The organism is Hydrogenophaga sp. FG152 (assembly GCF_057809615.1).
Map to the genome: position 1 here is coordinate 37,501 of NZ_JBMDKH010000021.1, position 57,671 is coordinate 95,171.

General features: G+C 68.6%; 47 protein-coding genes and 1 tRNA gene (2 of these 48 only partly in view). 23 read left to right on the plus strand and 25 right to left on the minus strand.

The features are described from left to right. Nucleotides 1–549 carry the 3' portion of a ribosomal protection-like ABC-F family protein gene (gene abc-f, locus ACODTB_RS21930; RefSeq protein ID WP_488929722.1) on the plus strand. It extends 1,350 nt beyond the left edge of the window, so 549 of the gene's 1,899 nt are visible here — the last part of the coding sequence; its start codon lies beyond the left edge, outside the window; it ends in the stop codon at nt 547–549. A 48-nt stretch (nt 550–597) separates the two neighbouring features. Next, nucleotides 598–2,817: a PAS domain-containing hybrid sensor histidine kinase/response regulator gene (locus ACODTB_RS21935; protein ID WP_291119821.1), complete on the plus strand. Its 2,220-nt coding sequence runs from the start codon at nt 598–600 to the stop codon at nt 2,815–2,817. A 13-nt stretch (nt 2,818–2,830) separates the two neighbouring features. Here the strand turns inward: ACODTB_RS21935 and ACODTB_RS21940 are convergent, their stop codons facing one another. Beyond that, complete coding sequence (locus ACODTB_RS21940; RefSeq protein WP_291119824.1) at nt 2,831–4,249, minus strand: aminotransferase-like domain-containing protein; 1,419 nt, start codon at nt 4,247–4,249, stop codon at nt 2,831–2,833. A gap of 146 nt (nt 4,250–4,395) precedes the next feature. Between ACODTB_RS21940 and ACODTB_RS21945 the strand changes: the two genes are divergently transcribed. The 11 genes from ACODTB_RS21945 (at nt 4,396) to ACODTB_RS21995 (ending at nt 14,719) form a co-directional block, all read left to right on the plus strand. Continuing rightward, nucleotides 4,396–5,010, plus strand: a complete 615-nt coding sequence (locus tag ACODTB_RS21945; RefSeq protein WP_291119826.1) for a LysE family translocator — start codon at nt 4,396–4,398, stop codon at nt 5,008–5,010. After that, nucleotides 5,007–5,951 carry a DMT family transporter gene (locus ACODTB_RS21950; protein WP_291119828.1) on the plus strand — a complete coding sequence of 315 codons (945 nt, stop codon included), beginning with the start codon at nt 5,007–5,009 and terminating at the stop codon, nt 5,949–5,951. The genes ACODTB_RS21945 and ACODTB_RS21950 overlap by 4 nt, the downstream gene beginning before the upstream one ends. Nucleotides 5,952–5,963: 12 nt before the next feature. After that, nucleotides 5,964–7,184: an aminotransferase-like domain-containing protein gene (locus ACODTB_RS21955; protein ID WP_488929723.1), complete on the plus strand. Its 1,221-nt coding sequence runs from the start codon at nt 5,964–5,966 to the stop codon at nt 7,182–7,184. A 4-nt stretch (nt 7,185–7,188) separates the two neighbouring features. Then, nucleotides 7,189–7,803: a glutathione S-transferase family protein gene (locus ACODTB_RS21960; protein WP_291119833.1), complete on the plus strand. Its 615-nt coding sequence runs from the start codon at nt 7,189–7,191 to the stop codon at nt 7,801–7,803. Between the two features lie 20 nt (nt 7,804–7,823). Beyond that, entirely contained in the window at nt 7,824–8,678 is an 855-nt protein-coding gene (locus ACODTB_RS21965) for a PhzF family phenazine biosynthesis protein (protein ID WP_291119836.1), read from the plus strand. Between the two features lie 15 nt (nt 8,679–8,693). Beyond that, a complete protein-coding gene (locus ACODTB_RS21970) occupies nt 8,694–9,389 on the plus strand; it encodes a VOC family protein (protein ID WP_291119839.1) in 696 nt (231 codons plus the stop codon). Continuing rightward, nucleotides 9,386–10,354: a threonine dehydratase gene (locus tag ACODTB_RS21975; RefSeq protein ID WP_291119842.1), complete on the plus strand. Its 969-nt coding sequence runs from the start codon at nt 9,386–9,388 to the stop codon at nt 10,352–10,354. The genes ACODTB_RS21970 and ACODTB_RS21975 overlap by 4 nt, the downstream gene beginning before the upstream one ends. 105 nt (nt 10,355–10,459) lie before the next feature. Beyond that, complete coding sequence (locus ACODTB_RS21980; protein WP_291119869.1) at nt 10,460–11,161, plus strand: response regulator transcription factor; 702 nt, start codon at nt 10,460–10,462, stop codon at nt 11,159–11,161. Then, on the plus strand, nt 11,158–12,531 hold the full coding sequence (locus ACODTB_RS21985; protein ID WP_488929724.1) for a HAMP domain-containing sensor histidine kinase: 1,374 nt from the start codon (nt 11,158–11,160) through the stop codon (nt 12,529–12,531). The genes ACODTB_RS21980 and ACODTB_RS21985 overlap by 4 nt, the downstream gene beginning before the upstream one ends. Nucleotides 12,532–12,687: 156 nt before the next feature. Beyond that, a complete protein-coding gene (locus ACODTB_RS21990; protein ID WP_291119848.1) occupies nt 12,688–13,173 on the plus strand; it encodes a tripartite tricarboxylate transporter TctB family protein in 486 nt (161 codons plus the stop codon). A 34-nt stretch (nt 13,174–13,207) separates the two neighbouring features. Then, a complete protein-coding gene (locus tag ACODTB_RS21995; protein WP_291119850.1) occupies nt 13,208–14,719 on the plus strand; it encodes a tripartite tricarboxylate transporter permease in 1,512 nt (503 codons plus the stop codon). Nucleotides 14,720–14,868: 149 nt separating this feature from the next. On the opposite strand, the gene ACODTB_RS22000 is transcribed toward ACODTB_RS21995, so the two are convergent. Further along, nucleotides 14,869–17,184: a hybrid sensor histidine kinase/response regulator gene (locus ACODTB_RS22000; RefSeq protein WP_291119853.1), complete on the minus strand. Its 2,316-nt coding sequence runs from the start codon at nt 17,182–17,184 to the stop codon at nt 14,869–14,871. A 215-nt stretch (nt 17,185–17,399) separates the two neighbouring features. Here ACODTB_RS22000 and ACODTB_RS22005 point away from each other — a divergent pair, with 215 nt between their 5' ends. After that, nucleotides 17,400–18,083: a histidine phosphatase family protein gene (locus ACODTB_RS22005; RefSeq protein WP_291119856.1), complete on the plus strand. Its 684-nt coding sequence runs from the start codon at nt 17,400–17,402 to the stop codon at nt 18,081–18,083. A gap of 2 nt (nt 18,084–18,085) precedes the next feature. Here ACODTB_RS22005 and ACODTB_RS22010 read toward each other — a convergent pair whose 3' ends face one another. Beyond that, nucleotides 18,086–18,928, minus strand: coding sequence for a creatininase family protein (locus ACODTB_RS22010; protein ID WP_291119859.1), 843 nt, complete (start codon nt 18,926–18,928; stop codon nt 18,086–18,088). A 45-nt stretch (nt 18,929–18,973) separates the two neighbouring features. Between ACODTB_RS22010 and ACODTB_RS22015 the strand changes: the two genes are divergently transcribed. Continuing rightward, nucleotides 18,974–19,753, plus strand: coding sequence for an alanyl-tRNA editing protein (locus ACODTB_RS22015; protein ID WP_291119861.1), 780 nt, complete (start codon nt 18,974–18,976; stop codon nt 19,751–19,753). A 62-nt stretch (nt 19,754–19,815) separates the two neighbouring features. On the opposite strand, the gene ACODTB_RS22020 is transcribed toward ACODTB_RS22015, so the two are convergent. Continuing rightward, a complete protein-coding gene (locus tag ACODTB_RS22020; RefSeq protein WP_291119863.1) occupies nt 19,816–21,036 on the minus strand; it encodes a cyclopropane-fatty-acyl-phospholipid synthase family protein in 1,221 nt (406 codons plus the stop codon). A gap of 223 nt (nt 21,037–21,259) precedes the next feature. On the opposite strand from ACODTB_RS22020, the gene ACODTB_RS22025 reads away from it, so the two are divergent. From ACODTB_RS22025 to priA, 4 genes are all read left to right on the plus strand, one after another. Continuing rightward, a complete protein-coding gene (locus ACODTB_RS22025; RefSeq protein WP_488929725.1) occupies nt 21,260–23,479 on the plus strand; it encodes a protein-disulfide reductase DsbD family protein in 2,220 nt (739 codons plus the stop codon). Nucleotides 23,480–23,525: 46 nt separating this feature from the next. Continuing rightward, on the plus strand, nt 23,526–24,152 hold the full coding sequence (locus ACODTB_RS22030; RefSeq protein WP_488929726.1) for a redoxin domain-containing protein: 627 nt from the start codon (nt 23,526–23,528) through the stop codon (nt 24,150–24,152). Between the two features lie 181 nt (nt 24,153–24,333). Beyond that, the gene (gene hemE, locus ACODTB_RS22035; protein WP_488929727.1) at nt 24,334–25,437 is read left to right on the plus strand and encodes a uroporphyrinogen decarboxylase; all 1,104 of its coding nucleotides are present in this window, start codon (nt 24,334–24,336) and stop codon (nt 25,435–25,437) included. A gap of 445 nt (nt 25,438–25,882) precedes the next feature. Then, a complete protein-coding gene (gene priA / locus ACODTB_RS22040; RefSeq protein ID WP_488929728.1) occupies nt 25,883–28,027 on the plus strand; it encodes a replication restart helicase PriA in 2,145 nt (714 codons plus the stop codon). 95 nt (nt 28,028–28,122) lie between these two features. Here the strand turns inward: priA and ACODTB_RS22045 are convergent, their stop codons facing one another. Both ACODTB_RS22045 and ACODTB_RS22050 read right to left on the minus strand, forming a co-directional pair. Next, on the minus strand, nt 28,123–28,530 hold the full coding sequence (locus ACODTB_RS22045; protein WP_291117648.1) for a response regulator: 408 nt from the start codon (nt 28,528–28,530) through the stop codon (nt 28,123–28,125). Further along, nucleotides 28,527–29,030 (minus strand): GAF domain-containing protein, encoded by a 504-nt coding sequence (locus ACODTB_RS22050; RefSeq protein WP_291117651.1) that lies wholly within the window; start codon nt 29,028–29,030, stop codon nt 28,527–28,529. Before ACODTB_RS22050 ends, ACODTB_RS22045 begins: the two co-directional genes overlap by 4 nt. 140 nt (nt 29,031–29,170) lie before the next feature. On the opposite strand from ACODTB_RS22050, the gene ACODTB_RS22055 reads away from it, so the two are divergent. Then, a complete protein-coding gene (locus ACODTB_RS22055; RefSeq protein ID WP_291117654.1) occupies nt 29,171–30,139 on the plus strand; it encodes an MBL fold metallo-hydrolase in 969 nt (322 codons plus the stop codon). A gap of 55 nt (nt 30,140–30,194) precedes the next feature. On the opposite strand, the gene katG is transcribed toward ACODTB_RS22055, so the two are convergent. Both katG and ACODTB_RS22065 read right to left on the minus strand, forming a co-directional pair. Beyond that, entirely contained in the window at nt 30,195–32,339 is a 2,145-nt protein-coding gene (gene katG, locus ACODTB_RS22060; RefSeq protein WP_291117657.1) for a catalase/peroxidase HPI, read from the minus strand. 110 nt (nt 32,340–32,449) lie between these two features. Then, nucleotides 32,450–33,412 carry an AEC family transporter gene (locus ACODTB_RS22065; RefSeq protein ID WP_291117660.1) on the minus strand — a complete coding sequence of 321 codons (963 nt, stop codon included), beginning with the start codon at nt 33,410–33,412 and terminating at the stop codon, nt 32,450–32,452. A gap of 102 nt (nt 33,413–33,514) precedes the next feature. Between ACODTB_RS22065 and ACODTB_RS22070 the strand changes: the two genes are divergently transcribed. Both ACODTB_RS22070 and ACODTB_RS22075 read left to right on the plus strand, forming a co-directional pair. Then, nucleotides 33,515–35,593 (plus strand): ATP-dependent helicase, encoded by a 2,079-nt coding sequence (locus ACODTB_RS22070; protein ID WP_291117664.1) that lies wholly within the window; start codon nt 33,515–33,517, stop codon nt 35,591–35,593. Continuing rightward, nucleotides 35,590–36,072 (plus strand): hypothetical protein, encoded by a 483-nt coding sequence (locus tag ACODTB_RS22075; protein ID WP_291117667.1) that lies wholly within the window; start codon nt 35,590–35,592, stop codon nt 36,070–36,072. Before ACODTB_RS22070 ends, ACODTB_RS22075 begins: the two co-directional genes overlap by 4 nt. Before the next feature lie 12 nt (nt 36,073–36,084). On the opposite strand, the gene ACODTB_RS22080 is transcribed toward ACODTB_RS22075, so the two are convergent. The 4 genes from ACODTB_RS22080 to ACODTB_RS22095 form a co-directional block, all read right to left on the minus strand. Next, the gene (locus ACODTB_RS22080; protein WP_291117670.1) at nt 36,085–36,333 is read right to left on the minus strand and encodes a hypothetical protein; all 249 of its coding nucleotides are present in this window, start codon (nt 36,331–36,333) and stop codon (nt 36,085–36,087) included. Next, nucleotides 36,333–37,616, minus strand: a complete 1,284-nt coding sequence (locus ACODTB_RS22085; protein ID WP_291117673.1) for a TRAP transporter large permease — start codon at nt 37,614–37,616, stop codon at nt 36,333–36,335. The genes ACODTB_RS22080 and ACODTB_RS22085 overlap by 1 nt, the downstream gene beginning before the upstream one ends. 23 nt (nt 37,617–37,639) lie before the next feature. Further along, the gene (locus ACODTB_RS22090; protein ID WP_291117676.1) at nt 37,640–38,155 is read right to left on the minus strand and encodes a TRAP transporter small permease; all 516 of its coding nucleotides are present in this window, start codon (nt 38,153–38,155) and stop codon (nt 37,640–37,642) included. A gap of 71 nt (nt 38,156–38,226) precedes the next feature. Then, nucleotides 38,227–39,210 (minus strand): TRAP transporter substrate-binding protein, encoded by a 984-nt coding sequence (locus ACODTB_RS22095; protein WP_488929733.1) that lies wholly within the window; start codon nt 39,208–39,210, stop codon nt 38,227–38,229. Between the two features lie 107 nt (nt 39,211–39,317). On the opposite strand from ACODTB_RS22095, the gene ACODTB_RS22100 reads away from it, so the two are divergent. Then, entirely contained in the window at nt 39,318–40,235 is a 918-nt protein-coding gene (locus ACODTB_RS22100; RefSeq protein ID WP_291117682.1) for a LysR family transcriptional regulator, read from the plus strand. 7 nt (nt 40,236–40,242) lie between these two features. Here the strand turns inward: ACODTB_RS22100 and ACODTB_RS22105 are convergent, their stop codons facing one another. The 13 genes from ACODTB_RS22105 to rpoB form a co-directional block, all read right to left on the minus strand. Next, on the minus strand, nt 40,243–40,887 hold the full coding sequence (locus ACODTB_RS22105) for an N-acetyltransferase (protein WP_291117685.1): 645 nt from the start codon (nt 40,885–40,887) through the stop codon (nt 40,243–40,245). A 399-nt stretch (nt 40,888–41,286) separates the two neighbouring features. Beyond that, nucleotides 41,287–41,685 carry a hypothetical protein gene (locus tag ACODTB_RS22110; protein WP_291117688.1) on the minus strand — a complete coding sequence of 133 codons (399 nt, stop codon included), beginning with the start codon at nt 41,683–41,685 and terminating at the stop codon, nt 41,287–41,289. A 162-nt stretch (nt 41,686–41,847) separates the two neighbouring features. Beyond that, nucleotides 41,848–42,972 carry a type VI secretion system protein TssA gene (locus ACODTB_RS22115; RefSeq protein WP_291117691.1) on the minus strand — a complete coding sequence of 375 codons (1,125 nt, stop codon included), beginning with the start codon at nt 42,970–42,972 and terminating at the stop codon, nt 41,848–41,850. Beyond that, nucleotides 42,969–44,123 carry a type VI secretion system baseplate subunit TssG gene (gene tssG, locus ACODTB_RS22120; RefSeq protein ID WP_488929729.1) on the minus strand — a complete coding sequence of 385 codons (1,155 nt, stop codon included), beginning with the start codon at nt 44,121–44,123 and terminating at the stop codon, nt 42,969–42,971. Before tssG ends, ACODTB_RS22115 begins: the two co-directional genes overlap by 4 nt. 647 nt (nt 44,124–44,770) lie before the next feature. Continuing rightward, nucleotides 44,771–44,846 (minus strand) — tRNA-Phe (locus tag ACODTB_RS22125). A 58-nt stretch (nt 44,847–44,904) separates the two neighbouring features. Then, nucleotides 44,905–45,609: a response regulator gene (locus ACODTB_RS22130; protein ID WP_291121758.1), complete on the minus strand. Its 705-nt coding sequence runs from the start codon at nt 45,607–45,609 to the stop codon at nt 44,905–44,907. Between the two features lie 30 nt (nt 45,610–45,639). Further along, nucleotides 45,640–47,928 (minus strand): ATP-binding protein, encoded by a 2,289-nt coding sequence (locus tag ACODTB_RS22135; RefSeq protein ID WP_488929730.1) that lies wholly within the window; start codon nt 47,926–47,928, stop codon nt 45,640–45,642. A 5-nt stretch (nt 47,929–47,933) separates the two neighbouring features. Further along, entirely contained in the window at nt 47,934–48,617 is a 684-nt protein-coding gene (locus ACODTB_RS22140) for a DUF4390 domain-containing protein (protein ID WP_488929731.1), read from the minus strand. 34 nt (nt 48,618–48,651) lie between these two features. Further along, complete coding sequence (gene rsmB, locus ACODTB_RS22145) at nt 48,652–50,013, minus strand: 16S rRNA (cytosine(967)-C(5))-methyltransferase RsmB (protein WP_488929732.1); 1,362 nt, start codon at nt 50,011–50,013, stop codon at nt 48,652–48,654. 44 nt (nt 50,014–50,057) lie between these two features. After that, entirely contained in the window at nt 50,058–51,080 is a 1,023-nt protein-coding gene (locus ACODTB_RS22150) for a M48 family metalloprotease (protein WP_291121841.1), read from the minus strand. Next, a complete protein-coding gene (locus ACODTB_RS22155) occupies nt 51,080–51,673 on the minus strand; it encodes a LemA family protein (RefSeq protein WP_291121842.1) in 594 nt (197 codons plus the stop codon). The genes ACODTB_RS22150 and ACODTB_RS22155 overlap by 1 nt, the downstream gene beginning before the upstream one ends. Nucleotides 51,674–51,844: 171 nt before the next feature. Then, complete coding sequence (gene rpoC / locus ACODTB_RS22160) at nt 51,845–56,065, minus strand: DNA-directed RNA polymerase subunit beta' (RefSeq protein ID WP_291121843.1); 4,221 nt, start codon at nt 56,063–56,065, stop codon at nt 51,845–51,847. A gap of 26 nt (nt 56,066–56,091) precedes the next feature. Then, nucleotides 56,092–57,671: the 3' end of a DNA-directed RNA polymerase subunit beta gene (gene rpoB / locus ACODTB_RS22165; protein ID WP_291121844.1), read on the minus strand. It continues 2,545 nt past the right edge of the window; 1,580 of the gene's 4,125 nt are visible here — the last part of the coding sequence; its start codon lies off the right edge, out of view; it ends in the stop codon at nt 56,092–56,094.

The window sequence follows — 57,671 nt, forward strand, 5'->3', positions numbered from 1 at the left end:
GCGCGGCCGGCCAACGTGCTGGTACTCGACGAGCCCACCAACGACCTGGACATCGACACGCTGGAGCTGCTGGAAGACCTGCTGCAGCAGTACGAAGGCACGGTGTTCCTGGTCAGCCATGACCGGCGCTTCCTGGACAACGTGGTCACGAGCACCTTGGTGTTCGAGGGCGAAGGGCGCTGGCGCGAGTATGTGGGGGATGTGCAGGACTGGCTGACCCAGTCGGCGCGGTCGGCCGCCCTGCAGCGCGAGCGCGAGGCGCCCACCCCACCGCCGGCGGCCCCGGCCGCCAAACCGGCCCCTTCGGCGCCCGCACCAGCACCCGCCAGGAAAAAGCTAAGCTACAAGGAACAGCGGGAGTTCGACGCGCTGCCTCAGTTGATCGCGGCCCTGGAGGCCGAACAAGCCACCATTGGCAAGGACCTGGAGAATGGCCAACTATTTCACAGCGATCCCGCCCGCGCGGCTCAACTTGGCGCCCGGCATGCCGAAGTCGAGGGGGAATGGCTTCAGGCGCTGGAGCGCTGGGAAGCGCTTGGCGGCAGCTGAGGGCCCGGCACGGGAACCCTAGGCCTTCGCACCACCTCACACACGCCCATGACGCCCGATCGTCTCGCCTTTGACTTGCAACGCACGCTGGACGAGCTTCAGCAGGAGCGCGAGCGCACGCAAAGGTTGCAGGGCGAACTGGAGCACCAGAGCCGCGAGCTCGACCGCCTGCGCAGCATCGCGCACCGCGAGTCCAACAGCCGCCTCCTGGCCGAGGAAGCGCTGGACGAAGCGCGCGACCGCCTGCAGCTCGCGGTGGACGCCGCCGGCCTGGCACTGTGGGACTGGCAACTGCCCGCCACCCAGGTGTTCCTGACGGCGCGCTGGGGCGAACTGCTCGGCGACATCGCCGCCGATGGCTACTGGGAGGCGATCGACCTGCGCGCGCGCCTGCACCCCGACGACATCGAGCCGCTGCGCGTGCAGGTGATGGCCTTGCTCGAAGGCCGCAGCCAGCGCGCCGTGGTGCAGCACCGGGTGCGCGCTTCCGAAGGCTGGCGCTGGGTCGAAACGCACGCCATGGTCGCCGAGCACGACAGCAAGGGCCAGCCCCTGCGGCTCATGGGCACCCTGGCCGACATCGGCGAGCGCAAGCGCATCGAGCAGGATGGCGAGCGCGCCCGCGAATTGACCGAACAGGCCAGCCGGGCCAAGAGCGAATTCCTGGCCAACATCAGCCACGAGGTGCGCACGCCCCTCAACGCGTTCATGGGCCTCACGCGCATGCTGATGGATTCGCCGCTCAATGCGGACCAGTCCAGCTGGCTGGCGCTGATGGACAACTCAGCGCACGAGTTGCTGGACCTGCTCAACAACCTGCTGGATCTCTCCCGCATCGAAGCCGGCCAGTTCGACATCGAGAACGTGCGCTTCGACCTGCACCAGGCCCTGGAACAGGCCATCGTGCCGTACGCCGAGCAGGCGGGCGAACAGGCTTTGGACTTCCGCTTCGAACTGCCACCGGCCCTGCCCCAATGGGTGATGGGCGACGCCGTGCGATTGCGCCAGGTGCTGAACCACCTGCTCTCCAACGCGCTCAAGTTCACGCCCCGCGGCGGCCGGATCGAGGTGCGCATCCAGCCGATCGAGCCCGCGGGCCAGGCCCCGAAGCGGCTGCAGCTGCAGGTCCGCGACAGCGGCGTGGGCATCGCGCGCGAACACCACGCCACCGTCTTCGACGCCTTCACGCAGGCCGACGCCTCCACCGCGCGCCCCTATGGAGGCAGTGGCCTGGGCCTGGCGATCTGCGCGCAGCTTGCCCGGCTCATGGGCGGCGAGATCGACCTGCAGAGCGACCCCGGCGAGGGCAGCACCTTCACCCTGACCCTGCCCTTGCGCGAGCTGGACCAGAGCCCGCTCAGCGCCTCGGCCGAGCTGCAGGAGGTCGCGCAGGCCGGTGCCCGCTATGTCGGCCTGGTGGTGCTGCTGGCCGAAGACCACCCGGTCAACGAACTGATGATGCGGCAGCTGCTGCTGCGCCTGGGCTGCATCGTGCGCGTGGCGCGCGGTGGCGTGCACGCCATCGCCCAATGGGAACAGGGCGGCATCGACCTGGTGCTGATGGACGTGCAGATGCCAGGCATGAGTGGCCTGCAGGCCACGCACGAGATCCGCGACATCGAGACCCGCCGCAAGCTGCCCCGCACGCCCATCGTGGCTGTGACGGCCAATGCCATGCCGGGCGACCGCGAAGCCTGCCTGGCCGCCGGCATGGATGGCTATACCGCCAAGCCGGTCAGCCCGCAGGCGCTCATCAAGGAAATGGACCGGGTGCTGAAGCTCGACGACGGCCTGGCCGAGCCCGAGCAAGCCCCGGCCACACCCGCACCGGCCCCGGTGACCATCCCCGCCCCCATCGTGCCCAGCACCGTGTCGGGCGCGCGCGCCGCCGCCACGCACCTGGAGGCGCTGGACGTCGAGAAACTGCTGCGCCGCCTGGATGGCGACCAAGAGACGCTGGGGCAACTGGCCCAGGCCATGCGCGCCGACCTGGCTTCGCGCCAGAGCGAACTGCAGAAGGCGCTTCAGACACGCGATTCGGCCGCGGCCGTGGCCCACGCGCACGGCCTCAAGGGCTCGCTGGGCAGCATGACCGCCGAGCGTGGTGCGCGCCTGGCCAAGGGCCTGGAGCTGGCCGCCCGCTCGGGCGACTGGCACTTGTTCGCGCGCGCCCTGCCCTTGATGCAGGCCGAAGCGCGCCAGATCGACCGCGCGCTGGCGGACATCCTGCAGGCGCGCGGCCGCGACCTGTTCGACACCAAGCTCTAGCCAGCCTCAGGGCTCAGCCCGAGGCCTTCAGGCGCGAGAACACGCGCCAGAACGCCGCGTCCTGCGTGGTCGTGAAGTTGATGCGCATGAGGGTGCTGGGCGCCCGCGCGGCATGGAACAGCGCACCGGGCGCGATCAGGTAGCCCTCGTCCAGCATGCGCTGCGCCAGCGCGTCGGTGTCCACCCCGGTGTCAACCCAGCCGAACAGCCCCACCGGCTCGGCCGCGAAACTGCAGCCTGCGCCCAGCGCCAGCTTCACGCTGCGCGCCCGCGCGGCATCGAGCCGGGTGCGGATGCGCTCGGCGTGGCGCCGCAACTGGCCCTGCTCGATGCACAGCGCCAGCGCCCTCTCCAGCAAGGAGGGCGTGGTCAGCGTGGACAGCAGCTTGGTGTCGAGCAGCGGCTCCACCAGCGCCGGCGGCGCGGCAAGGTAACCGATGCGCCAGTTGGGCGCGAGGATCTTGGCGAAGCCGCTCACGTAGATGGTGCGCTGCAGGCCGTCGAGCGCGGTCAGGCGTGTGGCGTGTTCGGGCGCGATGTGGCTGTAGGTGTCGTCCTCGACGATGTGGAAATTGTGCCGGTTGGCCAGCTGCAGCAGGCGGTGCGCGCTGCCCGGCGACAGGCAGTAGCCGGTCGGGTTGTGGAACACGCTCACGCTCACGTACAGCTTGGGCTGGTGCACCTCACAGTACTTCGCCATCACCTCCAGGTCGGGCCCGTCGGCGCGGCGCGGCACCGGCAGGATGCGCATGCCCAGCGCGGCCAGCCGGGCGAACTCCACCGCCCAGCCAGGCTCCTCCACCATCACCGGATCGCCCGCGCGCAGCAGCGTGCGGCTCACGATGTCCAGCGCGTGCGTGGCGCCCACGGTGGTGATGATGTGCTCCGCATCGGCATGCACATTGAGCGAGGCCAGCTTCTGCGACAACACCCGGCGCAGGCTGCTGTCGCCCATCGGTTCGCCGTATTGAAGCGAGAAGTCCTGCAAGGCGCGCGTGCCGGTGACCTTGCGCACGGCGGCCGGCATGAAGGTCGACTCCAGCCAGTCCGGCGGAAACACGCCCATGCCCGGGTGCGGCTTGTTGCTGACCTTGTGGAACATGCCGCGGATCAGCGCCGTCGCGTTGATGGGCGAAGCCCCGCCGCCGGCCCTGGCGGCAGCGGCCTTGGTTTCGCTCGACTGACCGTCGGCGCGCGGCGTGGGCATTTCGCGCACGAAGAAGCCCCGGTTCTTGCGCGCCTGCACCAGGCCTTGCGCGAGCAGCTGGTCATAGGCGGCCACCACGGTGGAGGGACTCACGCCGTGCTGCTGCGCGCACTGGCGCACCGAGGGCAGGCGCGCACCGGGCGCCAACAGGCGGCTGCGGATGCGGTCGGCGAAGCGCACGGCGAGCTGCTCGGTCAGGGATTGTGCGGGGGTCTTCATCAGCATGTCGGGGGCATCCTTCCAGCGCCTGTACTGTCGCATCGACCAATACAGACTCGCAACTGCGCCGGTCAACTGTATTGGTTGTGTACTGGCGCAAAAGCGTACATTGAACCTCCCGTGTTGACAAGCCCATCATCCCTCCGATCTTCATGAGCGCCACCGAGCTGACCGCCCTGCTGCTGTTCTGCACCGCGATGAGTTTTTCGCCGGGGCCGAACACCACGCTGTCCACCGCCCTCGCGGCCAACCTGGGCCTGCGGCGCGCCTTGCGCTTCTGCTTCGCGGTGCCCACCGGCTGGACGCTGCTCATGCTGGCCTGCGGCCTCGGCCTGGGCGCGCTGGTGCTGGGTGTGCCCGCGCTGCGCTGGGGCGTGAAGCTGCTGGGGGTGGCGTACATGCTGTGGCTGGCCTGGAAACTGGCGGGCGCCTCCAAGCTCTCCGAGGTCGACGCCTCGCGCCTGAACGTCAGCTTCCTGCAAGGCGTGGGCCTGCAGTTCCTCAACATCAAGGCCTGGATGCTGGCGCTCACGCTCACCGCCGGCTGGGTGGTCAACGCCGCCGGGCAGCCTGCGCCCAACCCGGGTCAGCGGCTGGCCATCATCTGCGTGGTGATGGTGTTCTTCGCCTTCACCAGCAACCTCACCTACGCGGTCGCCGGCTCGCTGCTGCGCCAGTGGCTCACGCAGGGCACGCGCCTGGTCTGGTTCAACCGCGTGCTGGCCGCCGTGCTGGTGGCCACCGCCCTCTGGATGTTGACGGTATGAACACCCACAGCCTGCCCGCACCGCGCTGGATCGACCGGCCCGCCAACAAGGGGCTGGTGCTCGGCCTGCTGGGCGTGGTGATCTTCGCGCTCACCCTGCCCATGACGCGGCTGGCCGTGGGCCCGGTTGATGCGCCCCAGATGTCCGGCGTGTTCGTCGCACTGGGCCGCGCCGTGGTGGCGGCTCTGCTGTCGGTCGCCTTCCTGGTCGCCACGCGCGCGCCGCTGCCGCGCCGCGAAGACCTGCTGCCGCTGGCCATCACCTCGGCCGGGGTGGTGTTCGGTTTTCCGCTGTTCACCTCGGTGGCCATGCGCTATGTGGAAGCGGTGCACGCCAGCGTGATCGTGGGCGTGCTGCCGCTGGCCACGGCGGCGGTGGGCGCGCTGCTGCACCGCCAGCGGCCCTCCGTCGGCTTCTGGGCCTGCGCCGCCCTGGGCAGCGCGCTGGTGGTGGGCTTTGCGGTGCTGCGCTCGGGCAGCGCCGGCCTCACGCTGCACCCGGCCGACGCGCTGCTGCTCGCCGCCATGCTGTTCGCCGCCGTGGGTTATGCGTATGGCGCACGCCTGTCGCAGCGCATGCGCGCCGAACACGTCATCTGCTGGGCCTTGGTGATCGCCCTGCCGCTCACCCTGCCCCTGGCCGCCCTGACCCGGCCGCAGGCGGTGCTGCAGGCCTCGGCCTGGTGGGGTTTCGCCTACACCGCCGTGTTCTCGATGTGGATCGGTTTCTTCGCCTGGTACCGCGGCCTGGCCCTGGGCGGCACGGTGCGCGTGAGCCAGGTGCAGCTGGTGCAGCCCTTTCTCGGCATGCTGTTCGCCGTGCCCTTGCTCGGCGAACGGCTCGACGCCGTCACGCTGGGTTTTGCGATTGCGGTGATCGCCACCGTCTTCATTGGAAAGAAAATGCCGGTACACGCCAGCGCGCCCACCGAACGAGTTTGAACGGAGACCTTCATGAAACCCAACGACCTGCCCACCACGCCCACCACCGCCATGCCCTGGACCCTGGCCCGCCGCGCCGAACGCATGAACCCCTCGGTGATCCGCGAGATCCTCAAGGTCACGGAGAAGCCCGGCATCATCAGTTTCGCCGGCGGCCTTCCCTCGCCCAAGACCTTCCCGGTGAGCGCGTTCGCCGACGCCTGCGCCAAGGTGCTGCGCGAAGACGGCCTGGCCGCCCTGCAGTATTCGGCCAGCGAAGGCTACGGCCCGCTGTGCGAGGCCGTGGCGGCGCAACTGCCCTGGGACGTGGACCCGGCGCAGGTGCTCATCACCACCGGCAGCCAGCAGGGCCTGGACCTGGTGGCCAAGGTGCTGATCGACACCGACAGCCGCGTGCTGGTGGAAACGCCCACCTACCTTGGCGCGCTGCAGGCCTTCACCCCCATGGAGCCCACCATCGAAGCCGTGGCCAGCGACGCCGAGGGCGTCGACGTGGGTGACCTCGAACGCCGGGTGGGCAGCGGCGCGAACCGCGCGCGTTTCCTCTACGTGCTGCCCAACTTCCAGAACCCCACCGGCCGCAGCATGAGCGAGGCCCGCCGCGCCGCGCTGGTGGCCAGCGCGGCCGCGCACGGCCTGCCAATCGTGGAAGACAACCCGTATGGCGACCTCTGGTTCGATGCACCGCCGCCGCTGCCGTTGAGCGCGCGCAACCCCGACGGTTGCATCTACCTGGGTTCGTTCTCCAAGGTGCTCGCACCCGGCCTGCGGCTGGGTTTCATCGTCGCGCCCAAGGCGGTTTTCCCCAAGCTGCTGCAGGCCAAGCAGGCGGCCGACCTGCACAGCCCAGGCTTCAACCAGCGCATGGTGGCCGAGGTGCTCAAGGATGGTTTTCTGGACCGCCATGTGCCCACCATCCGCGCGCTCTACAAGAGCCAGTGCGCGGCCATGCTGGCCAGTCTGGCGCAGGAGATGCAGGGCCTGGACGTGCAGTGGAACTCGCCCGACGGCGGCATGTTCCTCTGGGTGCGCCTGCCCGAAGGCATGAACGCCATCGACCTGCTGCCGCGCGCGGTGGACAAGGGCGTGGCCTTCGTGCCCGGCGCCGCGTTCTACGCCGACGAACCCGATCCACGCAGCCTGCGCCTGAGTTTCGTCACCGCCAGCGTGGAGCAGATCCGCATCGGCATCACCGCGCTGGCCCAGGCCATCCGCGAACAACCGAAGGCCTGAGCCCATGCTGCAGCTGTGGGGCCGGCTGAGCTCGATCAATGTGCGCAAGGTCGTGCTGTGCGCGCAGGTGCTGGGCCTCGAGCTGCCGCGCACCGACGCCGGCCTGACCCACGGCATCGTGGACACGCCCGACTACCGCGCGCGCAACCCCAACGGCCTGGTGCCGCTGCTGCAGGACGGCGACTTCACGCTCTGGGAATCGAACGCCATCGTGCGCTACCTGTGCGCGCGCGAAAACCGGCTCTACCCGAGCGATCTGCGGCAACGCTTCGATGCCGAGCGCTGGATGGACTGGCAGCAGACCACGCTCAACCCCGCAGGCAGCCCGGGCTTCAAGCAGTGGATCCGCACACCGGCCGCGCAGCGCAACGCCCAGGTGATCGCGCAATCGGTCGCCGCCACCGAGCCGCTGTTCGCCCTGCTCGACGAGCACCTGTCGCGCCAGGCCTTCATGGCCGGCGATGCGCTCACCATGGCCGACATCCCCATCGCCTGCGAAGTGCACCGCTGGTGGGGCCTGCCACAGCCGCGCCCCGCGTGGCCGCACCTCGAACGCTGGTACGCCGGCTGGCTGGCCCGGCCCGCGAGCCGCGGCGTGCTCGACCTGCCCCTGTCCTGACGAACCCGGAGAACCTTCCCATGGCCCAACGCCCCTTCAAGCAAGTCGACGTGTTCACCGAGACGCCCTACCGCGGCAACCCGCTGGCCGTGGTGCTCGATGGCACCGGCCTGAACACCGAGGCCATGCAGCAGTTCACCGACTGGACCAACCTCTCGGAGTGCACCTTCGTCCTGCCGCCCACCGACGAAGGCCACGCGGCCGGCGCCGACTACCGCGTGCGCATCTTCTGCCCCGGCCGGGAACTGCCTTTCGCGGGCCATCCCACACTGGGCACCTGCCACGCCTGGCTGCAGGCTGGCGGCCAGCCCCGGGCCGACGCCCACGTGGTGCAGGAATGCGGCGTGGGCTTGGTGCGCATCCGGCGCGATGGCGAGCGCCTCGCGTTTGCCGCGCCGCCGCTGCGCCGCAGCGGCCCGCTCGACGAGACCGACGTCGCCCTGATCGCGCGCGGCCTGGGCCTGGCGCGCGATGAGATCGTGGCGCACGCCTGGTGCGAGAACGGCCCACCCTGGCGTGGTGTGATGCTGCGCTCGGCCGAGCAGGTGCTCGCGGCGCGGCCCGATGCGCAAGTGCTCGCCGGGCTGGAGATCGGCCTCGTCGGCCCCCAACTCGCCGGCTCGGACACCGCCTTCGAGGTGCGCGCCTTCTTCCATGGCCACCAGACGCTGAGCGAAGACCCGGTGACCGGTAGCCTCAACGCCGCCGTGGCGCAATGGCTGATCGGCGCGGGCATGGCGCCACCGGACTACGTCGCCGCGCAAGGCACGGCCATGGCGCGCGCCGGGCGCGTGCACATCCACCGCGACGCCGAGGGCACCATCTGGGTCGGCGGCGCCTCAGTGACCTGCATCGAAGGCGAGGTGACGCTGTGACCTGCGGGAGAGGCCATGGCTGAGCCCCGGGCGCAGATCGACCACCTGGTGGTGGCCGCGCGCACGCTTGACGAGGGCGTGGCCTGGTGCGAAGCCACGCTGGGCGTCTCGCCCGGCCCGGGCGGGGAACACCCGCTGTTCGGCACCCACAACCGCCTGCTTCGGCTCGATGGGGATGAGGCGCCCGATGCCTATCTGGAGGTCATCGCCATCGACCCGCGCGCCACGCCCGGCCGCGCACCGGGCCAGCGCCGCTGGTTCGACCTCGACGACCCCGCGCTGCAACAACGCCTGCAGCGCCAGGGGCCGCAACTGGTGCACTGGGTGGCGCGCGTCGCCGACATCGACGCCGCCCTCGCGGCGCTGCGCGCCATCGGCATCCAGCGCGGCCCCGTCGTCAGCGCCTCGCGCCAGACACCGCAAGGCCTGCTGCAATGGCGCATCAGCGTGCGCGACGACGGCCAGCGCCTCTTCAATGGCGCGCTGCCCACGCTGATCCAGTGGAGCGGCACCCACCCCACCCGGCACATGCCCGCCAGTGGCGTGGCGCTGCGCCGCCTGCACCTGCGCCACGCGGGCGCCGCCGGGCTGCGCGCGGCCTTGCTGGCCGTGGGCCTGCCGGGCATCACCGTGAGCGACGGGCCGGCTGGCCTCGCGGCAGAACTCGACACCCCGGCCCACGGCCGGCTCAGCCTGCTGTCCCCGCCGTGAACCACCTGCTGCCAACCCTGCACGACATCGAGGCCGCCGCGCAGGTGGTCTACCGCGAGTTCGGCCCCACGCCACAGTACCGCTGGGCCACGCTGAGCACGCGCCTGGGCACCGACTGCTGGGTCAAGCACGAGAACCACACGCCGGCCGGTGCGTTCAAGATCCGCGGCGGACTGACCTACTTCGACCAGCTCAAGGCGCACGGCGAGCTGCCGCGCGAGGTCATCAGCGCCACGCGCGGCAACCACGGCCAGAGCATCGGCTGGGCCGCGCGCGCGCATGGCGTGGCCTGCACCATCGTCGTGCCGCGCGGCAACTCGGTGGAGAAAAACGCCGCGATGCGTGCGCTCGGCGTCACGCTGATCGAGCACGGCGACGACTTCCAGGCCAGCCGCGAGCACGCCATCGAGCTCGCCGCCGCACGCGGCGCGCACATGGTGCCGAGCTTCCACCCCGATCTGCTGCGGGGCGTGAGCACCTACTGGTGGGAATTCTTTCGCGCCGTGCCGGCGCTCGACATCGTCTACGTGCCGATCGGCCAGGGATCGGGTGCGTGCTCGGCGATCGCCGCCAAGCTGGCGCTGCGACACCCCGTGCGCATCGTCGGCGTGGTCAGCGCCCACGCCACCACCTACGCGGCTTCACTGGCCGAAGGCCGGGTTGTCGAAGCGCCCGTGACCACCACACTGGCCGATGGCATGGCCTGCCGCGTGGCCGACGCCGCCGCGCTCGAGGTGCTGCGGCCGCACCTGGAGCGGATCGTGCAGGTCAGCGACGCGGAAGTCGCGCAGGCCATGCGCATGCTGTTCGCCGACACCCACAACGTGGCCGAAGGCGCGGGCGCCGCCAGCTTCGCCGCCGCCTGGCAGGAGCGCGCCGCGCTCCCGGGCCAGGTGGTGGGCACCACCCTGAGCGGTGGCAACGTGGACAGCGCGGTGCTGGCCGGCGTCCTGGCCGAGGGCTGACTCTCGCGCGGCGAATCAAGCAGAATGGGCACCCGGCAAAAAACGCGGAGTGCAACGCATGTTCGATCTGAGTGAAAGGGTGCAGGCCTGATGGAAGCCACCGTGATGTGGCGCTGCCTGGTGGTGGAAGACGACGCGGACAACGCGCGCTACATCGCCAATGGTTTCCGCGCGCTCGGCCACGTGGTCGTGATCTGCCGCGATGGCATGGAAGCGCTCGGCCGGGCCACCAGCGAGCAGTGGGACCTGATCATCCTGGACCGCATGCTGCCCAACGAGGTGGACGGCCTCTCGATCCTCGCGACCCTGCGCGGCCTGGGCAAGAAGACACCCGTGCTGGTGCTCAGCGCGCTCAGCGCCCTGGACGAACGCGTGCGCGGGCTCAAGGCGGGGGGCGACGACTACCTGACCAAACCCTTCGCTTTCTCCGAACTCGCCGCGCGGGCCGAGGCCCTGGTGCGCCGCTCGCGGCCGGGCCCGGCGATCCGCACGCTGCAGGTGGCCGATCTCAAGCTCGATCTCGCGAGCCGCCATGTCGAGCGCGGCGGCCGGCCGGTGGCGCTGCAGCCGCGCGAGTTCCGCCTGCTCGCCTACCTGATGAGCCACCCCGGCCAGGTGCTGACCCGCACCATGCTGCTCGAAGCCGTGTGGGACTACCAGTTCGATCCGCAGACCAACGTGATCGACGTGCAGGTCAGCCGGCTGCGCGGCAAGCTCGATGCGGGCGGTGCGCCACCGCTGATCCACACCGTGCGCGGCATCGGCTACCGCATCGCCGCCGACGACGACCCAGACAGCGCCGCATGATCGGCCAGCTGGGCGGACTCTGGCGCTCGGTCGGTTTTCGCCTGGCGTTCTCCTACGGTTTCCTGGTCGCCGTCACCATGCTGGCCGCCCTGGCCATTGTCTACCTGCAGACCGTCGGCGTGCTGCACCAGCGCATGGCGCGGCAGGTAGGCCTGTCGACGCAGCAGCTGATGGCGGACATGAACGAGGGCGGCACCGCGGCGGCGGCGGCGGCCATCACCCGGGCGCTGACGGACGGCCGCGACTCTGACAGCGAGATCTACCTCTTGACCGACCGAGAGGGCCACCGGCTCGCGGGCAACCTCGACCGCGCCCCCGACGCCGCCGCGAACACCGGGCCGACCCAGCGGCGCGTGGAGCGCGACGGGCGCAGCGTGAACGCCTACCTGGTCATGCGCACCCTGCCCTACGGCGGCGTGCTGGTGGTCGGGCAGGACCTGCGGGACCAGGAGCTGATCGAGTCCCTGGTGGCGAGCGCGAGCGCGGCCGCCGGCATCGTGGCCGTGCTGCTGCTGATCGGCGGCACCTTCGTGTTCCGCCAGGAACTCGAGCGCAGCGTGAGCGCGGTGCGCCTCACGGCCAAGCGCATCGCCACGGCCGGCGAGCTGCGCGAGCGCGTCGCGGAGTCGGGCGCGGACGATGAGTTCGCGCTGCTCAACCGCGAGATCAACACCATGCTCGACCGCATCGAGTCGCTGATGGACGGCGTGCGCCACGTCTCCAACACCATCGCGCACAACCTGCGCACGCCGCTCACGCGCATCCTCGTGCGCCTGCGCCACGCGGAGCAGGCCGACACGGCCCCGGCGCAACGCCGCGAGGCCATCGGCGCGGCCATTCGCGAGATCGAAGAGCTGACGCTGGTGTTCGAGAAACTGTTGCAGATCGCCGAGGCCGAGGCCGGCGCGCGGCGCCGCAGCTTCACGCCGGTGGCGCTCGACGTGGTCGCCGCCGACGTGGTGGAACTCTACGAGGCCGTTGCCGAGGCCCAGGACGCCGTGCTGAGACACGAACCGGCCGACGAGGTGCAACTGCCCGGCGACCGCGACCTGCTGGCCGGCGCGCTGGCCAACCTGCTCGACAACGCGCTCAAGTACGCCGGCCCGGGGGCGGTGATCCAGGTGGGCACGCAGGAGCTGCCCGATGGCGTGCGGCTCAGCGTGCAGGACAACGGCCCCGGGGTCCCCGATGCCGAACTCGCGCGCCTGGGCACGCGCTTTCACCGCCTGCAGCCGGACGGCGCGCCGGGGCATGGCCTGGGCCTGGCCAGCGTGCAGGCCGTGGTGGCCCTGCATGGCGGGCGCCTGCATTTCGAGAACGCGGCACCGGGCCTGCGCGCCGTCATCGAACTGCCGCGACCCAACCGCTGACGCGGCAGCGCGACGGCCGCGGCCGACATTGCCAAATGGCAATGTTTTGGTCACCCACACACGCCCACGGTCTTCTTACCATCGCGCGGCGCACGTCCTGTGCCCTCGCCGAGCCCTGTCCAGGAGCCGGCGATCAACGCCATTTCAGGAGACATCGTGAGAATCAAGAGTCAGAGAGACTTTGCCTCGGGCGTGCTGTTCAGCGCGTTCGGTGTGGCCTTCGCCTGGGGTGCCACCACCTACAACGTGGGCACCGGTGCCCGCATGGGCCCAGGCTATTTCCCGCTGGTGGTGGGCGTGCTCATCGCCATCATGGGTGTGCTGATCACGCTCAAGGCCCTGACGGTGAAGACCGAGGATGGCGAGCCGATCGGCCGCATCGCCTGGCGCCCCCTGATCTTCATCATCGGCGCCAACCTGATCTTCGGCGTGCTGCTGGTGGGTGTGCACAGCTGGGGCCTGCCGGCCATGGGCCTGATCGTCGCGATCTACGCCCTCACTTTCGTCGCCAGCCTGGCGGGCGACCAGTTCAAGGCCAAGGAGGTGCTCGTGCTCGCCACCGTCCTGGCGATCGGCAGCTACATCGCCTTCGAACTCGCGCTCAAGCTGAACTTCCCGATCTGGCCGGCCTTCATCGGCTGATGCGCGTGACCACGACCCCCACCAGACAAGAACCATGGATCTGATCACCAACCTCTCGATCGGTTTCGGCGTCGCCTTCACGGCGCAGAACCTCATCTACGCCTTCGTCGGCTGCCTGCTGGGCACGCTGATCGGTGTGCTGCCCGGCATCGGCCCGGTCGCCACCATCGCCATGCTCCTGCCCGCCACCTACGGCCTGCCACCGGAAGCGGCGCTGATCATGCTGGCCGGCATCTACTACGGAGCGCAGTACGGCGGCTCCACCACCGCCATTCTGGTCAACCTGCCCGGCGAAGCGTCCTCGGTGGTGACCGTGATCGACGGCTACCAGATGGCGCGCAAGGGGCGGGCCGGGCCCGCGCTGGCCGCCGCCGGCCTGGGCTCCTTCTTCGCGGGTTGCGCCGGCACCCTGATCCTCGCGGCCTTCGCGCCGCCTTTGACCGAAGTGGCGTTGAAGTTCGGCCCGGCCGAGTACTTCTCGCTGATGGTGCTGGGCCTGATCGGCGCCGTGGTGCTGGCCTCGGGCTCGCTGCTCAAGGCGGTGGCCATGATCCTGCTCGGCCTGGCCTTCGGCCTGGTGGGCACCGACGTGAACTCCGGCGTGGCGCGCTACAGCTTCGACATCCCCGAACTCACCGATGGCATCAGCTTCATCGCCATCGCGATGGGCGTGTTCGGCTACGGCGAGATCATCGCCAACCTGGCCACGCCGTCGGACCAGCGCGAGGTCTTCACGGCCAAGGTCAAGGGCCTGATGCCGACCAAGGAAGACTTCCAGCGCATGACGCCCGCCGTGCTGCGCGGCACGGCCCTGGGCTCGGTGCTGGGCATCCTGCCCGGCGGCGGCGCGCTGATGTCGGCCTTCGCCTCGTACACGATCGAGAAGAAGATCAAGCTCAAGAAGGGCGAAGTGCCGTTCGGCCAAGGCAACATCCGCGGCGTGGCCGGCCCCGAGTCCGCCAACAACGCCGGTGCGCAGACCTCGTTCATCCCGCTGCTCACGCTGGGCATTCCGCCCAATGCCGTGATGGCGCTGATGGTCGGTGCCATGACCATCCACAACATCCAGCCGGGCCCGCAGGTCATGACCAGCAACCCGGAACTGTTCTGGGGCCTGATCGCCTCGATGTGGATCGGCAACCTGATGCTGATCGTGCTCAACCTGCCCTTGATCGGCATGTGGATCAAGCTGCTGACGATTCCCTACAAGTGGCTATTCCCGGCCATCGTGCTGTTCTGTGCCGTGGGTGTGTACTCGGAGAACAACAACACCTTCGAGATCTGGATGGTCGCCATCTTCGGCGTGATCGGCTACCTGTTCCACAAGCTCAAGTGCGAGCCGGCGCCGCTGCTGCTGGGCCTGATCCTGGGACCGATGATGGAAGAGTACCTGCGGCGCGCGCTGCTGATCTCGCGCGGCGACTGGAGCGTGCTGGTCACGCGCCCGATGTCCGCCAGCCTGCTGGCCATCGCAGTGGTGCTGCTGGTCGTGGTGCTCCTGCCTTCGGTCAAGGCCAAGCGCGAAGAGGCGTTCGTGGAGGATTGAGACTCCCCCCTGCGCCGCTTCGCGGCTTCCCCCCTCTCTGGCGCGCCTTCGGCGCTGGGAGGGGGGACGGCATCTTGGGCCGGCGAAGCCGGACCCTTGATGCCCCTGGAGTGGAGTGGCCTCTGCGGATGCCGCTGGGTGGTGTCGCTTCAGTCCTGCTTGACCAGGCGGGCCACCACCTCGCAGAAGGCCTCGACCGCATCGGTCTTGAACACGACCTCGCGCACGCCGGCCGCCTTGGCCTCGGCCTGCAGCTCATCGGTGATATAGCCGGAGGCGACGGCCACCGGCAGTTTCGGGTTGATCGCCAGCACGGCGCGCGCCACGTCGAGCCCCGACATGCCCGGCATGTTGTAGTCGGTCAGCAGCAGCTGGAAGGCCTCGGGCTGCTCGCGCACCGCGTTCACCGCCAGTTGCTGGTCGGTGAAGGACGTCACGCGGTAGCCCCGGCGCTCCAGCAGGCGGCGCACCAGGAAGACCAGCGTGTCGTCGTCGTCGAGGTACAGGATGTGGGGCTGGTCCGCTGGCGGGGCGTCGGCCATGGGGGGGGTCTCCAAAAGGGCGGTCTCGGCGCCCTCGGGTGGGCGAGGGGCCATTGTGACGGGATCGGCGCCCGTATGTCCAACCACGGGATCAAGGGCCAGCTCGGGCGGACCATCGGGCGCCGCGGGGAAGTAGAGCGTGAAGGTGGTGCCCTTGCCGGGCCGGCTCTCGACATCGATGGCGCCCCCGTGCACCTGCACGATGCCCAGCACCACCGGCAGGCCCAGGCCGGTGCCGCGCCCCACCACCTTGGTGGTGAAGAAGGGCTCGAAGATGCGGCTGCGCACCGCCTCGGTCATGCCGCAGCCATTGTCGCTCACCCGCAGGCGCACCGCATCCACCCCGGCTTCGGCGCAGGCCTGGGCCACCTCGGTGGGCAGCCGGGGGTCGTGGCCCTTGAGGCCGTCGAGCTGGCACTCGACCCGCCCCGGGCGGCCTTCGAGCGCATGCACGGCGTTGGTGCCCAGGTTGATCAGCACCTGGCCGAGCTGGGTGGCGTCGGCCAGCAGGGTCGGCGTGTCGGGGTGGCACTCGTGCAGCAGTTGCACGTGCGGCGGCATGGCCGCGCGCATGAGGTTGCAGGTCTCGGTCAGGATGGCGCCCACGTCCACGCGGGTGCGTTCGGCCGGCTGCTGGCGGCTGAAGGCCAGGATCTGCCGCACCAGCTCGCGGCCGCGGCGCGCGGCCGTGCTGATCTCGTGCAGGCTTTCGCGCGCCGGCGCATCGTGCGTGAGGTCCTGCCGCGCGAGGTCGGCGTTGCCCAGGATCGCGGCCAGGATGTTGTTGAAGTCGTGCGCCACGCCACCCGCCAGCGTGCCCAGGGCCTCCATCTTCTGCGACTGCGAGAGCTGCGCCTGCAGGGTCTTCTGCTCGGCCTGCGCGGTCTTGAGCGAGGTGATGTCGATGAAGGTCAGCACCACGTGGCGCAGACCGCCCTGCGCGTTGTTCTCGGGGTAGGCATTGAACAGGGCCCAGTGCACCTCGTTGCCGTTGCCCACCGGCACACCCACCACCACGCTCTTGACCGGCTGGCCGGTGGCCAGCACGCGCTCGAACGGCATGTCGTGGCGGCGCATGGGCTGGCCGTCCTCGCGCAGCATCTGCCAGCCCGGCCCGGTCGGTTCGGGCAAGGCCGTGTTGGCGCCGCCCGGGCTCCAGCCGAAGAAGCGGCGCGCCGCGCTGTTGATGCTCGAGAGCGTGTGGTTCGGCCGGAACACCATCACCCCGGCACTGAGGTTCTCGATCAGCGCGCGCGAGTCCGCCTCGCGGATCAGCAGGCCCTGGCGTGCGCGATCGCCTTCGAGCCGCAGCCGGTAGGTCACGAGCGCGCCGTAGAGCACCACGCGCAGCAGGCCTGCGAGCAGGAAGAAGAACACCGTGACCGGCGCCACCTGCGACAGCGGCAGGCCCGCCACCGGCCCGGCCAGGGCGAACAACAGCATGGCGACGAACTCCACCGCGGTCAGCAGCTTGAGGGCCTGCATCTCGGGCACGCGCCGCTGCGGGTCGGCGCTCACCATGTCCCGGTACGCCATGCCCATGACGATGAGCACCGCCAGCGCGAACACGGCCTGGCGCGCCTGCGGCAGGTCCCACACGAAGATGAACACGGACTGCAGCGCGGCCACCACCAGGCCGGCCGCGGCCACCCGCGCCACCGGCTGCAGGAACTGCAGGTGGCTGCGAAGGCCCATCCAGGCCAGCAGGGGCGCGATGCACAGGGCCGTGTTGCCGATGCCATAGGCGAGGAAGTCGGGCACGCTGCTTCGCAGCCACAGGCCCAGCGAGCCCAGGATGGACACCGTGGCCGACAGCGACCACCAGCCTGGCCCCCCGATGGTCGGGTAGCGGCGCAGCAAGCCAAAAAACGCGAGGGCCGTGAGCCCATCGATGCCGACCCGCATCGCGAGCAGGGTGGGCATGTCAAACAGCATGGCAACGGGAAAAGACGCACATGCCGACGATTGAAGCACAGGGCCTGTGCCGCCTAGCAAGGGAAAAAGACCGCAAAGCCGCGCGAGTTCGGGCGACCGACATCCGTCACGGTTGCGGGGGCAGACACCTGCGCGACTGCCGGGCGGCTGCCCAGTCGCTGCCGGGACAAAGTCGGGCCACTGCGCGGCCACAGAATGCCGCCATGGGAACCCTCTACCTTGTGCGCCACGGCCAGGCCTCGTTTGGCTCGGACGACTACGACCGGCTCAGCGAAATGGGCCAGCGCCAGAGCGTGCAGCTGGGCCGCTACTGGGCCGAGCGCGGGCTGGTGTTCGACGCCGTGATCACCGGCACCCTGCGCCGGCACCAGCAGACCTGGGCCGGCATCGCCGAAGGCGCGGGGCTCTCATACGAACCCCTGGCCTGGGCCGGCCTGAACGAGTACGACAGCGAGGCGGTGATCCGCGCCATCCACCCGCACCCTTTGCAGAAGCCGCGCAGCGCCGCCGAAGCCCCCGAGCTCTACCGACACCACTTCCGCCTGTTGCGCGACGGCCTCGCGCAGTGGATGGCCGGCACCGTGAGCCCGCAGGGCATGCCCAGCTACACCGAGTTCGTGCGCGGCGTGACGGGCGCGCTCGACCATGTGCGCGCGAACCACCACGGCCAGAACGTGCTGCTGGTCTCCAGCGGCGGGCCGATCTCCACCGCCGTGGGGCATGTGCTGGGGCTGAGCCCGGAAGCCACGATCGAGCTGAACCTGCGCATCCGCAACAGCGCGGTGACGGAGTTCCAGTTCAATCCCAAGCGCCACACGCTGCTGAGCTACAACACGCTGCCGCACCTGGACCGCGCGGAGTTCAGGGACTGGGCAACTTACGCCTGAGGCTAGACCTTGGGCGGAAAGGCGACGCGCTCGGTGAGCGTGTCCGGTGGCAGCCGGTCGATTTCGCTCAAGAGCTGGGCCAGCGCGCGGCCGGCGGCTTCGAGCACGACCTGGCCCTTGTCGGCGCTGGCGGCGGCGGCGTTGCCCACGGCGCCTTGTGGGTTGTAGTCCTGCATCTGCCAGGCCAGTTTGGCGCTCTTGCCATTGCCCAGGATGGGGAAGCGCTGGGCGCGGCCCTGTGAGGCTGACCGGAAGTGCTCGGCCTCGCGCAGGTGCACCCGCTCGGGTGACAGCGCGAGCATGAGCGAGGTCTCGATCTCGCCCGCGTGGATGCCGAAGCGGTGCTCCTCGGCGCTGAACAGCGCGTTCAGGTCGTGCCCCTTGGCGTCGGTAAGCGGCAAGTGGAACCAGTTCACGCTGTAGACCAGCATGCCCAGCCGCGCGCGCAGGTCGCGCGCCACGAGGTCGAGCGCGCCCACCTGGCCGCCGTGCGCATTGAACAGCACGAGCTTCTTCACGCCGCTGGCCGCCACGCACTCGGCCAGCTCAGTCCACACCCGCATCAGGGTCTCGATCCTGAGCGTGAGCGTGCCCGCGAAACCGGTGTGCTCGGGGCTGTAGCCCACGGCCTGCGTGGGCAGCACCAGCACCGGCAGCTCGCTGGCGATGTGCGGCAAGGCCGCGCGCAGCACACCGTTGACGATGTCCGTGTCGACCGACAGCGGCAGGTGCGGCCCGTGCTGTTCGGTGGCGGCCACCGGCAGCACGGCGATGGCGCGCGCGGTGTCCAGCGCGGCGAAATCGGCGGTGGTGAGGTCGGACCAGAAGCGGGATGGGGCGGACATGCCCGCATCTTAAGTGCGTTAAGCGCGCCCCCGTAAGATGGCCCGATGACCCACGACCTTTTCCGCCAGGACGCCTACCTGCAGCAGTGCGACGCCACCGTGGCGCGCATCGACGAACTGGGCGTCGTGCTCGACCGCACGGTGTTCTACCCCCTGGGCGGCGGCCAGGCCGGCGATGCCGGCACGCTCACCCTGGCCGACGGCACGGCCGTCGCGATCGCCGACACCCGCAAGGGCAAGGACGCCGAAGGCCGGCCCACCGCCGACATCGTGCATGTCCCCGCGCCCGGGCAGGACGCCGCGCTGGCCCGGCTCGCCGCCGGCATGGCGGTCACCGCCCGCATCGACTGGGCGCGCCGCCACCGGCTGATGCGCTTTCACACCGCCACCCACCTGCTGTGCCACCTCGTGCCGGTGCCGGTGAACGGCTGCTCGATCACGCCCGACTACGCGCGCATGGACCTGCACCTGACCGACCCGCTCGACAAGGAAGTGCTCACGCAAGGCCTGGCACGGCTGGTGGCCGAGTCGCACCCGCTGACCGTGGGCGCGATCACCGACGCCGAACTCGACGCCAACCCCGCACTGGTCAAGAGCATGAGCGTGGCCCCGCCGCGCGGCAGCGGCACCGTGCGCACCATCCGCATCGGCGAGGGCGATCGGCTGATCGACCTGCAGCCCTGCGGCGGTACGCACGTGGCGAACACGGCCGAGATCGGGCGCGTGGTGATCACCAAGATCGAGAAGAAGTCGGCCACCACCAGGAGGGTGGTGCTGGGGTTTCAGGAAACACCCCCCGCGTCGCCTTCGGCGCCTCCCCCCTGAAGGGGGACGACACCTGAGGCCCGGCAAAGCCGGTTCCTCGGTGCCTCTGGCCGGGCTCGTTGCTAGCGGTAGATGAAGCGCCGCGACCACGGCAGGCCTTGGGCGGGCTGGCCCGCCGCGCGGCAGATCACCTGGTAGATCGACACCTCGTCGTGTTCGAAGGCCCAGGCGCAGCCCGCGAGGTACACGCGCCAGATGCGCCACTTGCGCTCGTCCACCAGCGGCTTGATCTGCGCCGTGCGCGCCTCGAAGGCCTCGCTCCAGAGCTGCGTGGTGCGCATGTAGTGGCGGCGCAGGCTCTCGATGTCGAAGGCCTCCAGCCCGCCTTCCTGCATGGTGCGCAGCACGGTGCCGATGTGCGGCAGCTCGCCCTGCGGGAACACGTAGCGGTCGATGAAGGTGCCGCCGCCGTGCCGCGTCTCGCCATCCTGCGGATCGGTGCTGGTGATGCCGTGGTTCATGGCCCAGCCGCCGGGCTTGAGCAGCGAGCGGATGTGCCCGAAATACGACGCCAGGTGGTTCAGCCCCACGTGCTCGAACATGCCCACGCTGGTGATGCGGTCGAACGGACCGTCCTTCACGTCGCGGTAGTCCTGCAGGCGGATGTCGATGCGGTCTTCCAGGCCGGCGGCCTTCACGCGCTCGCGCGCCAGCTCGTGCTGGTTCTTCGAGAGCGTCACGCCCACGCAGTGCGCGCCGAACTTCTGCGCCGCGCGCAACACCAGCGCGCCCCAGCCACAGCCGATGTCGAGCAGGCGCTGGCCCGGCTGCAGCTGGATCTTGGTGAGGATGTGGTCGATCTTCTTGACCTGCGCCTCGTCCAGCGTTTCGTCGCCGTTCTCGAAGTAGCCGCAGGAATAGACCATGCGCTCGTCCAGCCACTGGGCGTAGAACGCGTTGGACACGTCGTAGTGGTACTGGATGGCCTCGCTGTCGCTCTCGCGCGTGTGGGCGAAGCGCCGGCGCAGGCGCCCGAGCAGGCCGCCATCGGGCTCGGCGGTCTCGGCCAGGCGGTGCGCCACGGCCAGGATGTCCGCCATCGAACCCTCCACGTCGATCAGGCCCTCCACATAGGCCTGGCCCAGGGTGTCCAGGCCGGGGTCGATGAGCAGCGGCAGCGCCGAGGCGTCGCGCACCCGGATCTCCACCTGCGGCGCATCGAACTCACCCAGGGAGAGCGAAGACGAGCCCCGCTCACCCCAACTCAGGCGCACCGGCAGGTTTACCCGCGACTTGACTCTTTGCGCCCATGGCAGCAAGGCGCGTTCAACGATCGATCCCATGCACAAAACCCTCCATGCTGGTCACCACCCGTCCGCCCCCGGTTGTACCCAAACATGAAAGCCCTGTGAAGCCTGGGTGAAAAGCCCACAGCGTGTCGCTGCGCACGGAAAAACAGTGCTCGCTTATATTTGAGCGGCCTGCCCCAGGAACTTGGGCGCGCCCGGCCTCTCATACCCACGGGCGGCGCCACCGCCCCGCCCCGATCCCCCTGCCTGTTGCCCGATGCCCCTCAACGCCCTTTCCTCGGTCCGCCACGCCACGCGCCACCTGCTCGGCGCCCTGCTGCTGGCGCTCGCCCCCCTCTCGGTGCCCGCCCAGGGCCTGCTGTCGGGTGCGGCACCCGCGCAGACCGTGGTGCAGAGCGACCAGGCGCGTGCCGAGTTGCTGGCCCATGCCCCTGAAGGCGCCGGGCCGGGCCAGCCCATCTGGGTCGGGCTGCAGATCACCCACGCGCCCGAATGGCACACCTACTGGAAGAACTCGGGCGACTCCGGCCTGCCCACCGACCTGCAGTGGACGCTGCCGCCGGGCGTGACGGCCGGGGCCATCGCCTGGCCCACGCCGCGCAAGTTCCCGATTGGCAACCTCGCCAATTACGGCTACGACGGCACCGTGGTGCTGCCGGTGCCGCTGACCGTGGACCCCGGTTTCACCGGCAGCCACATTGACGTCAAGCTCCAGGCGACCTGGCTGGTCTGCCGCAAGGAATGCATCCCGGAAGAAGGGAACTTCGCCCTGCGCCTGCCGGTGCGTGGCTCCACCGGCCTGCACGGTGCCGCCTTCGACGCCAGCTTCCAGGCCGCGCCCAAGGACCAGCCTGCGCAGGACAGCCGCACCGCCCCCGAGCCCGGCTTCCTGAACGTGGCGCTCAGCGGCCTGCCCGCTGCCTGGCGCGGCCAGGCGCTGGAGTTCTTCCCCGAAGCCGCCGGCCTGATCGAACCCGGCCAGCCCTGGACGCAGGCCTGGGACGGCGAGCGCTGGACGGCGCGCGTGCCGCTCTCGCCGCACCGCAGCGACAGCCCGGACCGGCTCACGCTGGTGGTGGCCCAGGCCTCGCCGGCGGGCCAGGGGCCGGGCAGTCCCGGCGTGCGTCTGGACGTGCCGGTGCAAGGCAGCTGGCCGGCCGCCGCGCCCCTGCCCGCCGCGGTGCCCGAGGCGCTGCAGGCCGCGCTGGACGCCAATGCGGCCCGCGCGACCGCCGCCGCCCCCGCGGGCGGCGCCACCTCGCTCACCCTGGGCGCGGCCCTGCTGGGCGCGCTGCTCGGCGGGCTGATCCTCAACCTCATGCCCTGCGTGTTCCCGGTGCTGGCCATCAAGGTCCTGGCCTTCGCCCAGCACGCCGACAACCGCCGCGCCCACCGCGCCAACGGCATCGCTTACACCGCCGGCGTGGTGCTCTCCTTCGTCGCGCTCGGTGCGCTGCTGCTCGGGCTGCGCGCGGCCGGTGAACAACTTGGCTGGGGCTTCCAGTTGCAAAGTCCGGGCGTCGTGGCCGCGCTGGCCGTGCTGTTCACCCTGATCGGACTCAACCTGGCCGGCCTGTTCGAGTTCGGCAGCGTGCTGCCCAGCCGCATCGCCAGCCTGCAGGCGCGCAACCCGACCACCGACGCCTTCCTCACCGGCGTGCTGGCCACCGCCATCGCCTCGCCCTGCACCGCGCCCTTCATGGGCGCCTCACTCGGCCTGGCCATCGCCCTGCCGGCCGCGCAAGCGCTGGCCGTGTTCGCCGCGCTGGGCCTGGGCATGGCCCTGCCCTACCTGCTCGCCAGCTGGGTGCCGGCGGTGGCGCGCGCGCTGCCGCGCCCGGGTGCCTGGATGGCCACCTTCCGCCACCTCATGGCCTTTCCCATGTTCGCCACCGTGGTCTGGCTGCTGTGGGTGCTGGGCCAGCAAAGCGGCATCGACGGCGCGGCCGCGCTGCTCATGCTGCTGGTGGTGCTCGCCCTGCTGGTCTGGGCCCTGGGCCTGCGCGGGCGCGGACGCACCGTGATCGCCGCGCTCTCGCTCGCCGGCCTGGCTTGGCTGGGCTGGACCATCGGCCCGAACGTGACGCGCCTGCAGGACCCCACCCCCGGCCAGGCCGTGGCCACGGCGGTCGAGGGCGTGAGCTGGCAACCGTGGAGCCCGCAGGCGCAGGCCGAGCTGGTCGCGCAAGGCCGCCCGGTGTTCGTGGACTTCACCGCCGCCTGGTGCGTGACCTGCCAGTACAACAAGCGCACCACCCTGGCCGACGCCAGCGTGCTCGGCGACATGGCCGGCAAGAACGTGGCCCTGCTGCGCGCCGACTGGACCCGCCGCGACCCGGCCGTGACGGCCGCGCTCGCCAGCCTGGGTCGCAATGGCGTGCCGGTGTACGCGATCTACAGGAACGGCCAGACCCCGCAGGTGCTGACCGAAGTGCTCAGTGTCGAGGAGGTCCGCGCGGCGCTGGCCCGGCTCTGAGCCGGCCGGGGCCATCGTTCGTCAACCGTTTCATTAGGAGTCCACCATGCAACGCCGTCCCCTGCTCGCCCTGGCCGTCTTTTCGCCCCTGGGCACGATGCTGGTCACGCCCGCGTTCGCAGCCCCCGGTGTGGGCCAGGCCGCGCCCGACTTCAGCCTTCAGGACACCACCGGCAAGCCCGTCCGGCTCTCGGACTTCAAGGGCAAGACCGTGGTGCTGGAGTGGAACAACCCCGGCTGCCCCTTCGTGCGCAAGCACTACCAGGGCAACATGCAGGCGCTGCAGAAGGAAGCCACCACCCAGGGCGTGGTGTGGCTCACGATCAACTCCACGCGCGATGACAGCGCGGACTACCAGTCGCCCCAGCAGCTCGGCCGCTGGATGACCGAGAAACAGGCCAGCCCCACCGCCACGCTGATGGACGAGGACGGCAAGGTGGGTGAGGCCTATGCCGCGCGCGTCACCCCGCACATGTACATCGTCAATGCACAGGGCCTGCTGGTGTACGCCGGCGGCATCGACAGCATCCCCTCGGCGCGGGTGGACGACATCGCCAAGGCCACCAACTATGTGCGCCAGGGCCTGGGCGAACTGCGCGCGGGCAAGCCCCTGAGCGTGGCCACCAGCCGGGCCTACGGCTGTGGCATCAAGTATCGGAACGGGTCGGCGTAGCCGACCCACCCCCTGCGCCGCTTCGCGGCTCCCCCCTGAAAGGGGGGCGACACCTGGGGCCGGCGGAGCCGGACCCTCGGTGTCCCTGGACCGATGCACACCTCACGCAGCGGATCGCGCTTCGTCATGACCCCGCGGGATAATCCCCCGATACCCCCACCCCCAGTCCCCCAATACCGACATGCCCTTTGCCCCCCTGCAGAACGACACTTTTCTGCGCGCCTGCCTTCGCCAATCCACCGATCACACGCCGGTCTGGCTCATGCGCCAGGCCGGCCGCTACCTGCCCGAGTACCGCGCCACGCGCGCGCTGGCCGGCAGCTTCATGGGGCTGGCGACCAACACCGACTACGCGACCGAGGTGACACTGCAGCCGCTGGAACGCTACGCGCTGGACGCGGCCATCCTGTTCAGCGACATCCTCACCGTGCCTGACGCCATGGGCCTGGGCCTGTCGTTCGCCCTCGGCGAAGGCCCGAAGTTCGAGAAGACCGTGCGCACCGAGGCCGACGTGGCCGCGCTCGCCGTGCCCGACATGGACAAGCTGCGCTACGTGTTCGACGCCGTCACCTCGATCCGCAAGGCACTCAACGGCCGCGTGCCCCTGATCGGTTTTTCGGGCAGCCCCTGGACGCTGGCCTGTTACATGGTCGAAGGCGGCGGCAGCGACGACTACCGTGCCGTGAAGTCGCTGATGTACGCGCGCCCCGACCTGATGCACCGCATCCTCGCGGTCAACGCCGACGCGGTGGCGACCTACCTCAACGCGCAGATCGAGGCCGGCGCGCAGGCCGTGATGGTGTTCGACAGCTGGGGCGGCGTGCTCGCCGATGGCAAGTTCCAGGACTTCAGCCTGGCCTACACACGCCGCGTGCTGGCGCAGCTCAAGCGCGAACACGACGGCGTGGTGATCCCGCGCATCGTCTTCACCAAGGGTGGCGGCCTGTGGCTGGACGACATGAAGGACCTCGACTGCCACGCCCTGGGCCTGGACTGGACCGTGAACCTGGCCCGCGCGCGCGCCCAGGTGGGCGAAGGCGCCCACGGCAAGGCGCTGCAGGGCAACATCGACCCCAACGTGCTGTTCGCGCCGCCCGAGCGCATCGAGGCCGAGGTGGCCGCGGTGCTCGAGAGCTTCGGCCGGCCGCACCAAGGCGCTGGCACGGGCCCCACGCACATCTTCAACCTGGGCCACGGCATCAGCCAGCACACGCCGCCGGAGCATGTGTCGGTGCTCGTGGATGCGGTGCATTCGCATTCCCGGCGGCTGCGCCAGGCGGCCTGAAGCGCTTCCATTTTTGCAGCTGGGCCGGGGCTTTTGGCCTGCTCCAGCGCTCGTGGTTCGGCGGATGCAACGCCCCGTTCTGGCGTCATGAAGGCGTCAAAAAGCCGCCGTCTGAACCGGCCATAACACAAATAATGCCGAAAAAGTCACTTGACACGCCTTACTTATGCACAAAACTCGTGCTGCGGTGCGCCATGAGGCTCGCCGCGGCCAGGCGCCAGACAAATCCCACAAGTGCCTCGTAAGTCATTGATTCATATAGATTTTAGTTTCTGCTTTTTTTGCGGGCAGTTTAAGCAAACCCTTGATTTGCAAGGCTTCCGACGGCGCGCAGGCAAACTATCAACAAAGTTATCCACAAAAAGTCTGGATATGTTCTGATGCTCTGTCAAATCAACAACTTAGCGCGAGTTCCGACAGTCCAGCTGAGGAATGGGCGCTAAGCATGGCTTTCTGGCCCAGCGTCGTCGTGGCCACCCCGGCCCACAGCGGGGTGGGCGCCAGCCTGACTTACCGGAGTGAGTTGTCGCTCGCACCGGGCACCTTGGTGCGGGTGCCGCTGGGTGCCCGGGAGGTGCTGGGCGTGGTCTGGGAATGCCCCGACCAGCCCCCCGAAGGCCTGACCGAAGCCCAGACCAAAACCGTGGCCGGCGTGCTCGACGGCCTGCCGCCCCTCAACGCGCGCTGGCGCCAGCTGGTGCGTTTCGCGGCGCAGTACTACCAGCGCAGCCTGGGCGAGGTGGCGCTGGCCGCCCTGCCGCCGCAGTTGCGCGACCTCGATGCCGTGCAACTCGCCCGCCGCCTCAAGAAGCAGCAGAAACAGCAGGCCACGCGGGCGCCAGTGGACGCCACCGAGCAGCCCGCCGCCACCGGCCTGGACCTGAGCGACGAACAGCGCGAAGCCCTCCAGGCGCTCGAAGCCGCGCAAGCCCCGGTGCTGCTGTACGGCGCCACCGGCAGCGGCAAGACCGAGGTCTACCTGCAGGCCACGCAGCACGTGCTGCAGGCGAGGGCCGACGCGCAGGTGCTGGTGATGGTGCCGGAGATCAACCTCACGCCGCAACTGGAGGCGCGCTTTCGCGAGCGCTTCGAGCCTCTGTTCGGTGCAGGTGCCCTGGTCTGCCTGCACAGCGGCATGACGCCCGCGCAGCGCCTGAGCGGCTGGCTCGCGGCGCACACCGGCCAGGCGCGCATCGTGCTGGGCACGCGCATGGCGGTGCTGGCCAGCCTGCCCGGGCTGCGCCTGATCGTGGTCGACGAAGAGCACGACCCCAGCTACAAGAGCCAGGAAGGCGCGCGCTACTCGGCACGCGATCTGGCGGTCTACCGCGCCAAGGTGGAAACCGAGGCGCTGGTGGCCGATGGTGACGACCCGGCGGCGCGCTGCCGCGTCGTGCTCGGCTCGGCCACGCCCTCGCTGGAGAGCTGGCACGCAGCCGACCAGGGCCGCTACCTGCGCCTGGCCATGCCGGCGCGCATCGGCGGCGGCGCGCTGCCGCGCCTGCGCCTGGTCGACATGAACCACCAGCCCAAGGGCGCGGTGCTCGCCCCGCCATTGGTGGCGGCGATGGCCGAGCGCATCGCGCGTGGCGAGCAATGCATGGTGCTGCTCAACCGGCGCGGCTACGCCCCGGTGCTGGCCTGCCACGACTGCGGCTGGAAGAGCGCCTGCCCGCACTGCAGCGCCTTTCGCGTGTTCCACAAGCTGGACCGCACGCTGCGCTGCCACCACTGCGGCTTCACCGAGCGCGTGCCGCGCGCCTGCCCCGAATGCGGCAACCTCGACATCGCGCCCATCGGCAAAGGCACCGAGCAGGTGGAAGAGCAACTCGCCAGCCTGCTGGCCGACGTGAAGCGCCCCGACGGCGGGCCCGCGCGCGTGGCGCGCATGGACGCCGACTCGACCCGCCTCAAGGGCAGCCTGGAACAGCAGCTCGCCACCATGCACAGCGGCGAGGTGGACGTGCTGGTGGGCACCCAGATGATCGCCAAAGGCCACGACTTCCGCCGCATCACGCTGGTGGCCGGCATCAACGCCGACTCCGGCCTGTTCGCCAGCGACTACCGCGCGCCCGAGCGCCTGTTCGCGCTGCTGATGCAGGCCGGCGGGCGCGCCGGGCGCGACGCGGCTTTCGTGAGCAGCCAGGGCAGCGAGAGCGAGCTGTGGGTGCAGACCTGGACGCCTCAGCACCCGCTGTTCGCGGCGCTGCGCCGGCACGACTTCCCGGCCTTCGCCGCGCAGCAGCTGGGCGAGCGCGAAAGCGCGGGCATGCCGCCCTTCGGCCACCAGGCGCTGCTGCGCGCCGACGCCCGCACCCAGCAGGCGGCCCAGGCCTACCTGAACGCAGCCGCGCAGGCCGCCGACGGCCTGCCGCACCGCGACGAGATCACGCTCTACCCGGCAGTGCCGCTGACCATCCAGCGCGTGGCCAACGTGGAGCGCGCGCAGTTGCTGGTGGAGGCCGTCTCGCGCGCCGCGTTGCAGCGCTTCCTGAGCGCCTGGCAGCCGGTGCTGCTGGAGTGCCGCAGCCTGCCGCAGGCGCGTGGCCTGGTCCGCTTCGCGGTGGACGTGGACCCCCTTGCGATCTAGAGGGATCCCCCCGCGCCGCCTGCGGCGTCACCCCCCAGGGGGCAACACCTGCGGGCCGGCGCAGCCGGACCCGCGGTGTTCTGGAGGGCGCCTCTTCAGGCGACGAGGATTTCCGGCATCGGCCAGAGCTGCTCCAGCGTGTGCACCACGTCGCGCAGGCGGAAGGGCTGCAGCAGCAGCCGGCGCACGTCCAGCTCCTTGAGCCGCACCACCAGCTCCGCGTCGGCGCTGGCCGCCATCACCGCCACCGGAATGTCGGCCTCGCAGCGCAGTTCACCCGCGCGCAGCCGCGTGAGCAGAGCCAAGGCCGCGTCGCGCTCGGCCAGCGAGAGCAGCAGGCCGTGGTCGACGTTGCTCTGCATCCATTTCTCGCCCTGGGCGATGCTGGTCGCCTGCTGCAGCCGCACCAGCTGCAACTCGCGGCACACCGAGGCCACGGTGCCGCGCACCAGGCCATCGGGTTCGATCAGCAGCACCTGCGGCCGGCCCGCAGCGGCGCTCACGACACCGCCTCCTCGCGCCGGAACAGCTCCTCCACCACCAAGTCGCGCAGGCCGTTGAGGATGGCCTCGTCCAGTTTGTCGAAATCGCGCGGGCGCCGGTCCATGATGCACAGCGTGCCCACCACCTGCCCATATGGCAGGCGCAGCAGCGCCCCGGCGTAGAAGCGCACATAGGGCTGGCCCACCACCATGGGGTTGTCGGCGAAGCGGGGATCGGCCAGCGCATCGGGCACGATCAGCGTCTTCGCCATCGCCACCGCGTGGCCGCAGAAGGAAATGTCGCGCGGCGTCTCCTGCACATCCTCCAGGCCGAAGGACGACTTGAACCACTGGCGATCGTGATCGACCAGCGACACCAGCGCAATCGGCACGTTGAACTCCTTGGCCGCGAACGCCGAGATGCGGTCGAAACGCGCTTCGGGCGGCGTGTCCAGGATCACCAGGTCGCGCAGCGCCTTCAGGCGCTTCGCTTCGTTGTGCGGCAAAGGGGGCTTGATCATGCGGGCTCCTGGCCGACGCTGTCGCCGGCTCGCCTTGAAGATCGGCAGCCAGCCCGGAAACGTGAGACCCGCAAAGCCGACCACGCTCAAATATAAGTAAATTGCGATATAAGAGCAGGCAAGACTACTGGAGACGACCCGTGCCCCGACTTTCCCTTCGCTGGTGGCTTGCGCCCCTGATCGCCCTGGCCACCTTCGCCGCCCAGGCCCAGCCCGCGGCCGACACCGGCCCGGCCATGACCGTCGAGGCGGTGGGCCCCCACAGCTACTACGTGCAGGGCCTGACCCAGCTGGGCTCGACCAGGAACCAGAACTTCATCAGCAACGCCGGTTTCGTGGTCACCCCCGACGGCGTGGTGGTGGTGGACGCGCTGGGCTCGCCCCGACTGGCCGAGCGGCTCACGCAGGTGATCCGCCAACGGACCGACAAGCCGATCACCCACGTGATCCTGACCCACTACCACGCCGACCACATCTACGGCCTGCAGCACTTCCAGCAACTGGGGGCGAAGATCATCGCGCACAGCGCGTCGCGCGAGTACATCCAGTCGGACACCGCGCGCCTGCGCCTGGAAGCCTCGCGCACCGATCTCGCGCCCTGGATCAACGAGCAGACCCGCATCGTGCCGGCCGACGTCTGGATCGACGGGCCCACCGCCCTGAAGGTCGGCGGCGTGGTGTTCGACCTCACGCCGGTCGGGCCCTCCCACACGCCCGAAGACCTCACGGTGTTCGTGCCCTCGGAGAAGGTGCTGTTCGCGGGCGACCTGTTCTTCAATGGCCGCCTGCCCTTCGTGGGCCAGGCCAACAGCCGCCAGTGGATCCTGTCGCTGGAACGCCTGCTGGCCTTCGACGCCAACGCGGTCGTGCCCGGCCACGGCGCCGCGTCCACCGACCCGAAGAAGGACATCGGCACCACGCGCGACTACCTCAAGCACCTGCGCCAGAGCATGGGCGAGGCTGTCGAGAACTTCGTGCCGTTCGAAGAGGCCTACGACAAGACCGACTGGTCCGCCTTCGAGGCCATGCCCATGTTCGGCCCGGCCAACCGCATGAACGCCTACAACACCTACTTGCTGCTGGAGCAGGAGGCGCTGACCAGGAAATGAAAAGCCCCGGGGCTCGACGTCCCGGGGCTTGGAGTCCAGCGGCCGGCCGGGCCGATCAGGCGATGTCGAACCGGTCCAGGTTCATGACCTTGGCCCAGGCGGCCACGAAGTCCTTCACGAACTTGCGCTGGCCGTCCGCGCTGGCGTACACCTCGGCGTAGGCGCGCAGCACCGAGTTGGAGCCGAACACCAGGTCGTTGCGGGTGGCGGTGTACCGCGGCTGGCCGCTCTTGCGGTCCTTGCCTTCGAACAGTTCGGCATCGGCGCCCACCGGCGTCCACACCGTGTTCATGTTCAGCAGGTTGACGAAGAAGTCGTTGGTGAGCGCGCCCACCCGGTCGGTGAACACACCGTGCTGGCTGCCGTCGGCATTGGCGCCGAGCACGCGCAGGCCGCCCACCAGCGCGGTCATTTCGGGCGCCGTCAGCGTGAGCAGTTGGGCCTTGTCCACCAGCAGCGCTTCCGTCGACGCGGCGCTCTTGCCCGCCTTGTAATTGCGGAAGCCATCGGCCTCGGGCTCCAGCACGGCGAAGGATTCGACATCGGTCTGGTCCTGCCGCGCATCGACACGCCCCGGCGTGAACGGCACGTCCACCGCGACACCCGCGGCCTTGGCGGCCTGCTCGACGCCAACCCCGCCCGCGAGCACGATCACGTCGGCCAGCGAAGCCTTGCCCGAGGCCTTCTGGATCTCCACCAGCTTGGGCAGCGCGGCAACCGCCACCTTGTTGACCGCCCAGTCCTTCTGCGGTGCGAGCGCCAGGCGCGCGCCGTTGGCGCCACCGCGCTTGTCGCCCCCGCGGAAGGTGGACGCAGACGCCCAGGCCACCGAGACCAGCTCGCTCACCGACAGGCCCGAGGCCGCGATCCGGGCCTTGAGGTCGGCGATGTCCGCCGCCGTGGGGTTGTGCGTGGCCGCGGGCAGCGGGTCCTGCCAGATCAGGTCTTCCTTCGGCACTTCGGGGCCGAGGTAGCGGGCCTTGGGCCCCATGTCGCGGTGCGTCAGCTTGAACCAGGCGCGGGCGAAGGCTTCGGCGAACGCCTGCGGGTCGTTGAGGAAGCGCTGGGAGATCTTGCCGAACTCGGGGTCGAAGCGCATCGTCAGGTCGGTGGTGAGCATCTTGGGCTTGTGCTTCAGACCGGGCACGTGCGCATCGGGGATGATCTCCGGCGCGTCCTTGGCGACCCACTGCCTGGCGCCCGCCGGGCTGCGCTCCTCTTCCCATTCGAACTTGAACAGGTTCTCGAAGAAGTTGTTGCTCCATTGCGCGGGGGTCGTGGTCCAGGTCACCTCCAGGCCGCTGGAGACGGTGTCCTTGCCATGTCCACTGCCGAAGTTGCTGGTCCAGCCCAGGCCTTGGGCCTCGATCGTGCCGCCCTCGGGCTCTGCGCCCTTGTGCGATTCGGGCGCCGCGCCATGCGCCTTGCCGAAGGTGTGCCCGCCCGCGATCAGCGCGACGATCTCCTCGTCGTCCATGGCCATGCGGTAGAAGGTGGCGCGAATGTCCTTGGCCGCGGCCATGTAGTCGCCGCTGGCGTTCGGGCCTTCGGGGTTCACATAGATCAGGCCCATGTGCGTCGCGCCCAGGCTCTTGACCAGGACACGGTCGCCCTCGAAGCGCTGGTCGTCACCCAGCCACTTGGTCTCGGCGCCCCAACTCACGTCGGTATCGGGTTCCCACACGTCCTCACGGCCCGCCGCGAAGCCGAAGGTGCGAAAGCCCATGGACTCCAGCGCCACGTTGCCCGCGAGGATCATGAGATCGGCCCAGGAAATCTGCTGGCCGTACTTCTGTTTGATCGGCCAGAGCAGGCGGCGCGACTTGTCGATGTTGACGTTGTCGGGCCAAGAATTCAGCGGCGCGAAGCGCTGCTGGCCGCGGCCACCGCCGCCCCGGCCATCGGTGGTGCGGTAGGTGCCGGCCGAGTGCCAGGCCATGCGGACGAACTGCGGGCCGTAGTGGCCGAAATCGGCGGGCCACCAGTCCTGGCTGTCGGTCATCAACTTGTTCAGATCGGCCTTGAGTGCCTTGTAGTCCAGCTTCTTGAACTCGGCCGCGTAGTCGAACGATTCGCCCAGCGGGTTGGACTTGGCGGAGTGCTGGTTCAGCACATCCATGCGCAGCTGGTTCGGCCACCAGTCCTTGTTGCTGGTTCCGACACCGGAACCGTGGTGGAAGGGGCACTTGGCTTCTGACATGGGGATCTCCTTTGTGGTTGGCGGGGATGAGCCAACGCACTTTAGAGAGCCACCCCCGGAGTGTCAAAACAAATGCCTGGATGAAGGGCATAGGCAGTGCCTATTGCGCTTCAGGTCAGCAGCGCCACGGCCCCGGAGAACGTCAGGAAAGCCGCCGCGGTCGTCACGAGAATGATGCGGGCGATGCGCCCATTGTCCGCGCCGAAGCGCTCGGCCAGCAGCGAGACGTTGCTCGCGCTGGGCAGCGCGGCCACCAGCACCATCACCACCAGCGTCGGCCACGGCAGCGGCGCACCCGCGCGGATGGCCAGCCAGCCCACGGCGAGCACCAGCAGCGGGTGCACGAAGAGCTTCATCAGCGCCACCGGCAGGTAGTCGGCCAGGGGCATGGGGTGGTTGGCGGTCATCTGCGCGCGCGCCAGCACCGCGCCAATGGTGAACAGCGCCACGGGCGAGGCCGAATCGGCCAGCAGCCACACCGTCTGCTCCACCGGCTTGGGCAGGGTGAAGGCCCAGGCCGAGGCCAGGCCGCCGAGCACGATGGCCCAGGGCATGGGGTTGGTGAGCACACCCTTGAGCGCCTTGCGCGTGGCCTCGGCCACCGCCGAGCGGCCCTGGCCCTGCGCCTCGTCCAGGCGCGAGAGCGCGATGCACAACGAGCTGGTGATCACCATGTCCACCACCATGGTGAGGATGACGGTGCCGGCCGCCGACGCGCCGAGCAGGGCCACGATCAGCGGCACGCCCATGAAGCCCGAGTTGGGAAAGGCCGCCACCAGCGCGCCCAGGGACGCGTCGTTCCAGCGGATGCGCGCGTTGCGCGTGAAGGCGATGGTGGCGCCCACCACGATAAGGCCGCACAGCAGGTACAGGCCGGCCACCCAGCCATCGAGCAGCTGCGCGATCGGCGTGGTGGAACCGAAGCGGTACAGCATGCAGGGCAGCGCGAAGAACAGCACGAAGCCGTTGAGCCCGGGAATGGCCTCCAGCGGCAGCAAGCGCCGGCGCGCGGCGACGTAGCCGGCGAGCACGAGCGCGAAGAAGGGGAAGGTGACCAGCAGGATGTGCAGCACGGGGCCGATTGTCTCAGGCGCCCGTGGGCGACCCGCGACACCCCGCCCGGTATGATCCAACGCTCTTTTCCCGCCTTTCCCGACGCCCGCCCGCCTCCCTCCATGTCCCACGGCCTGAACCTCGCGCAACTGGAAGCCGTGAACCACCTAGCGGGGCCCTGCCTGGTGCTCGCGGGCGCGGGCTCGGGCAAGACGCGCGTGATCACGCACAAGATCGGCCGGCTCATCCAGGCCGGCCTGGCGGCCGACCGCATCGCCGCCATCACCTTCACCAACAAGGCCGCCGCCGAAATGCGCGAACGCGCGGCCCAGCTGGTGGGGCGCGACGCCCGCAAGGTGCTGATCTGCACCTTTCACGCACTGGGCGTGCGCCTGCTGCGCGACGACGGCGAGGTGCTGGGCCTGAAGAAGCAGTTCTCCATCCTCGACACCGACGACATCACCAGCCTGCTCAAGGACTGCGGCGGCACCACCGACGCGGCCACCGCGCGCGGCTGGCAGTGGGGCATCAGCGCGTGGAAGGGCGCAGGCATGAACGCGGCACAGGCCCTCGCTCAGGCCAAGGACGAAAACGAGCGCGTGATGGCGACCATCATGGCGCGCTACGAAGAGCGCCTGGTGGCCTACCAGAGCGTGGACTTCGACGACCTCATCACCCTGCCGCTCAAGCTGCTGCGCGAGCACGAGGACGTGCGCGCGCGCTGGCAGAAGAAGATGGGCCACGTGCTGGTGGACGAGTACCAGGACACCAACGCCACGCAGTACGAGCTGCTCAAGCTGCTGGTGGGCGAGCGCGGGCGCTTCACCGCCGTGGGCGACGACGACCAGTCCATCTACGGCTGGCGCGGCGCCACGCTGGACAACCTGAAGAAGCTGCCGCAAGACTACCCCGAGCTCAAGGTCATCAAGCTGGAGCAGAACTACCGCTCCACCAGCGCGATCCTGCGCGCGGCGAACAACGTCATCGGCCCCAACCCCAAGCTGTTTCCCAAGACGCTGTGGAGCGACCTGGGCGAAGGCGAACCGGTGCGCGTGGTCGATGCCGACAACGAGGATCACGAGGCCGAGCGCGCGGTGGCGCGCATCCTGAGCCTGCGCGCGAGCTCGCAGCACAAGGAGTGGCGCGACTTCGCCATCCTCTACCGCGCCAACCACATGGCGCGCCCGTTCGAACAGTCGCTGCGCCGCGCGCAGGTGCCCTACAAGGTCTCGGGCGGCCAGAGCTTCTTCGACAAGGCCGAGATCCGCGACCTCTGCGCCTGGCTGCGCCTGCTGGTGAACAACAACGACGACCCGGCCTTCCTGCGCTCGGCCACCACGCCCAAGCGCGGCATCGGCCACACCACGCTGCAGCAGCTGGGGGCCTTCGCCACGCAGTACAAGCTGAGCCTGTTCGAGGCGCTGTTCGCCAACTCGCTGGGGACCGCCCTGCCCCCGCGCGCGGTGGCCACGCTGCACGAGTTCGGCCGCGCGGTGAACGACCTGGAGTACCGCGCGCGCCACACCGTGGGCCACGAGGCCGCTCGCGCCTTCCTCACCGAGTGGCTCAAGGACATCGACTACGAGAAGCACCTCTACGACAGCGAGGACAACGAGAAGGTGGCGGCCGCGCGCTGGACCAACGTGATGGACTTCTGCGACTGGGTCGCCGGGCGCTGCGGCGGCAAGCTGGAGGAAGAGGACGGCGTGAAGATCGAGAGCGAGCGCAAGAGCCTGCTCGAGGTGGTGCAGACGATCGCCCTGCTCTCCACGCTGAGCGAGCGCGAGCAAGACCAGAACGTGGTGACGCTCTCGACGCTGCACGCCTCCAAGGGTCTGGAGTGGCCCCATGTGATGCTGGTCGGCGTGAACGAGGGCCTGCTGCCGTTCAAGATGGACGAGGAGCCCGGCCAGAGCGACGCGCAGGCGGCCGACATGGCGCAGCGCCTGCAGGAAGAGCGCCGCCTGATGTACGTGGGCATCACGCGCGCGCAGCGCACGCTGGCGGTGAGCTGGCTCAAACGCCGCAAGAAGGGGCGCGAGAGCGTTCCCGGGCAGGCCAGCCGCTTCATCAAGGAGATGGCGCTGGACCAAGCCACCGTGAAGGAAGACCCGCGCGAGAAACTGCGCGCGCTGCGCGCCGAGTTCGCGCAACGCGCCACCGACCAGGCCGCCCAGAAGGCGGCCGACCCCGCCTCATGAAACACCTCTGCCTCGCCGCCGCGTGGGCGCTGCTGGCCGGCGCCGGCCATGCGCAAGCGCCGGCCACGCCCCCGACCGTCTGCAGCCAACCCGGCGACATGGCGCCCAGCCAGCTCTACGGCTTGTGGCAGCTGGTGCTGTGGCCGCAGGAGGGGGGCAGCGAGGCCGCGCCCGCCTCCACCGGCGCGTTGCTGTTCGAGCGCCACCCGGAGTACCCGGACAGCGTGCGCGGCAGCCTGAAGCGCACCACCGCCGGCAACGACCGGCAGGCGGTGGTGTCCGGGGACGTCGTGGACGGCGAGTTCAACCTCGACGAGTCGGCCGACGGCGTGAGCATGGACGCGGTGTGGGAAGGCCTCGTCACCGCCCCGGGATGCGGCCAGGAACTGCGCGGCATCCGCCGCTCCGCCCTGGGGCGCGGCACGCCGCCCGAGCCGGTGATGAATTTCGTGCTGAAGAAAGTGTCGGGCTGGCGCTGAGCCCCTGACGCATCAGGGGCGGGGATTCGCCGGCGGTTGCAGCAGGTGCCGGTTTTCCGGCGCCTGGAAAAAATCCACCAGCACCTGCAGGTCGCGCTTGCTGAACTGCGCGTAACCCTCGCCGGACTCGATGCGCGAAGACATGACGGCCACACCCTCGTCGAAGAAGTGCAGCGACAGGCCGCGGTCCAGCACCACGTCGGTGATCTCACCCTGCGGCGACACGGCCGCGCCGGGGCTGGAGCGGGTGGTGCGGCGCATCAGAAGCCCAGCGCGTGCGGCAGCCAGGTGGAGATCGCGGGCACGAAGGTGAGCAGCAACAGCACCACGAGGTGGGCCCACAGGAAGGGTGGCAGCTCGCGCGTGAGGGCCATCAGCGGCACCTTGGTCGCCACCGAGGTGACGAACAGCAGCCCGCCCACGGGCGGCGTGATCATGCCCAGCGTGAGGTTGACGATGACCACCATCGCGAAGTGGATCGGGTCGATGCCCAGCGCGGCCGCGATCGGCGCCAGGATGGGCACGAGGATGGTGACCCCGGGCAGCGGCTCCATGAAGATGCCGAACAGCAGCAGCAGGATGTTCACCGCGATCAGGAAGGTGACGGGCGAGAGGTCCCAGCCGATGATGGCCTGCGCCAGGTCCTGCGGCACGCCTTCGATGGTGAGCACCCAGGCAAAGGCCGACGAGGCCGCCACCACGAACAGCACCGAGGCGGTGAGCATGGCCGAGCGCGCCGCGATGCCGGGCAGCGCCGACCACTTGAGCGTGCCGTAGACCCATTTGCCGCAGACCAGCGCGTAGAACACCGCGACCACCGAGGCTTCGGTGGGCGTGAAGACGCCGAAGCGGATGCCGACCAGGATGATCACCACCAGGAACAGCGCGGGCACGGCCTTGATGGTGTTCATGAGCATCTCGCGGCCGGTGGGGCGTGGGGCGTCGGAGCGGAAGTCGCGCTGGCGGCAGACCCACCAGTTGACCCAGCTCATGGCGGCGGCGATCAGCAGGCCGGGGATGAAACCGGCGATGAACAGCGCGCCGACGGAGACGTGTTCGTCCTGCAGCGCGTAGATGATCATGATGATCGAGGGTGGAATGATGGGCCCCACGATGGCCGTGCTGGCGGTCAGCGCGGCGGCGTAGGCGCGGTCGTAGCCGGCCTTGTCCATCATGCGCACCATCATCGAGCCCGGGCCGGCAGCGTCCGCCAGGGCCGAGCCCGAGATGCCCGAAAAGATGGTGAGCGACAACACGTTGGCGTAACCCAGGCCGCCGCGCAGGTGGCCAACGAACTGCGAGGCGAAGCGCAGCAGCACCAGCGTGAGCGCCCCGCCCGACATGATCTCGGCCGCGAGGATGAAGAAGGGCACCGCCATCAACGGGAAGCTGTCCACGCCGGTGAACATTTCCTTGAAGACGATGATCTGCGGGTAGTGCCCGCCCAGGGCCACGGCCAGGGCGGCGGCGATGGCGAGCGAGAACGCCACGGGCACGCCGATCAGCATGAGCACGACGGCGGCGACGAACAGGGTGATGACCATGATGGGGGTTCCGCGTCAGGGGCTCAGAGCGAGGCGGCCGCCTCGGCGTCCATCTCGGGCGACTCGTGGAAGCGGCCGTCGATCACGTAGCGCCGCACCAGGAAGGCCAGGTGCACCAGCATCAGGATGAAGCCCGCGGGCAAGGCCGAGTAGATCCAGGCGAACGAGATGCCGGTGGCGGGCGTGGTCTGGAACCGCATCACGCTGGTGTAGACGATGGAGAAGTACGTCATCGAGACGCAGAAACCCGCGATCAGCAGCACCACCAGCGCGCGCAGCACCCGCGCCAGCGGCGTGGGCACGGCCTGGTGCAGGTTGTCGATCGCCACGTGCCCACCGAAGCGCAGCACCAGCCCGGCGCCGAGAAAGGTGCCCCAGATCATGAGGTGGCGCGCGACCTCTTCGGCCCAGACGATGGAGTCGTTGGTGGTGTAGCGCAGCACGACGTTGGCGAACACGATGACGGACATCGCCGCCAACAGCAGGATCAGCACCCAGCGGTTGACGGCCACCAGGGCGTTCTCGAATCGGTCGATCATGGGGGGTTCCTGCGGCGCTCGTGCCAAAGCGAACCACCCGGCACGGGGCCGGGCGGTGGGGGGTCAGACGGTCACTTCGCGTTGGCGATGCGGTCGATCAGCTCTTTGCCGTACTTGGAGGCGTACTGCTGGTAGGCCGGCGAGAGGGCCTGCTGGAACGGCGCCTTGTTGGGCACCTCGGTGATCTGCATGCCCTGGGCGCGCAACTCGTCCACACCCTTCTTCTCGATGTCGTCGACGAACTGGCGCATGGCCTTCGCGCCTTCCTTGGCGCCCGCGGTCACGGCGGCCTTCTGGCCGTCGTTGAGCGAGTCCCAGAACTTGGGCGAGACCAGCAGCATGGCCGGCGAATACACGTGGCCCGTGAGCGCCAGGTGCTTCTGCACGGCCGAGAGCTTGGCCGAGGCGATCACCGAGATCGGGTTCTCCTGACCGTCGATGGTGCCTTGCTGCAGCGCGCCGGTGACTTCGGGCCAGGCCATGGGCGTGGGCGCGGCGCCCAGCGTGCGGAAGGCGGTGATGTGCACCGGGTTTTCCATCGTGCGGATCTTCAGGCCTTTGAGGTCTTCGGGCTTGGTGATCGGGTGCTTGCCGTTGGTGATGTGGCGGAAACCCTGCTCGCCCCAGGCCAGCGCGACCAGGTTGCGCGACTTGAACCTGCCCAGCAGGTCCTGCCCGATCGGGCCGTCGAGCACGCTGCGTGCGTGGTTGATGTCGCGGAACAGAAAGGGAATGTCGGTCACACCGACCTCGGGCACGAAGTTGCTCAGCGTGCCAGAGGAGACGATGGCCGCTTCCACGGTGCCCAGCTGCAGGCCTTCGAGCAGCTCGCGCTCGCCACCCAGCGCACTGGAGGGGAATTGACGGAACTTGAACTGGCCATTCGTGGCCTTCTCGAACGAAGCGGCCCAGGCATTGGCGCCGGCACCGTAGTGCGAGTTCGGGGCCAGGGCGTAGCCGATCTTGACTTCGCGGGTCTGGGCATGCGCAGCGGTGCTGATGGCAAGGACTGCGGCGCCCACGGCCAGCAGGCCGGCGCGGCGGGAAATGGACATCATGTTTGTCTCCGATCGTTGTATGCCGGGTATGGCGGTCGCCACTGTATTGAGATGCCGGCATTCGAGCCAATACCGTTTGCAGGCCTCTGCTATATGATTTTCGTATGCCTGACATCCGGCAACTCCGCTATTTCATCGCCGTCGCCGAAGAGCTGAACTTCATGCGCGCGGCCGAGCGCCTGCACATCAGCCAGCCGCCCCTCTCGGTCCAGATCAAGGCCCTGGAGGAAGAACTCGGGGTGCAACTGTTCGAGCGCACCAACCGGGGCGTGGTCATGACGCCGGCCTCGCAGACCTACTACGTGGAAGTGCGTGCGGTGCTCGCGCGGCTGGAACACGCGCGCATCCTGGCGCAGCGCAGCGCGCGCGGCGACACCGGCTCGCTGGCGGTGGGCTTCGTGTCGATCGCCAACGTCACCATGCTGCCCCAGACCCTCAAGCTCTGCCGCGAGCGCTACCCCGGCATCGAGCTGCACCTGTCGGAAGAGACGCTGGACATGCAGGTGCCCAACCTCAAGACCAACAAGATCGACATTGGCATCGCGCCCGGGCCGATCAACGAGCCCGGCCTGTCGTTCCAGCCGCTGTTCGACGAGCGCCTGGTGCTGGCCTTGCCCGACAGCATGAAGGAGGCGCACATGAAGAGCCCGAGCATGAAGCTCTTCAAGCACCAGCCCTTCGTGCTGTTCGGCCGCCCGATGGCGCCCGGCCTGTACGACGCGGTGCAGGACTACTGCGCGCGCGCCGGCTTCACGCCCGAGATCGTGCAATACGCGCGCCAGATGCAGACCATCATCTCCATCGTGTCCACCGGCCTGTGCATCTCGCTCATTCCGTCCTCGCTCTCGCAGCTGCAGCGCCCGGGCGTGGCCTACGTGGTGCCGAAGGAGCCCAGCCCGATCGTGCGCATGGGCCTGCTCTACCGCACGCAGGATCGCAACCCGGCGGTGAAGAACTTCATCGACATCGCGGCCGAGGCGTCCCGCTCGTGGAAGAAGCGGCGCCCGCCCGCCCTGCGCTGATGGCCGTTCAAATCCCTCGCATGCCGGTCGCGGCAGCGAAACGCGCCAGCGTCCAGCCGCTGCCGAGCAACAACATGCGCGTGTGCAGCGCGTCCATCACCTCGGGCGCCACCTCCGGCCCGAGGTAGGTCAGGGTCTTGTCCTGCAGGCGCACGCAGCCCAGCTCATGATCACGCGCCAGCGAACGCCACAGCGCGTGCGCACCCGGCGACTGGCGCGCGCCGGTCACCAGACACAGGCCCGCGCCCAGGCCCCAACGGTAGATGGCGCTCGCCAGGCCGCGCCGCTGGTAGGCCTCGCCGTAGCTGGAATGGGGGGCGCGCACCACGCGGTCGGCCGCGCGGTTGACTTCGATGAGGCGGTTGAACACCGTGTAGCCCGCCAGCCGTCGGTGCCGGACGTCTTCCACATACACATAGAACTCGCCATCGGCCTCGCGGTAGCGCACCACGAGGTCCGGATCGTTCAGCGGGATGGCGGGAATGCCATGCAGGCGATCACCGGGCTGGTGGATGCGGTCGTAGATTGAACCGAAGGCGTCCTCCATGGGCTGGCTGGGACGCTCCACGTCGATGCGCAGCTCCGTGCACCGGCGCCACCAAGCAGGTGGCGCGAACGACCAGGAAGGTGGAGGCGAAAGGGTGAGAACCATGGACGGAAAACTCCAGACGTGCAGGCACGGCCGCGCGCGAGCGCGGGCGTGGAACGGCCTTGGCGAAGAGGGCCGGGCGGCAGGTGCGTGGAGGGAGTGGACTCGGGCCGCGGGCTAGCCGCAGGCCTCGATGCGCCGGAGGCGTTGACCTGTCACGCTCAGGTCAACGCGAAACGAATGTGCGGCCAGAGGCCCACGGGCATGGCGACGCGGCCGACGAGGGCATCGGCGATGAAGAACGGGCGCGCGCGCACCCACGCCATCACCAAGGTGGCGCGGGCTTGTGTGAAGAGGCGCACCCGACATGAAGAAACAAACGCTCCGCTGGACGACTGATGGTTGTCAACGCGGGATGTTAGGGGCGCACCCATATCGCACGCGGGAGGTGCGGTATTGCGTTCAGGCGGTTTCTGCGGCCGCCGCGACAGGCGCATCAGGCACACCGACCAACAACTGGCTCAGGTGCGCCGGCACATCGTTGTCGAAGCTCATGAGCGCATCGCTGGGCTGCGCGGCGGCGGCGGCCTGCAGCAGGTCGCGCACGGCCGCTTGTTGCCCTGCGTCGGCCGGGTGGCCGAGCCGCGCCTCCACTGCGCAGAGCACCGCCTCCCGCAGCCGCTCAGAGCCGAGCACGTGCCAGGCGTAGTCGATCTCGTACCGGTCCACCGCGTTCTTCAGGCTTTCGCCATCCAGCCGGGCCTCTTCGGCCACATGCGCCAGCGTGCGGGTCACCAGGCCTTGGGTGAAGCGGCTCAACAGGTCGTCATCGCGCGCAGGCGCCGGGGTCACAACAGGCATCGGATCTCCAGAGGGGAATGGGGGGCTGGTTTCGCGCCGACCGCGTGGAAAGGCCGAGCCCGGAAATGGAAAAGCCCATCGCGAGGGATGGGCTTTGCGATATCTGATTGATTCTGTTGAATTTTTTCAGATCAGAGAGGCCTTGAGTGTAGCACCCTGGGCTCAGTCGTCCCGATCCCAGGCCTGCATCAGGTCGGGCGGGATCATGTGCGCCACTTCCGCGAAACGCCGGCCCCACATGCGATCCGCCTGCTTCAGCAGGATGGTGACAGGGCTGCTCGGTTCATGGCGTTCGACCCAATGCCGGATGTGACGCAGCAAGGCCCGGATCTGCTCGCGCTCCTGCACGATGTGCGCATGGGTCGCCCCTGCGGCGGGCAAGGCAAGCGATGCCGACCACCCGGCCTCACCAGGATCACCCAGCGGCGGTGACGCGCCGACGAGCGGGGCCGGGAGGCTCGGCCGCAGGCCATCCAATTCGACATCCTCGACCTGCAGCTTTTCGGCGCGCACGGGCACCTCGGCGAAGGCGGCCAGACAGCCCAGCAGGTGCATGAGTGGGCCAAGGTTGGGCGCATCGTCGCCGAGAGCGCCCTGGCTCCAATGGTCGATGCCCAGCACCGCATTGCCGCAAGCCAGCAAGGCCCGCAGGGCGCCGTCGCCCTTGACATGCAGATCCGCCAGCTGCCGCCTGACCCCTTCGGGCTCCGGAGCGTAAGGCGGGCGAGGCACGGCGAAGGCACGTTCCACATCGCGCACCGTCAAACGGAACGCGGTACCCCCGCTCACCACCACGTCGCGCACATCCCCCAGCAGGCCATCCGGGTCGCAGAGTGCCGCCAGGGCGTTGGCCCGCACGGCGGGATCGGGCACGCCATCCAGCACCACCTGCGGATGGACCTGTTCAGGGTAGGCCTGCAACACCGACTGCAAGGTGAGCAGGCCCTCCAGCAGACCCGCAGCGCCCGCCAGGCGGCAGCGCGCGCGCGTGAACCACACCAGAACAGCGATGTCCTTGCTGCGCACCAGCAGGCGGCGCGCATCGCGCTCGACCTCGGCCCAGTCGGGCGCCTCGGGCCGGGATGAAAAGCTCCCGTACTGCACCTCGCTCTGAGGCGCCAGGCGCGCCTGCAGCACGGCGTGATCCGCGTCGTACTCCAGGCTTTCGCCGCAGGGCGCGATCTCGCTCACGGGTGCAAGCAGTTCCGTGGACACGCCGGGTTTGACCGCCAGCGGGTCCGGGGAGATGCCCACCAGGGCGGCCAACAATTGTCTGAGAGGGTTCATGTGCAGCAGCTTTCGGGTTCGAACACCATGCCGGTCACGGGCCCGCGCGAGGTTCCCTCTCCCGCCATCCAGGTCGACCAGCCCAGTTGCGTGCCGTCACCCAGTCGCGACCGGGGCGCGGCGGTCCTGTCGATCAACAACTCCACGTCCCACACATACTCGAAACCGATGAAGGAGCGCACGATCTCGACCAGGGCCGGCAGGTCCCGCCCCGTGGCAGCGCCCTGCGGCGTGAGCCGCAGGTACCCGTCAAGATCCAGCGGGCCCATCACGAGGCGAAACCGGCTTTGCCGATCGGGAACCACCTCTCCGAGCATCGCCCCTTCACCCAGCACGCTCGAGAGCCTTGGCTGGCCCAGCACGCACCGGTCCTGCGGTTCTATCGGCATCCACTGCAGCATGTATTCGCGCAGTTGCACCACCACGCCGAAGAAGCGGGACAGAGTGCTGACCAGGCCGTCGGGGTTGCGCGCAGACCGCACCCGGTGCGCGCTGCTGGCCCAACGCGCGTGCGGCGCCAGGGCGCTGCCCTGCACTTCGGATGGCTCGTCGCCCGTCAAGCGCGCGATGTAGGCGCTGAAAGTCTCCTCTCCCGCACGGTCCAGGCCCGCGGCACTCTGGCTTTGCGACCAGGCGCGGTAGAGGTGCGTGAACGCGCGATGATGGAACAGATCGAGAAAATCGGCCAGCGCGCTGTCGCGCCGCGCTTCCACCCGTTCGCGGACCAGCTCGGTGCAGTGGATAGGCAAGGCCCCATTCGGCCCCAGCGTGCCCAGCCCGAACAGCTTGATGTGGGCGCGCAACAGCCAGGCACCACGGATGCGCTGATCACGCATTGTCAGACTGGCAAACACCCATGCGCGCTCAATGGCCAGTTCGACCATATGGCCAAAATCATTGACACCTGCGGCACCGGTGGGCAAATGGGCCAATGCCATCGCCAGATCCCTCTCAACCTGCGCGATATCCAGGCTGTAGTGCGTGGCCAAGCGATGAAAATCGCCATTGGGCGCCTGCCAGAGTTGGTGCAGCCAATGCACCACTTCTACATAGGGATTGCCTCTCAGCTTGGCCAAGACGGTGGCGGACTCGATGGCTCGAAACAGGTCGACATTGAGTTTGCCAAACAGTGTGCGGCGAGGAATGCTCAAGACACTCTCCCGCAATGACCGCCACCGTCGGCCATGAATTGCACATGGCCTATACAAGTCAGCAAATTCATGCCGATCGCCCTCCTGACTGTTGTTTTTCGTAGAGCTGCGAATGCTCGATTGCGAGCCACAACTTAACAACTGTCATTTCTGACAGGATTGACGCCGCAGTCATTTTTTGCATCAATCAATGCCTGCAGCTCGATCCCAAAAAATGTCAATTCATGACCAAAACATGCATTTCGTTTCGAATCGAATTGGAGAGACGTCGAACGAAGGCTGAAAATTTTTTTCAGAGTGTCTGGATGCCGCAACGATGCCTGCACTCAATGCGCGTGTGTTGAACACAGAACCTGCACCTGAAGCCCATCAAAAGCATCTCAGGCGATCGCTCGACGAGATTGGTGCGCGGTGTGCACTGAATCTGGAGCTTGGGTTTGAAGGGGGGGGGGTTGAGCAGCGCGCTTTCCGTCGGCTGTTCGATCGAATCGTGCGCGCTATCGGGGCAATTGCGCCCGGCACGGCCTTGCCACAGCAATGCCAAGGCGTGCTCTGCGCAGTTGATAAGGCAACAAGGCAGAAGTGCCTAATTCGAACCTAAAAGCAAAACGCCCCAGAACCCTGACGGGTGCTGAGGCGTTGAATCTTGGTGGCCTGGGGCGGAATCGAACCACCGACACGCGGATTTTCAATCCGCTGCTCTACCAACTGAGCTACCGGGCCTTTGGAAGAAGCGAGATTGTAGCAGCTTCCGGCACCTGGTTTTTCCGCCGCTGGGCGCTCAGAGCGCGTTGCGCTTGCTGCGCGCCAAGTCCACGCCGAGTTGCTTGAGCTTGCGGTACAAGTGGGTGCGCTCCAGGCCTGTCTTTTCGGCCACGCGGGTCATGGAGCCGGACTCTTTGGCGAGGTGGTACTCGAAGTAGGCCTTTTCGAAATCGTCCCGCGCTTCGCGCAGCGGGCCATCGAGGTTGAACGACTGCAGCGACTGCGGGCCCAGGTCCATCATTGCCGGCTCGGGCAAAGCGCTGCCACTGACGGTGGCCTCCACCGCGATGTCGGTCGATGACAGCACGCCCCCTCCCATGCGCAGGGCGGACACGACAGGGCCATTGGGCTTGGCGGGAGCTTTGTTGAGCCCCTGGTCCACCGCCTTGAGCAGCTTGGCCATGGTGATGGGCTTTTCGAGAAAAGCGGTGGCACCGATGCGCGTGGCCTCGACGGCGGTGTCGATGGTGGCGTGGCCGCTCATCATGATCACGGGCATGGAGAGCAGGCCACCGCTGGCCCACTCCTTGAGCAGGGTCACGCCGTCCGTGTCGGGCATCCAGATGTCGAGCAACACCAGGTCGGGGCGCAACTGGGCGCGCACAGCGCGGGCCTGTGCGGCGTTTTCAGCGAGTTCGACCGTATGGCCTTCGTCGTTGAGGATCTCCGAGAGCAGGTCTCGAATCCCCAGTTCATCGTCTACGACCAGAATAGTTGCCATGGCGCGGTGTGTGTCCCTCGGAACGTGTTGTCAATTTGCAACTGCGAATGATAACGACACTTGCGCGCCGATCACCTTGCCTTCGGTCATGCGGTTGCTCAGATCCACGCGGCCGCCGTGTTCATCCATGATTTTCTTGACCACCGCAAGGCCCAGGCCGGTGCCCTTGACTTTGGTGGTGACGTAAGGCTCGAACGCCCGCTTGAGAATGTGTTCGGCAAAACCCGGGCCTTCGTCGAGCACCGACAGGCGCACCCACTGGCCGGAGTCGGAGCGCCGGGTGCGCAGCAGCACCTGGGCGTCGGGCACGCCGGCCATGGCGTCCTGCGCGTTCTGCACCAGGTTGTGCAAGGTCTGCCTCACCTGCTGCGGGTCGGCCATGGCCTTGGGCAGGTCGTCGGCGAGTTCCAGGCGCACCGGCACGGCGGCGTTGTCGTACAGCACGACGATGTCGCGCACCAGGGCGTTGAGGTCGACCGGCATGAGTTGCGCGGCGGGCAGGCGCGCGTAGTCGCGGAATTCGTTGACCAGGCGCTTCATCGCATCGACCTGGTCGACGATGGTTTTCACCGACTTGTTGAGAATGGCCTGTTCTGGCGGCTGTACCTTGCCGTCGAGTTTCATGGCCAGCCGCTCGGCCGAGAGCTGGATGGGCGTGAGCGGGTTCTTGATTTCGTGCGCGAGGCGGCGCGCGACCTCGCCCCAGGCCTTGGCGCGCTGGGCGGACACCATTTCCGAAACGTCGTCGAACACCAGCAGGCGTTCGTTGTTGGGCAACAGGGCGCCGCGCGCGATGAGGGTGATGCCTTCGTCGAAGGGTGTGGTGCCGTCCGCGCTGAGCTCGAAGGACTGCTGCCAGTAGCCGCCTTCGTGTTGCGCCTGGTCGGACAGGAAGCGCTCGAATTGCTGCAGCACGCCGCCGCCAAAGGTCTCCAGTCCCGGCACCTCGGCCAATGGCCGGCCCATGTGCACGGCCAGCGGCGTGTGCAGGATGCGCGCCGCGCCGGGGTTGACGCTGCGCACACGGCCCTCCTCGTCGAGCACGACGACACCGGCGGTGAGGTTGTCCAGGATCGTCTGCAGGTTGTCGCGCGCAGCGTCCACCTGCTCCATGCTTTGCTGCACAGCAGCGCGCGCGTCCGAGAGGTCTTGCGTCATGTGCGCGAAGGTGCGCGTGAGGCTCGCGAGCTCGTCGCGCGAGGTCAGCGCGGTCTTGGGCGCGAGGTTGCCGGCGGCCACTTCGCGCATGCCCTCGGCGAGCACGAGCAGCGGGCGCACCAGCTGGTTGCCCAGCAGCACGGCCAGCAGCACGGCGCCGAACACGGCGAGGAACAGCGCCAGCGTGAGCGTGCCGATGTACATGCGGCGCAGGCCTTCTCGGGTGAGCGCGCGCTCCTGGTACTCGCGGTTGGCGACCTGCACGGCCAGCGCGTCCGTCACCAGCGCACCGGGCAGCGGTGCCACCACCTGCAGGTAACGCGGCTCGGCGTTGAAACCGAAGTTGGGTGGGCTCACCAGGGCCAGCACTTTGATGCGCGGTTGGCTCGCCGCGATCAGGGCCTCGATCTCGCCGCTGCCGTCCTCCTCCAGGCCTTCGATCTGGGCCACGACGCGGGCGTTGCGGGCGCTGCGCAGCTGGGCTGGCGTGGGGCGCTCGGGGTTGATGTCGAAACGCGAGCTGCCCGAGCTGCCCAGGGCCTGGCCGTTGGCGCTCCAGAGCACAAGGTCGGTCACGCCGAGCTGTTCGCGCACGCGCTCCAGCGCCAGCACGGCCGACGGGTTGGGCACGCGCGAGAGGCCCTCGGCGGCCACGCGGGTCTTGCTGCTGAGGTCGGCGGTCAAGGTGTCGAGCGTGGTGCGCCCGAGATTGAGGCCGGCGACCAGCGCGGATTCCACGCGCACGTCGAACCAGCTCTCGATGGAGCGCGAGACGAACTGGTAGGACACGGTGTAGATCAGCAAACCCGGCAGGATGCCGACCAGGCCGATGATGGCGGCGAGCTTGATCAGCAGCCGGCTGCCGAACTTGCCGCGTTTCAGGCGCAGGGTCAGGCGCAGGGCCAGCCACAGGATGACGAGCAGCAGGAAGGCCGCCACCGCCACGTTGATGCCGACCAGCCAGTTGAAGTTCTGCTCGTAGAACGCGCGGTTGTTGGTGGCCAGGGTGAGCAGGAACAGCAGCACCATGCCCACGCCGGTCATGAACACCAGCCCGGCGCCGATGGCCCAGCGCACAGCGGCGGGCTTGGTCTTGGGGGCGGTGGTGTGGACCGGGGTCACGATGGGGTCCTGGCCGCGCGGGCCGTGCACGCTGGGCATGGCCGCTAGCGCGTGGGCTCGCGCACGCTGGGTTCGCCGGTGAGCTCGACGGCGTGCACGCCGCCGGCCGTGTGGTCCGGGGCCTTGTCGGCCTCCGCCCGCCCGGGCACCGGCAGGGTCTGGCGGACTTCCACGGTCCATTCGGGCTGGTTGGCCATGCCGATCTGGAACGGCCGGGGCAGCAAGGTCAGATCCAGCCGGAACGAGAACTCGACCTCATGCTCGGCATCGGGTTCGAGCCGTGCCGCGTCGGCCAGCTTCCAGCGGGCCACGCGGCCCACGCCGGCCAGCGCCTCGTTGAGGGAGTCGAAGTTCTGGTGCAGGGCGTACTGCAGGCCGGCCCCGCCGGAGGCGGCGGCGGTCTCGTTGGACAGGCTCACGCGCCAGCGCCGTGTGAGCGGCTGGTACGCCAGGCGCAGCGTGCGCGTGGCACTCGCCACGCGTTTGTCGGTCCAGTACCAGCGGGCACGGTAAACGTCGGCGTGCCACACGAAATAGAGGGGAACAGCCTTGTACAGGGCGTCTTCGACCACCGGCGCGGGCTGGAGCTCCATGCGGGCCGAGAGGAACAGCGCTTCGGGGGTGCGCTGCAGGCCGAGTTGCTCCACCAGCGGGGCCTGGGCGTGCACGGGCCAGAACGCCAGCAGCGACAGCGCCAGCCCCAGCACAAACCCACGCCATCGGTTCATGGCGCGGGCCCGGCGGGTGGCGATGGGCGGTCGGTCAAGGCAGGGCCTTGTCGATGCGGGCATAGAAGAAACCGTCGTATCCACCCGGAGGATTGTCGTTGAACTCCCCCGACGGGGCGGCCGAACCGGGCAGCAAATGCCCCGGCGAAGGCCGATGAAGCGCGTCGGTGTGGCGCACAAGGAACGACTTGACCTGCCCGTCGCCTTCGGCGCGGAACACCGAGCAGGTGGCGTAGACCAGCCGGCCGCCGGGTTTGAGCAGCGGCCAGAGGGCTTCGAGCAGGCCGCGCTGCGTGGCCACCAGCGCATCCACGTCGCTGGCGCGGCGCAGCCAGCGCACGTCCGGATGGCGCCGCACGATGCCCGAGGCGGTGCAGGGCGCGTCGAGCAGGATGGCGTCGAACGGCTGGCCGTCCCACCAGGCGGCGGGTTGTGCGGCATCGGCGCTGCGCACCGTGGCCCGCAGGCCCAGGCGCTGCAAGGTGTCTTCGATGCGCTCGCAGCGGCGCGGGTCCACGTCGAGCGCGAGCAGGTTCAGGTCGGCGCGTTCGAGCAAATGGGCGGTCTTGCCGCCGGGGGCGGCGCAGGCGTCGAGCACGCGGTCGGCGGCGGTCCAGGCCCGGCCTTCGAGCAACTGGTCGGCCGCCATCTGGGCAGCGGCGTCCTGCACCGAACAATGGCCCTGGGCAAAACCAGGCAGGCGCTCGACCGGCTGCGGGGCGTCCAGCACCAGGCCATCGCTGCCCGTGGGGGTGGCGGTGAGGCCGATGGCTTCCAGGGCCTGCTGGTAGGCGGTGCGCTCCACGCGGCGGCGGTTCACGCGCAACGCCATGGGGCCGGGCTGGTTGTTGGCCTCCAGGATGGCGCGCCAGTGCTCGGGGTGGTCGCGCTGCAGGCGCTCGATCCACCACAGCGGGTGGTTCCAGCGCGCGACCGGGTCGGCCGCCACGTGCGCCAGCAGCGCCTCGCGCTCGCGCAGGAAGCGGCGCAGGCAGGCGTTGACGAACGCCGCCTGGCGCTCGGTGCGGCGGTCCTGGCGGGCGGCCTCCACCGCCTGGTTCACCACCGTGTGCGCCGGGTAGCGCGGTGCGTGTCCGTCGGTCGCGTCCAGCAGCAAGGCCACTGCGCTGCACATCAAGGCCTGCACGGGCGGCGCCGGCTTGCGTTGCACCAGTTGGCTCACCAGGGCGCGCACCGTTCCCAGGTGGCGCAAGACGTGGAAAGTGAGCGCCTGCACGCCAGGTCGCAGTGCGAGCACCAGCTCGGGCAGCACCTCGCTCAGCGAACGCCCCTGCTCGACCGCGAGCACACAGCCCGCGGTGTGGCGCAACTGGGTGGCCAGGGTCGGACCCTGGGGGCTGGGAGCGATGGAGGTCGGGGAGGCCGGAGCGGTCAAGGCGGGTTCCGTGGCAAGCGCAGACAAAGCGAAGACCGCGAGTGTCACACAGCGCGGGACGGGGTGGCGGGTTCGTCCTCTCTCAGCAGGGGCAGCGGGCCCATGTCGCGGCCGTAGATGCGGCGGATGCGTCGGGCCAGCGGCGGGTGCGAGTCAAGCCAGTGCTCGGCCTTGCCCCCCGCGTTCGCCACCAGCAGCATGTGCTGCACCATCGAGCCCACCTGGCGCGGCACCACGCCTTCGCGCTGCTGGCTCAGCACCTTGCGCAGCACGCCACCCAGGCCGTCGCGGCTGCGCGTCCATTGCACGGCGCGCGCGTCGGCCAGGTACTCGCGCTGGCGCGAGACGGCGGCCTGCAACGCGTGGCCGGCGAGCCAGCCCAGCCAGCCTGCGGCCATGATGGCGAGACCGATCAGGGCCGTGATCCAGCGGCGGTCCCGGCTGTCGGGCTCGGCCAGGTCCTGGCCCATGCGAAACAGCATCTCCAGCCCGAACACCATGCCGACCAGCCGCATGTTCAGGCGCGTATCGCCTTCACCGATGTGGCTGAACTCGTGCGCCACCAGGCCCTGCAGTTCGTCTCGGGTCAGGTGGTCGAGCGCGCCCTGGGTCACGGCCACCACCGCGTCGTTCTCGTCCCAGCCGGCCGCGAAGGCGTTGATGCCCTGGTCGCGCGCCAGCACCATGGCCTGTGGCCGCTTCAGACCCGATGAAATCGCCATTTCGTCGACGATGTTGCAGAAGCGCTGCTCATCAAGATCGCCCGAGGGCTGCGCGGGCCGCGCCCCCATCTGCTCGGCCAGGCGCGCCCCGCCGCCATCGGCCAGGCGGGAGGTCTCCACCCACCAGCCCCCCAGGACGAAGAGCAGCGTGACCCCGGTGTTGACCGAGAAGAAATAGCGGGGGAAGCGCAGCTCGCCGGGCATCCAGAACCCCCAGCTCAGGCCCCAGGCCAGGGCCAGCGCGGCGTTGACCGCCACCAGCAGCAACAGCACGGTGAGGCCGAACGCGAACAGCAGGCGCCGGGTCTCGCCCCGGGCGTCGCGCTGGAATTCGAAGAAGCGCATTACAGCTGGATGCGCAAGGTCTCGCGTTCGGCTTCGTTCGTGGTGGACGCCAGCATGGCCAAGGGCTGGAAGCCGAACAGCCGCGCGATGAGCAGCGTGGGGAATTGGGCGGCGGCGTCGTTGAATTCGAGCACGTGGTCGTTGTAGGCCTGGCGCGCGAAGCCGACGCGGTTCTCGGTGCTGGTGAGCTCCTCGCTGAGTTCGCGCATGTTCTGGTCGGCCTTGAGATCGGGGTAGTCCTCGACCACCGCGAACAGCTTGCCCAGTGCGCCGCCCAGGGCCTGTTCGGCCCCGGCCAGGGCACCGAGTGCACCGGCGTTGAGCGGGCTGCCGGCTGCCGTCTGCTCGGCCGTGCGCGCCTGGTTGCGCGCTGCGATCACCGCCTCCAGCGTCTGGGCTTCGTGGGCCAGGTAGCGGCGCGCCACCTCCACCAGGTTGGGGATCAGGTCGTAGCGGCGCTTGAGCTGCACGTCGATCTGGCCAAACGCGTTGGCGATCGCGTTTTTCAGGCGCACCAGCCGGTTGTAGGCGCCCACGGCCCAGAAGAACACCACCAGGCCCACGGCCAGGAAAACCCACAGCGAGACGGACATGTTCGGAACTCCTTGTTGTTGGTGTGACCCCCTGCCCTGCGGCAGGCGCGGCCAATATACCCTGCAGGGCACCGCCGGTGCTGGCGCGCGCACCATGAAAAAAGCCCCCGGTCGGATGACCGGGGGCTTCTCAAGAACGAGTGGCGCTGTGCGCCACGAGGGCAGGCCCTCTTATTCCGCTTCGTTGGTGCTCGATGCGTCGGCTTGATCGGCCTGGTCGGCGGCCAGCGAGATCGCGTCGGCTTCGGCGATGGCACGGCGTTCTTCGTCGTCCATCTTCTCCTTGACCTTGCGCGCCTCGTGGTAGGCCATGCCGGTACCGGCCGGGATCAGGCGACCCACGATCACGTTTTCCTTCAGGCCACGCAGCTCGTCGCGCTTGCCCATGATGGCCGCTTCGGTCAGCACGCGCGTGGTTTCCTGGAAGGAAGCCGCCGAGATGAACGAGTCGGTGGACAGCGAGGCCTTCGTGATACCCAGCAGGATGTTGCTGTAGGTCGCCGGGATCTTGCCATCGGCGCGCAGGGCGTCGTTGGTGTTGAGGATCTCCGAACGCTCCACCTGCTCCCCTGCGATGTAGCTCGAATCGCCCACGGACTCGACCACGACACGGCGCAGCATCTGGCGAACGATCACCTCGATGTGCTTGTCGTTGATCTTCACGCCCTGCAGGCGGTAGACGTCCTGCACTTCGTCGACGATGTAGCGGGCCAGCTCTTCCATACCCAGCAGGCGCAGGATGTCTTGCGGATCGGCCGGGCCGTCCACCACGCTCTCGCCCTTGTTGACCACCTGGCCTTCGTGCACCAGGATGTTCTTCTCTTTGGGGATGAGGTCGTCCCACACCTTGCCTTCGGGATCGGTGATCTGCAGGCGAACCTTGCCCTTGGTCTCCTTGCCGAACGACACGGTGCCGGTCATCTCGGCCAGCATGCCCTTGTCCTTCGGGCTGCGGGCTTCGAACAGCTCGGCCACCCGCGGCAGACCGCCGGTGATGTCTCGCGTCTTCTGGCCTTCGACCGGGATGCGCGCCAGCACTTCGCCGGGGCCCACATCCTGACCATCGCGCACCTGGATCAGCGAACCGATCTGGAAGCCGATGGTCACCGAGTGGTCGGTGCCGGGGATCTTCACCTCGTTGCCCGAGCCGTCGATCAGCTTGACCTGCGGACGGACCACCTTGGCCACGCCGCGGCGCTTCGGATCGATCACCACCAGGGTGGACAGGCCGGTGACATCGTCCACCTGCTTGGCCACGGTGAGGCCTTCCTCGACGTTCTCGAACTTCACCTGACCGGCGAATTCCGTGATGATCGGGCGCGTCAGCGGATCCCAGTTGGCCAGGATCGCACCGGCCTTGATGGTCTGGTCGGCCTTGACCGACAGGATCGCACCGTACGGCACCTTGTGGCGCTCGCGCTCACGGCCGTGTTCGTCGTGGATGACGATCTCACCCGAACGTGCGATCACGACCAGCTCACCCTTGGTGTTGGTCACGTAGCGCATGGTGGCGTTGAAGCCGATCACGCCGCTGGACTTGGCTTCCACGCTGGAGGCCACCGCCGCGCGCGACGCCGCACCACCGATGTGGAAGGTGCGCATGGTCAGCTGCGTGCCGGGTTCACCGATCGACTGCGCGGCAATCACGCCGACCGCTTCGCCGATGTTGACCAGGCCACCGCGACCCAGGTCGCGGCCGTAGCACTTGGCGCAGATGCCGAAGCGGGTTTCGCAGGTCAGTGCGGTGCGCACCTTCACTTCGTCCACCGCAGCGGCTTCGAGCACGTCGAGCAGGTCTTCGTCGAGCATCTCGCCGGCGGGCACCAGCATCTGGCGCGTTTCCGGGTGGATCACTTCCTCGGCCGTGGTGCGGCCCAGGATTCGGTCGCGCAGCGACTCGATCACTTCACCACCCTCGACGATGGCGCGCATCAGCGTGCCATTGGACGTGCCGCAGTCCTGCTGGTTGACCACCAGATCCTGCGTCACATCCACCAGACGGCGGGTGAGGTAACCGGAGTTGGCCGTCTTCAGCGCCGTGTCGGCCAGACCCTTTCGGGCACCGTGGGTGGAGATGAAGTACTGCAACACGTTGAGGCCTTCACGGAAGTTCGCCGTGATGGGGGTCTCAATGATCGAGCCGTCAGGCTTGGCCATCAGGCCGCGCATGCCGGCCAGCTGGCGGATCTGCGCCGCGGAACCGCGGGCGCCCGAGTCGGCCATCATGTAGATGGAGTTGAACGACTCCTGGTCCACTTCCTTGCCGCTGCGGTCGGTGGTCTTCTGCTTGGCCAGCTGGGCCATCATGACCTTGGAGATCTCGTCACCGGCCTTGCCCCAGATGTCCACCACCTTGTTGTAGCGCTCGCCGGCGGTCACCAGACCGGAGGCGTACTGCTGGGCGATTTCCTTCACCTCGTTTTCGGCGCGGTCGATGATGGCCGGCTTCTCCTTGGGCACCAGCATGTCGTCCACGGCGATCGAGATGCCGGCGCGTGTGGCCAGACGGAAACCGTTCTGGAGCAGCTTGTCGGCGAACACGACGGTTTCCTTCAGACCGCACTTGCGGAACGAGGTGTTGATCAGGCGCGAGATTTCCTTCTTCTTCAGCGCCTTGTTCAGCACCTCGAAGGGCAGGCCACGTGGCAGGATCTCGGACAGCAGTGCACGACCCACCGTGGTGTCCACCAGCGAGGTGGAGGCCACGAACTCGCCACTGGCCTTGTCCAGCGTGTGCTGGGTCAGGCGCACGGCAATCTTCGAGGTGATCTCGACCACACCGTTGTCCAGCGCGCGCTGCAGCTCGGCCAGGTCGGCGAAGTACATGCCTTCACCCTTGGCGTTGATGCGCTCGCGGGTGGCGTAGTACAGACCCAGCACCACGTCCTGCGACGGCACGATGGAGGGTTCGCCGTTGGCCGGGAACAGGATGTTGTTCGAGGCCAGCATCAGCGTGCGGGCTTCGAGCTGGGCTTCCACGGACAGCGGCACGTGAACGGCCATCTGGTCACCGTCGAAGTCGGCGTTGAAGGCCGCACAGACCAGCGGGTGCAGCTGGATCGCCTTGCCCTCGATCAGGATCGGCTCGAACGCCTGGATGCCCAGGCGGTGCAGCGTCGGTGCGCGGTTGAGCATCACCGGGTGTTCCTTGATCACCTCTTCCAGGATGTCCCACACCACCGGCGTGCCGGCTTCCACTTCCTTCTTCGCGGCCTTGATGGTGGTCGCGATGCCCATGGCTTCCAGGCGCGAGAAGATGAAAGGCTTGAACAGCTCGAGCGCCATCAGCTTGGGCAAGCCGCACTGGTGCAGCTTGAGCGTGGGGCCGACCACGATGACCGAACGGCCCGAGTAGTCGACGCGCTTGCCCAGCAAGTTCTGGCGGAAACGGCCGCTCTTGCCCTTGATCATGTCGGCCAGCGACTTGAGCGCGCGCTTGTTGGCGCCCGTCATGGCCTTGCCACGGCGGCCGTTGTCCAGCAGCGAATCGACGGCTTCCTGCAGCATGCGCTTCTCGTTGCGCGCGATGATCTCGGGCGCCTTGAGTTCGAGCAGGCGGCGCAGGCGGCTGTTGCGGTTGATGACGCGGCGGTACAGGTCGTTCAGGTCGGAGGTCGCGAAGCGGCCGCCGTCAAGCGGCACCAGCGGACGCAGGTCCGGCGGCAGCACGGGCAGCACGTCGAGCACCATCCACTCGGGCTTGATGCCGGACTTCTTGAAGGCTTCGAGCACCTTCAGGCGCTTGGCGTTCTTCTTGATCTTGAGTTCGGAACCGGTCAGGTCGTTGCGCAGCTTCTCGATCTCGATGTCGAGGTCGATCGCCTGCAGCAGTTCCTTGATGCCTTCGGCGCCCATCTTGGCGATGAATTCGTCGCCGAACTCCTTGCGCTTGGCGTCGTAGTCGTCCTCGCTCATGATCGCGAACTTCTTCAGCGGGGTCATACCCGGATCGACGATCACATACGCTTCGAAGTACAGCACGCGTTCGATGTCGCGCAGCGTCATGTCCAGGATCAGGCCCAGGCGCGACGGCAGCGACTTCAGGAACCAGATGTGGGCGCAGGGCGCGGCCAGGTCGATGTGACCCATGCGCTCGCGGCGCACCTTGGTCTGCGTGACTTCAACGCCGCACTTCTCGCAGATGACACCGCGGTGCTTGAGGCGCTTGTACTTGCCGCAAAGGCATTCGTAGTCCTTGATGGGGCCGAAGATCTTGGCGCAGAACAGGCCGTCGCGCTCGGGCTTGAACGTGCGGTAGTTGATGGTCTCGGGCTTCTTGACTTCACCGAAGGACCACGAGCGGATTTTTTCCGGCGAAGCCAGGCCGATGCGGATCGCATCGAAGTGCTCGTCGGGTGTGAACTGCTTGAACAGGTCGAGCAAAGATTTCATGGGTTGCTTTCCTTAAGTTCGGTGAATCAGGAACGTTCCAGCTCGATGTCGATACCGAGCGAGCGGATTTCCTTGACCAGCACGTTGAACGACTCGGGCATGCCCGCATCGATCGTGTGCTCGCCCTTGACGATGGATTCGTACACCTTGGTGCGGCCTTGCACGTCGTCGGACTTGACGGTGAGCATTTCCTGCAGGATGTACGAAGCGCCGTAGGCTTCCAGCGCCCACACTTCCATTTCGCCGAAGCGCTGGCCGCCGAACTGCGCCTTGCCGCCCAGCGGCTGCTGGGTCACGAGCGAGTACGGGCCGGTGGAACGGGCGTGCATCTTGTCGTCGACCAGGTGGTGCAGCTTCAGGAAGTGCATGTAGCCCACGGTGGTCTTGCGCTCGAAGGCGTCACCCGTGCGGCCGTCGTACAGCTGCGCCTGGGTGCGGGTCTCGGTCAGGCCCTTGAGTTGGGCGATGTCGTCCGGGTAGGCCAGCTTCAACATCGCGCGGATCTCGTCTTCCGAGGCACCGTCGAACACCGGGGTGGCGAACGGCACGCCGGTCTGCAGGTTCTCGGCCATCTCGATCACCTCGGCGTCGCTCAGCGCGGCCAGGGTTTCCTTCTTGCCGGCCGAGTTGTAGACGGTCTCGAGGAACTTGCGCAGCTCGGCCACCTTGGCCTCGGCTTGCAGCATGTCGCCGATGCGCTGGCCCAGGCCCTTGGCGGCCCAGCCCAGGTGGACCTCGAGCACCTGACCCACGTTCATGCGCGAAGGCACGCCCAGCGGGTTGAGCACGATGTCGGCGGGGGTGCCGTCGGCCATGTGCGGCATGTCTTCAACGGGCACGATCTTGGAGACCACGCCCTTGTTGCCGTGGCGGCCGGCCATCTTGTCACCCGGCTGCAGGCGGCGCTTGACGGCCAGGTAGACCTTGACCATCTTGAGCACGCCAGCAGGCAGCTCGTCGCCCTGCGTGAGCTTCTTGCGCTTCTCTTCGAACGCGAGGTCGAAGCTGTGGCGCGTCTGCTCCATCGAGTTCTTGATGGACTCGAGCTGGGCGGCCACGGTCTCGTCGGCTGGGCGGATGTCGAACCAGTGGTACTTCTCGACGTCGTCCAGGTAGGCCTTGTCGATGGTCGTGCCCTTGGACAGCTTCTTCGGGCCACCGTTGGCGATCTTGCCGGTCAGCAGCTTCTCGATCCGATCGAAGGCGTCGGCTTCCACGATGCGCAGCTGGTCGTTGAGGTCCAGGCGGAAGCGCTTGAGTTCGTCGTCGATGATCTGCTGGGCGCGCTTGTCGCGCGTGATGCCTTCGCGGGTGAACACCTGCACGTCGATCACGGTGCCCTGCGAGCCCTGGTCCACGCGCAGCGAGGTGTCCTTCACGTCGGAGGCCTTCTCACCGAAGATCGCGCGCAGCAGTTTCTCTTCGGGCGTCAGCGTGGTCTCGCCCTTGGGCGTGACCTTGCCCACCAGCACGTCGCCGGGCAGCACTTCGGCGCCCACGTAGATGATGCCGGAGTCGTCCAGGCGGTTGAGCTGCTGCTCGGCCAGGTTGGGGATGTCGCGGGTGATTTCTTCCGCGCCCAGCTTGGTGTCGCGCGCCATCACCA

Coding starts and splice junctions, on each gene's coding strand:
- ACODTB_RS21935 (WP_291119821.1), top strand. CDS start 598: ATGACGCCCGATCGTCTCGCCTTTGACTTGCAACGCACGCTGGACGAG.
- ACODTB_RS21940 (WP_291119824.1), bottom strand. CDS start 4,249: ATGCTGATGAAGACCCCCGCACAATCCCTGACCGAGCAGCTCGCCGTG.
- ACODTB_RS21945 (WP_291119826.1), top strand. CDS start 4,396: ATGAGCGCCACCGAGCTGACCGCCCTGCTGCTGTTCTGCACCGCGATG.
- ACODTB_RS21950 (WP_291119828.1), top strand. CDS start 5,007: ATGAACACCCACAGCCTGCCCGCACCGCGCTGGATCGACCGGCCCGCC.
- ACODTB_RS21955 (WP_488929723.1), top strand. CDS start 5,964: ATGAAACCCAACGACCTGCCCACCACGCCCACCACCGCCATGCCCTGG.
- ACODTB_RS21960 (WP_291119833.1), top strand. CDS start 7,189: ATGCTGCAGCTGTGGGGCCGGCTGAGCTCGATCAATGTGCGCAAGGTC.
- ACODTB_RS21965 (WP_291119836.1), top strand. CDS start 7,824: ATGGCCCAACGCCCCTTCAAGCAAGTCGACGTGTTCACCGAGACGCCC.
- ACODTB_RS21970 (WP_291119839.1), top strand. CDS start 8,694: ATGGCTGAGCCCCGGGCGCAGATCGACCACCTGGTGGTGGCCGCGCGC.
- ACODTB_RS21980 (WP_291119869.1), top strand. CDS start 10,460: ATGTGGCGCTGCCTGGTGGTGGAAGACGACGCGGACAACGCGCGCTAC.
- ACODTB_RS21985 (WP_488929724.1), top strand. CDS start 11,158: ATGATCGGCCAGCTGGGCGGACTCTGGCGCTCGGTCGGTTTTCGCCTG.
- ACODTB_RS21995 (WP_291119850.1), top strand. CDS start 13,208: ATGGATCTGATCACCAACCTCTCGATCGGTTTCGGCGTCGCCTTCACG.
- ACODTB_RS22000 (WP_291119853.1), bottom strand. CDS start 17,184: ATGCCCACCCTGCTCGCGATGCGGGTCGGCATCGATGGGCTCACGGCC.
- ACODTB_RS22005 (WP_291119856.1), top strand. CDS start 17,400: ATGGGAACCCTCTACCTTGTGCGCCACGGCCAGGCCTCGTTTGGCTCG.
- ACODTB_RS22010 (WP_291119859.1), bottom strand. CDS start 18,928: ATGTCCGCCCCATCCCGCTTCTGGTCCGACCTCACCACCGCCGATTTC.
- ACODTB_RS22015 (WP_291119861.1), top strand. CDS start 18,974: ATGACCCACGACCTTTTCCGCCAGGACGCCTACCTGCAGCAGTGCGAC.
- ACODTB_RS22020 (WP_291119863.1), bottom strand. CDS start 21,036: ATGGGATCGATCGTTGAACGCGCCTTGCTGCCATGGGCGCAAAGAGTC.
- ACODTB_RS22025 (WP_488929725.1), top strand. CDS start 21,260: ATGCCCCTCAACGCCCTTTCCTCGGTCCGCCACGCCACGCGCCACCTG.
- ACODTB_RS22030 (WP_488929726.1), top strand. CDS start 23,526: ATGCAACGCCGTCCCCTGCTCGCCCTGGCCGTCTTTTCGCCCCTGGGC.
- hemE (WP_488929727.1), top strand. CDS start 24,334: ATGCCCTTTGCCCCCCTGCAGAACGACACTTTTCTGCGCGCCTGCCTT.
- priA (WP_488929728.1), top strand. CDS start 25,883: ATGGCTTTCTGGCCCAGCGTCGTCGTGGCCACCCCGGCCCACAGCGGG.
- ACODTB_RS22050 (WP_291117651.1), bottom strand. CDS start 29,030: ATGATCAAGCCCCCTTTGCCGCACAACGAAGCGAAGCGCCTGAAGGCG.
- katG (WP_291117657.1), bottom strand. CDS start 32,339: ATGTCAGAAGCCAAGTGCCCCTTCCACCACGGTTCCGGTGTCGGAACC.
- ACODTB_RS22070 (WP_291117664.1), top strand. CDS start 33,515: ATGTCCCACGGCCTGAACCTCGCGCAACTGGAAGCCGTGAACCACCTA.
- ACODTB_RS22075 (WP_291117667.1), top strand. CDS start 35,590: ATGAAACACCTCTGCCTCGCCGCCGCGTGGGCGCTGCTGGCCGGCGCC.
- ACODTB_RS22080 (WP_291117670.1), bottom strand. CDS start 36,333: ATGCGCCGCACCACCCGCTCCAGCCCCGGCGCGGCCGTGTCGCCGCAG.
- ACODTB_RS22085 (WP_291117673.1), bottom strand. CDS start 37,616: ATGGTCATCACCCTGTTCGTCGCCGCCGTCGTGCTCATGCTGATCGGC.
- ACODTB_RS22090 (WP_291117676.1), bottom strand. CDS start 38,155: ATGATCGACCGATTCGAGAACGCCCTGGTGGCCGTCAACCGCTGGGTG.
- ACODTB_RS22095 (WP_488929733.1), bottom strand. CDS start 39,210: ATGTCCATTTCCCGCCGCGCCGGCCTGCTGGCCGTGGGCGCCGCAGTC.
- ACODTB_RS22100 (WP_291117682.1), top strand. CDS start 39,318: ATGCCTGACATCCGGCAACTCCGCTATTTCATCGCCGTCGCCGAAGAG.
- ACODTB_RS22105 (WP_291117685.1), bottom strand. CDS start 40,887: ATGGTTCTCACCCTTTCGCCTCCACCTTCCTGGTCGTTCGCGCCACCT.
- ACODTB_RS22110 (WP_291117688.1), bottom strand. CDS start 41,685: ATGCCTGTTGTGACCCCGGCGCCTGCGCGCGATGACGACCTGTTGAGC.
- ACODTB_RS22115 (WP_291117691.1), bottom strand. CDS start 42,972: ATGAACCCTCTCAGACAATTGTTGGCCGCCCTGGTGGGCATCTCCCCG.
- ACODTB_RS22130 (WP_291121758.1), bottom strand. CDS start 45,609: ATGGCAACTATTCTGGTCGTAGACGATGAACTGGGGATTCGAGACCTG.
- ACODTB_RS22135 (WP_488929730.1), bottom strand. CDS start 47,928: ATGCCCAGCGTGCACGGCCCGCGCGGCCAGGACCCCATCGTGACCCCG.
- ACODTB_RS22140 (WP_488929731.1), bottom strand. CDS start 48,617: ATGAACCGATGGCGTGGGTTTGTGCTGGGGCTGGCGCTGTCGCTGCTG.
- ACODTB_RS22150 (WP_291121841.1), bottom strand. CDS start 51,080: ATGCGCTTCTTCGAATTCCAGCGCGACGCCCGGGGCGAGACCCGGCGC.
- ACODTB_RS22155 (WP_291121842.1), bottom strand. CDS start 51,673: ATGTCCGTCTCGCTGTGGGTTTTCCTGGCCGTGGGCCTGGTGGTGTTC.
- rpoC (WP_291121843.1), bottom strand. CDS start 56,065: ATGAAATCTTTGCTCGACCTGTTCAAGCAGTTCACACCCGACGAGCAC.